Annotated in this window: 45 protein-coding genes, 1 tRNA gene and 1 other RNA gene; 36 read left to right on the forward strand and 11 right to left on the reverse strand. The window is 64.6% G+C overall.

Annotation, left to right across the window (positions count from 1 at the left end):
- Together JHC57_RS06345 and JHC57_RS06350 are read right to left on the reverse strand one after the other, a co-directional pair.
- Positions 1-659, reverse strand: a 659-nt coding sequence (locus JHC57_RS06345) for a YgcG family protein (RefSeq protein ID WP_294029164.1), incomplete at its 3' end; no start/stop codon positions are given.
- Between the two features lie 343 nt (positions 660-1002).
- Positions 1003-1599, reverse strand: coding sequence for a LemA family protein (locus JHC57_RS06350; RefSeq protein ID WP_294029165.1), 597 nt, complete (start codon positions 1597-1599; stop codon positions 1003-1005).
- 122 nt (positions 1600-1721) lie between these two features.
- On the opposite strand from JHC57_RS06350, the gene mscL reads away from it, so the two are divergent.
- Together mscL and ssrA are read left to right on the forward strand one after the other, a co-directional pair.
- Entirely contained in the window at positions 1722-2138 is a 417-nt protein-coding gene (gene mscL / locus JHC57_RS06355; protein WP_294029166.1) for a large conductance mechanosensitive channel protein MscL, read from the forward strand.
- Positions 2139-2176: 38 nt separating this feature from the next.
- Positions 2177-2533, forward strand: a transfer-messenger RNA (tmRNA) gene (gene ssrA / locus JHC57_RS06360).
- Positions 2534-2635: 102 nt separating this feature from the next.
- Here ssrA and JHC57_RS06365 read toward each other — a convergent pair.
- Together JHC57_RS06365 and JHC57_RS06370 are read right to left on the reverse strand one after the other, a co-directional pair.
- The gene (locus tag JHC57_RS06365) at positions 2636-3484 is read right to left on the reverse strand and encodes a BON domain-containing protein (protein ID WP_294029167.1); all 849 of its coding nucleotides are present in this window, start codon (positions 3482-3484) and stop codon (positions 2636-2638) included.
- A 145-nt stretch (positions 3485-3629) separates the two neighbouring features.
- A complete protein-coding gene (locus JHC57_RS06370) occupies positions 3630-4040 on the reverse strand; it encodes a helix-turn-helix domain-containing protein (RefSeq protein ID WP_294029168.1) in 411 nt (136 codons plus the stop codon).
- A 69-nt stretch (positions 4041-4109) separates the two neighbouring features.
- Between JHC57_RS06370 and JHC57_RS06375 the strand changes: the two genes are divergently transcribed.
- Positions 4110-4733, forward strand: a complete 624-nt coding sequence (locus tag JHC57_RS06375; protein WP_294029169.1) for a cation transporter — start codon at positions 4110-4112, stop codon at positions 4731-4733.
- A 3-nt stretch (positions 4734-4736) separates the two neighbouring features.
- On the opposite strand, the gene rhaT is transcribed toward JHC57_RS06375, so the two are convergent.
- Positions 4737-5798, reverse strand: a complete 1062-nt coding sequence (gene rhaT / locus JHC57_RS06380; protein ID WP_294029170.1) for an L-rhamnose/proton symporter RhaT — start codon at positions 5796-5798, stop codon at positions 4737-4739.
- Positions 5799-5891: 93 nt separating this feature from the next.
- Positions 5892-7310 (reverse strand): carbohydrate kinase, encoded by a 1419-nt coding sequence (locus JHC57_RS06385; protein WP_294029171.1) that lies wholly within the window; start codon positions 7308-7310, stop codon positions 5892-5894.
- A gap of 114 nt (positions 7311-7424) precedes the next feature.
- Between JHC57_RS06385 and JHC57_RS06390 the strand changes: the two genes are divergently transcribed.
- The 11 genes from JHC57_RS06390 to JHC57_RS06440 all read left to right on the forward strand — a co-directional run bounded on the left by JHC57_RS06390 (position 7425) and on the right by JHC57_RS06440 (position 26269).
- A complete protein-coding gene (locus tag JHC57_RS06390; RefSeq protein ID WP_294029172.1) occupies positions 7425-9539 on the forward strand; it encodes a bifunctional rhamnulose-1-phosphate aldolase/short-chain dehydrogenase in 2115 nt (704 codons plus the stop codon).
- Between the two features lie 22 nt (positions 9540-9561).
- Positions 9562-10857 carry an L-rhamnose catabolism isomerase gene (gene rhaI / locus JHC57_RS06395; RefSeq protein ID WP_294029173.1) on the forward strand — a complete coding sequence of 432 codons (1296 nt, stop codon included), beginning with the start codon at positions 9562-9564 and terminating at the stop codon, positions 10855-10857.
- 84 nt (positions 10858-10941) lie between these two features.
- Positions 10942-11703 (forward strand): DeoR/GlpR family DNA-binding transcription regulator, encoded by a 762-nt coding sequence (locus JHC57_RS06400; RefSeq protein WP_366928530.1) that lies wholly within the window; start codon positions 10942-10944, stop codon positions 11701-11703.
- A 204-nt stretch (positions 11704-11907) separates the two neighbouring features.
- On the forward strand, positions 11908-14550 hold the full coding sequence (locus JHC57_RS06405) for a TonB-dependent siderophore receptor (RefSeq protein WP_294029175.1): 2643 nt from the start codon (positions 11908-11910) through the stop codon (positions 14548-14550).
- Between the two features lie 13 nt (positions 14551-14563).
- Complete coding sequence (locus tag JHC57_RS06410; RefSeq protein WP_294029176.1) at positions 14564-17824, forward strand: alpha-L-rhamnosidase; 3261 nt, start codon at positions 14564-14566, stop codon at positions 17822-17824.
- Positions 17821-19284 (forward strand): carboxylesterase family protein, encoded by a 1464-nt coding sequence (locus JHC57_RS06415; RefSeq protein WP_294029177.1) that lies wholly within the window; start codon positions 17821-17823, stop codon positions 19282-19284. The genes JHC57_RS06410 and JHC57_RS06415 overlap by 4 nt, the downstream gene beginning before the upstream one ends.
- Positions 19285-19298: 14 nt before the next feature.
- Positions 19299-20147, forward strand: a complete 849-nt coding sequence (locus tag JHC57_RS06420) for an alpha/beta hydrolase (RefSeq protein WP_294029178.1) — start codon at positions 19299-19301, stop codon at positions 20145-20147.
- Positions 20144-21742, forward strand: coding sequence for a tannase/feruloyl esterase family alpha/beta hydrolase (locus JHC57_RS06425; protein ID WP_294029179.1), 1599 nt, complete (start codon positions 20144-20146; stop codon positions 21740-21742). The genes JHC57_RS06420 and JHC57_RS06425 overlap by 4 nt, the downstream gene beginning before the upstream one ends.
- Positions 21739-23412, forward strand: a complete 1674-nt coding sequence (locus tag JHC57_RS06430) for an AMP-binding protein (protein ID WP_294029180.1) — start codon at positions 21739-21741, stop codon at positions 23410-23412. Before JHC57_RS06425 ends, JHC57_RS06430 begins: the two co-directional genes overlap by 4 nt.
- A complete protein-coding gene (locus JHC57_RS06435) occupies positions 23409-23741 on the forward strand; it encodes a hypothetical protein (RefSeq protein WP_294029181.1) in 333 nt (110 codons plus the stop codon). Before JHC57_RS06430 ends, JHC57_RS06435 begins: the two co-directional genes overlap by 4 nt.
- Positions 23741-26269 (forward strand): glycoside hydrolase family 3 C-terminal domain-containing protein, encoded by a 2529-nt coding sequence (locus JHC57_RS06440; RefSeq protein ID WP_294029182.1) that lies wholly within the window; start codon positions 23741-23743, stop codon positions 26267-26269. Before JHC57_RS06435 ends, JHC57_RS06440 begins: the two co-directional genes overlap by 1 nt.
- Positions 26270-26273: 4 nt before the next feature.
- Here the strand turns inward: JHC57_RS06440 and JHC57_RS06445 are convergent.
- Both JHC57_RS06445 and JHC57_RS06450 read right to left on the reverse strand, forming a co-directional pair.
- Positions 26274-26349, reverse strand: a tRNA-Thr gene (locus tag JHC57_RS06445).
- Between the two features lie 73 nt (positions 26350-26422).
- Positions 26423-27292 (reverse strand): hypothetical protein, encoded by an 870-nt coding sequence (locus tag JHC57_RS06450; RefSeq protein ID WP_294029183.1) that lies wholly within the window; start codon positions 27290-27292, stop codon positions 26423-26425.
- A gap of 63 nt (positions 27293-27355) precedes the next feature.
- Here JHC57_RS06450 and JHC57_RS06455 point away from each other — a divergent pair, with 63 nt between their 5' ends.
- The 11 genes from JHC57_RS06455 to JHC57_RS06505 all read left to right on the forward strand — a co-directional run bounded on the left by JHC57_RS06455 (position 27356) and on the right by JHC57_RS06505 (position 37490).
- Positions 27356-27928 carry a NifU family protein gene (locus JHC57_RS06455; RefSeq protein WP_294029184.1) on the forward strand — a complete coding sequence of 191 codons (573 nt, stop codon included), beginning with the start codon at positions 27356-27358 and terminating at the stop codon, positions 27926-27928.
- A 24-nt stretch (positions 27929-27952) separates the two neighbouring features.
- On the forward strand, positions 27953-28546 hold the full coding sequence (locus JHC57_RS06460; protein WP_294029185.1) for a malonic semialdehyde reductase: 594 nt from the start codon (positions 27953-27955) through the stop codon (positions 28544-28546).
- Between the two features lie 16 nt (positions 28547-28562).
- Positions 28563-29180 carry a tRNA (adenosine(37)-N6)-threonylcarbamoyltransferase complex dimerization subunit type 1 TsaB gene (gene tsaB / locus JHC57_RS06465; RefSeq protein WP_294029186.1) on the forward strand — a complete coding sequence of 206 codons (618 nt, stop codon included), beginning with the start codon at positions 28563-28565 and terminating at the stop codon, positions 29178-29180.
- The gene (locus tag JHC57_RS06470) at positions 29177-29647 is read left to right on the forward strand and encodes a GNAT family N-acetyltransferase (protein WP_294029187.1); all 471 of its coding nucleotides are present in this window, start codon (positions 29177-29179) and stop codon (positions 29645-29647) included. Before tsaB ends, JHC57_RS06470 begins: the two co-directional genes overlap by 4 nt.
- Before the next feature lie 121 nt (positions 29648-29768).
- Positions 29769-30203 (forward strand): MucR family transcriptional regulator, encoded by a 435-nt coding sequence (locus tag JHC57_RS06475; protein WP_294029188.1) that lies wholly within the window; start codon positions 29769-29771, stop codon positions 30201-30203.
- Between the two features lie 134 nt (positions 30204-30337).
- Positions 30338-30763 carry a Fur family transcriptional regulator gene (locus JHC57_RS06480; RefSeq protein WP_039575806.1) on the forward strand — a complete coding sequence of 142 codons (426 nt, stop codon included), beginning with the start codon at positions 30338-30340 and terminating at the stop codon, positions 30761-30763.
- The gene (locus JHC57_RS06485) at positions 30732-31520 is read left to right on the forward strand and encodes a 1-acyl-sn-glycerol-3-phosphate acyltransferase (RefSeq protein WP_294029189.1); all 789 of its coding nucleotides are present in this window, start codon (positions 30732-30734) and stop codon (positions 31518-31520) included. The genes JHC57_RS06480 and JHC57_RS06485 overlap by 32 nt, the downstream gene beginning before the upstream one ends.
- A 7-nt stretch (positions 31521-31527) precedes the next feature.
- Positions 31528-32877 (forward strand): tRNA (N6-isopentenyl adenosine(37)-C2)-methylthiotransferase MiaB, encoded by a 1350-nt coding sequence (gene miaB / locus JHC57_RS06490; RefSeq protein WP_294029190.1) that lies wholly within the window; start codon positions 31528-31530, stop codon positions 32875-32877.
- 129 nt (positions 32878-33006) lie between these two features.
- The gene (locus tag JHC57_RS06495; protein WP_294029191.1) at positions 33007-34014 is read left to right on the forward strand and encodes a PhoH family protein; all 1008 of its coding nucleotides are present in this window, start codon (positions 33007-33009) and stop codon (positions 34012-34014) included.
- 205 nt (positions 34015-34219) lie between these two features.
- Positions 34220-36490, forward strand: a complete 2271-nt coding sequence (locus JHC57_RS06500) for a TonB-dependent hemoglobin/transferrin/lactoferrin family receptor (protein ID WP_294029192.1) — start codon at positions 34220-34222, stop codon at positions 36488-36490.
- A 22-nt stretch (positions 36491-36512) separates the two neighbouring features.
- Positions 36513-37490 (forward strand): DUF6607 family protein, encoded by a 978-nt coding sequence (locus JHC57_RS06505; protein WP_294029193.1) that lies wholly within the window; start codon positions 36513-36515, stop codon positions 37488-37490.
- Between the two features lie 104 nt (positions 37491-37594).
- On the opposite strand, the gene JHC57_RS06510 is transcribed toward JHC57_RS06505, so the two are convergent.
- Together JHC57_RS06510 and JHC57_RS06515 are read right to left on the reverse strand one after the other, a co-directional pair.
- Positions 37595-38068 carry a hypothetical protein gene (locus JHC57_RS06510; protein ID WP_294029194.1) on the reverse strand — a complete coding sequence of 158 codons (474 nt, stop codon included), beginning with the start codon at positions 38066-38068 and terminating at the stop codon, positions 37595-37597.
- Between the two features lie 2 nt (positions 38069-38070).
- Positions 38071-38448, reverse strand: a complete 378-nt coding sequence (locus JHC57_RS06515) for a DoxX family protein (RefSeq protein WP_294029195.1) — start codon at positions 38446-38448, stop codon at positions 38071-38073.
- A 207-nt stretch (positions 38449-38655) separates the two neighbouring features.
- Between JHC57_RS06515 and JHC57_RS06520 the strand changes: the two genes are divergently transcribed.
- The 10 genes from JHC57_RS06520 (at position 38656) to JHC57_RS06565 (ending at position 48115) form a co-directional block, all read left to right on the forward strand.
- On the forward strand, positions 38656-39111 hold the full coding sequence (locus JHC57_RS06520; protein ID WP_294029196.1) for a carboxymuconolactone decarboxylase family protein: 456 nt from the start codon (positions 38656-38658) through the stop codon (positions 39109-39111).
- On the forward strand, positions 39111-39986 hold the full coding sequence (locus JHC57_RS06525; protein ID WP_294029197.1) for a sigma-70 family RNA polymerase sigma factor: 876 nt from the start codon (positions 39111-39113) through the stop codon (positions 39984-39986). Before JHC57_RS06520 ends, JHC57_RS06525 begins: the two co-directional genes overlap by 1 nt.
- Before the next feature lie 134 nt (positions 39987-40120).
- Positions 40121-41890: a tetratricopeptide repeat protein gene (locus tag JHC57_RS06530; protein ID WP_294029198.1), complete on the forward strand. Its 1770-nt coding sequence runs from the start codon at positions 40121-40123 to the stop codon at positions 41888-41890.
- A 206-nt stretch (positions 41891-42096) separates the two neighbouring features.
- Complete coding sequence (gene ybeY / locus JHC57_RS06535; protein WP_294029207.1) at positions 42097-42546, forward strand: rRNA maturation RNase YbeY; 450 nt, start codon at positions 42097-42099, stop codon at positions 42544-42546.
- An 18-nt stretch (positions 42547-42564) separates the two neighbouring features.
- Positions 42565-43509: a hemolysin family protein gene (locus JHC57_RS06540; protein WP_294029199.1), complete on the forward strand. Its 945-nt coding sequence runs from the start codon at positions 42565-42567 to the stop codon at positions 43507-43509.
- A gap of 41 nt (positions 43510-43550) precedes the next feature.
- Positions 43551-44708: a glycosyltransferase family 1 protein gene (locus JHC57_RS06545; RefSeq protein WP_294029200.1), complete on the forward strand. Its 1158-nt coding sequence runs from the start codon at positions 43551-43553 to the stop codon at positions 44706-44708.
- A 7-nt stretch (positions 44709-44715) separates the two neighbouring features.
- Entirely contained in the window at positions 44716-46035 is a 1320-nt protein-coding gene (locus tag JHC57_RS06550) for a replication-associated recombination protein A (RefSeq protein WP_294029201.1), read from the forward strand.
- A gap of 139 nt (positions 46036-46174) precedes the next feature.
- Positions 46175-46366: a hypothetical protein gene (locus JHC57_RS06555; RefSeq protein ID WP_294029202.1), complete on the forward strand. Its 192-nt coding sequence runs from the start codon at positions 46175-46177 to the stop codon at positions 46364-46366.
- 14 nt (positions 46367-46380) lie between these two features.
- Positions 46381-46734: a hypothetical protein gene (locus JHC57_RS06560; protein ID WP_294029203.1), complete on the forward strand. Its 354-nt coding sequence runs from the start codon at positions 46381-46383 to the stop codon at positions 46732-46734.
- Positions 46718-48115, forward strand: a complete 1398-nt coding sequence (locus JHC57_RS06565; RefSeq protein WP_294029204.1) for a serine hydrolase — start codon at positions 46718-46720, stop codon at positions 48113-48115. The genes JHC57_RS06560 and JHC57_RS06565 overlap by 17 nt, the downstream gene beginning before the upstream one ends.
- Here the strand turns inward: JHC57_RS06565 and JHC57_RS06570 are convergent.
- Positions 48097-48513: a GFA family protein gene (locus JHC57_RS06570; protein ID WP_294029205.1), complete on the reverse strand. Its 417-nt coding sequence runs from the start codon at positions 48511-48513 to the stop codon at positions 48097-48099. The two genes, JHC57_RS06565 and JHC57_RS06570, sit on opposite strands and share 19 nt — an antisense overlap.
- A gap of 210 nt (positions 48514-48723) precedes the next feature.
- On the opposite strand from JHC57_RS06570, the gene JHC57_RS06575 reads away from it, so the two are divergent.
- Positions 48724-49297, forward strand: a 574-nt coding sequence (locus JHC57_RS06575; protein ID WP_294029206.1) for a glycosyltransferase family 2 protein, incomplete at its 3' end; no start/stop codon positions are given.

A 49297-nucleotide genomic window follows, 5' to 3' on the forward strand; every position in this document is an offset into this window, starting at 1 on the left:
CCCCACGGGCTGTCCTTGCGCCGCTTCTTGCCGCGCCGCGAGCGGCTCGACAGCCAGGGGATGACGAAGAAGATGAAGAAGATGAAACCGATGAAGAATAGCCCGCCGAAATCGCCGTCGCCGGCGCGGTCGCGCTCGGCCTTGTCGGCGGCGGCGGCGCGTGCGGCGGCTTCCTCGGGCGTCAGCTGTATCTGCTCGGCGATCGCATTGACGCCGTCCTGGATGCCGCCGGGCATGTCGCCCGCCTTGAACTTCGGCGTCACGACGTCGCGGATGATCCGCCCCGACAAGGCATCGGTCAGGATCGGTTCGAGTCCGTAGCCGACCGAGATATTCATCCGCCGCTCGTTCGGCGCGATCAGGAAAACGACGCCGTCATCCTTTTCCTTGTCGCCGATCTGCCACTCGCGGCCGAGCCGGTAGCCATAGTCCGAGACGTCATGACCTTCGAGGTCGCGCACCGTCGCGACGACGAACTGGTGTCCCGTCTTTTGCTGGAGTTCGAGCAGCTGTGTGTTGAGCGCGGCTTCCTCGGCTGCGGGGATGATATCCGCCTGATCGACGACCGGATTGCCCGCAAGCTTGGGGAAGGTTTGTGCGGCGGCCGGCGTCGCCAACAGTGAAAAGCCCAGCGTCCAGCCGAGCAAAAGCGACCTCATAGCGGATCTCCCGTCCGGGTGGCGACGGCTTCGATACCGGCCGACACGCCGTCGGCATAATCGGCGCGTTTGAAATATTCCGTCATGTCTTTCACGGCGTCCAGCGCCTTGTCGTCGGTGTTTTGTGCGTTCTTCGTATCGAGTCAGGCGCTCGGACAAACGGGCTTCCTCTTGGGCGGTAAGAATATCTGCTGCGTCCGTCACCCGGCCAGCGAGCGCCATTTCAGGAACGCCGTTGCAAAAGGCCGTTTCCTTTGCGGCCCCCGGTTCCGGTGCCGCCTTGCATCCGCCCGCGACCGTCAGGATCGCGAGCGGAGCGGCAAAAACGGCGTGGCGCATGGCCTTATTGCCCGAAATCGACCTTCGGTGCCTGGTTGGCGTTCGGAGTGATTGCCTTGTATGGGGTCATCGGCTGTGCGCCATGGACGATCTTGGCGCCGATGATGTCGGGGAAGGTGCGGATCGTCGTGTTATAGTCCTGCACAGCGGCATTATAGTCCTGAACCGTTACGTTGATGCGGTTCTCTGTGCCCTCGAGCTGGGTCATCAGGTCGGCGAAACGCGCCTGGCTCTTGAGGTCGGGATATTGTTCGACAGTGACGAGCAGGCGGCCGAGCGCGCCCGACACATTGCCCTGCGCCTGCTGGAACGCCTGAACCTTGGCGGGGTCGTTGAGGTCGTCGGTGCTCAGCTTGACCTGCGTTGCCGAGGCGCGCGCCTGGATCACGCCTTCCAGCGTCGACTGCTCGATCTTCGACGCACCCTTCGCGGTTTCGACGAGATTGGGAATCAGGTCCGCGCGGCGCTGATAGGCGGCTTCGACATTGGCCCACTTGGCCTTGGCGGCCTCTTCCTTGGTCGGGACGCTGTTGATGCCGCAGGCGGACAGGCTCATCGCGGCGACAGGCAGGATCAACCAGCGAGCGGAACGATAGGTCATGGACAGAAACTCCCTCCGGCGGCGTTTTGCCGCAACAATACACATAATAGGATGGCGCTTGCCTTTGTGCAATCGGCACGGCAGTTTTGCGGGCAGGGATCAACCATCCGGGGAACAGTAACATGCTGGCAGAATTCAGGGAATTTATTGCGCGCGGCAATGTCATCGATCTGGCGGTCGGCGTCATCATCGGCGGCGCCTTCGCGACGATCACCGGTTCGCTGACCGAGGATCTGATCATGCCGCTCGTCGGCTGGATTTTCGGCGGGGTCGATTTCTCGAGCCAGTTCATCCTGCTCGGTAGCGTGCCCGACGGGATCGCGGCGACCGACTATGCTACGCTCAAGAAGGCCGGTGTGGCAATGATCGGCTATGGCGCCTTCATCACCGCGGTGATCAATTTTCTGATCCTCGCATGGATCATCTTCCTGCTCGTGAAGATGGTGAACCGCGTCATCCGCAAGGCTCCCGATGCTCCCGCCGGTCCGAGCGAGGTCGACCTGCTCACCGAAATCCGCGACGAATTGCGAAAGAAATAAGGGGGTTGAGCCCTTTACGGGATGAACGGCCCGCCTGCGCTCTTCCAAAGCGCGGGCGGGTTTCCTATATGGGTCGTTGCTGGCTTCGGCCGGCTATGAGGATAAATGGTGTCGTGGAATAGACACAGCGGACCCGGGGGCAGTACCCGGCGGCTCCACCACAAACCCGCGTTTCTTCGATGGGCGCGCGGGTTTCTGACGGGGCCGAACCAGGATCGACGTGTGTTCAAAGACGATGTTTTCTTCCGGGCTGAGTAACCCGTTCAAGGCTCAAAACTATAAGTGCTAACGATAACGAAGCACTCGCTCTTGCTGCCTAACCGATAAGCCTCACGGCCTAAGGTTAGACAAATAGAACGCGGTTCGGACCGAACCGGGCAACAGAATCGGATACCAGCGGCTGGGGACGAGCCGGGCAACAGAATCGTCCCACCTTTCCCTCATCCTGACATGAAAAAGGGAGCGGCGAACCGCTCCCTCTCCCGAGTTGTGCGGGCTCAGCTGCCTTGCGGCGCAAAGGATGTGCTGTCCACGCGCAGATTATTCTGCACATTTTTGACGCCCGTCACGTCGTCGGCAAGATCCTCGGCGCGCCGCTTGGAACGCTTGCCGTCGACGCTGCCGTCGAGTGTGACCTCGCCGCCCGAGACGGTGACGCCGATCCGCGAGGCATCGATCCAGTAATCCTCGGTCAGGCGGTCGTTCACATCCTCGCGGATACGATCGTCCGAGCGGATATAGTCGGTCGGCCCGCGTCCGCGATGGTCGCGTTCGCGGCGGCGTTGCGCGTCTTCGTCGCCGAACCACGACAGTACCTCGTCGCCCGCGCGTTCGAAAAAGCCGCGCTCGCCCCGGCCGCGCGGCGCATAACCGCTGCGGTCGTAGGTCGAGCGCCCGAAATCGCCGGCGGCATAGGGGAGGTATGTCGGCCAACCATAGGGATCGGCATAGCCCATATAGGCCCATGCCGACTGGCGCTCATATTCGTCACGCCGGTCGCGGTTGCGCGCGCTACGATAGCGATCTTCATCGCTGCGGGCGCCATAGCGTTCGTCGTTCCAGTAGTGCCGCGAACCATAGCTGCGGTTCCAGTCATTGCCGGCGTAGTCACGCGGATGGTTGGCGCTATAGTGCCCGCGCTCGGTGCGTTCGCGCCCGCTTCGACCATAATCGCCATGGCGTCCACTATCACGCGGACCGAAGCCGGCTTCGGGATAGCCGCCATAGGCGTAGCCGCTACCGTCGTCGGTGCGGTTTGTTTCCCAATCATAGAGCGGGCCCGTCTGCGTCTCGCGATCACTGTCCGCATCGCGACTGCCTCGGTCCCGGTTCGTTTGCCTTTCCACTTTCCGTCTCCTCGTTTCGCTTGGGGGAGCGGCTGGCAGGCGCTTGGGGGTAGCGCCCCCAACCTGTCCGACTGACGCGTGCGTCAGGCGCGAGTTCCGGTGCTTTCGACGAACCGAGTGGAAAAGCGTGAGCGTTACTGATGCGTCAGTGCTGGCTTTCGCAATGGCGATGATCGCCGAGAGCCTCGATTACCCGGCAGTCGGCGGCGACGCCGCCGCGGCAGCGCCCGACGATGCGTGCGAGTTCGTCGCGGAGCACGACGAGCTGCGCGATCTTCGCCTCGACCTGTTCCAGATGCGCGGTCGCGATCCGATCGGCCTCGCCGCAGTCGCGCGCCGGGTCGTCGGACAGGTCGAGCAGCGAGCGAATCTCCTCGATCGTGAAGCCGAGGTCGCGCGAATGGCGCACGAAGCTCAGCCTCGATCGATGCGCGTCGCCATAGCTGCGGTAATTCGCCGCGGTGCGATCCGGCGCGGGAAGCAGCCCGATGCGCTCATAATAGCGGATGGTTTCGATATTGGTGCCGGTGGCACGCGACAATTCGCCGATTTTCATCGCTTGACCCTGTAGTTGCTACAGGGTGCATATAGGACGCCGACTCGAAGATAACAGGAGATTTCGGCGATGGCCGATCAATGCTGTGCCGGTAAAAGCGGCAAGACCGCGCTCAATGATCCCAAGTGGCGGCGAATCCTGTGGATCGCGCTGATCATCAACGCCGCTATGTTCGGCGTCGAGATTGTCGCGGGGGTCGCGGCGGATTCACGCGCGCTGCAAGCCGACGCGCTCGATTTCCTGGGCGACAGCGCCAATTATGCGATCAGCCTTGGCGTTGCCGGCATGGCGCTGGCATGGCGCGCCCGCGCCGCCTTGCTGAAGGCGGGGACAATGCTCGTTTTTGGCCTCTGGGTGTTCGGATCGGCGGTCTGGGGCTTCGTCACCGGATCGGCGCCGCATGCCGAGACGATGGGGTTGATCGGTGCGCTCGCGCTCGCCGCCAATGTCGCGGTCGCGCTGATGCTCTATCGCTACCGGACCGGGGACGCCAACATGCGCTCGGTGTGGATATGCTCGCGTAACGATGCGATCGGCAACATCGCCGTGATGAGTGCGGCGCTTGGCGTGTTCGGCACCGGCCGCAGCTGGCCCGACCTCGCGGTTGCGGCAATCATGGCGGCGCTCGCGATCTGGGGCAGTATCGAGGTCTTCCGGCAGGCGCGCGGCGAACTTGCCGGCGCGCCCGCCTAGAAACTACGCGAGGCTGTTTCCGAGGCCGATGACGACGGTCGATGTCATGAGGACGGCGATTCCGAGCCGGACGAGCGCGCGCGTGCGCTGGCCCGCGGGCGCCCATTCCTTGAGTGCGAAACCCCAGAGCGTCGAAAAGAGGATGATGCTCGCCATGTGCAGCGTCCAGCTCGAAAAGCCGAAGCGGCCCATCTGGCTTTCGCCCATGGTGTAGAAGAAGAACTGGAAATACCAGAGCGTGCCGCCGAGCGCGGCGAGGCCATAGTTGAGCGCGAGCGGCGGCTTTTCGGTCGCACCGGGCGCAGCCTCGCCCGCGAACTGGCGCACGCTGCGATTGCGCGCGATCAGGATCGCGCACCAGATGAGGTTGGTGGTGAGTCCGCCGAGCAGTACGACGCAGAGCACCGGTAGCCCTTGCCACAGCGGGTCGGTGCCCGCAGCGAGCGTCAGCTCGCGGACCGGCGCGCCGGCGTCGAGGCCCCATGCGAAACAGCCTGACATGATGCCGGAGAAGACCGCGATCGAGAGTCCCTTGCGCAGGTCGAACTCGGACTTGTCCGCCTCCGCGACTGCTTCGCCCATCTCGCGTTCCTTGCGCCGCCCCGCCTGCGCGACGATGGCGATGCCTGCAAGCGTGATCGCGATGCCGAGAAACACCGTCTGCCCGCTCGTCGTCGCGAAAAGCTCACCCAGCGTACCGCGGAAAATCGGCGGTCCCATCGTGCCGATCACGGTCGTCAGCCCGAGCGCGACCGCCATGCCGAGCGACAGCCCGAGGTAGCGCATGGTGAGCCCGAAGGTCAGCCCGCCGAGCCCCCACATCGCACCCCAGAACCAGCACCAGAACCAGATATCACCGGGCGTCCGGCCCAGTACGCCGATCAGGTCGTGCGTCTGGATCGATGCGAACAGCCAAGGCGCGATCAACCACGAAAAGATGCCGCCGGTGATCCAGAAAATCTCCCACGACCAGGCACGGATACGCTTGTACGGCACATAGAAGCTCGCCGATGACAGTCCGCCGAGCCAGTGAAAGAACACGCCAAGCAGCGGGTTCGCATCCATCCCTTTTCTCCCCTCGTCAGTCGCAGGTGGCCAGCGTCTCTTGGCCGATCTTGTTGATATTGGTCACGCCGGTATCGGCGATCGACGCAGCTTTCACGCGGCTTCTTCCATCCGTTCGGCTTCCTCGCGCCATCGATTGCGATAAGCCGCAAGGTCGATGCCAAGCGGCTCGACGAGCTCGAGCGGTTCCGTGGGCGGCAAGGCGGCATCGATCAGCCTTAACGCACCATAGGAGACGTCGTTGTGTGCCTTGCCGGTATAGATGCGAAGGTCGGGGCGCAGCGCGGCGAGCGCACGGACAAAGACCTGTCCTTCGGCGAAGCGGCCTTCGATCAGCAGGCGTTCCTGCGTGCCGATGAGATCGAGCGACGCATCGACGACGAGCGCCGCGTAAAGCGACACCGCCGCGCGGCGCGCGCCATGATCTTCGGGCTCGGCGACCCAGCGGCCGCGGCCGTGAGGGAAGGGGCCGAAGCCCGGCGCAAAGGTCGGGAGGACCATCGCGCCGTTCGCAAGTACATCGGGAACTGTCGCGAGCAACGTGGGCTGGTCGGCAGCGATGTCGATCCGCCGCGTGTCGAGACCGATCAGCGTTTCGATCTCGCGTCCGCCCATGAAACGCGCCGACGGGACCGGCACGCCAAAGACGTCGACGTTGATCAGGCAATCGCGCGCTTCGTCGAGGCGGCTCGTGTCGATCGAGGCCGCGTCCCCGAGCGAACGCATCGCGACGAACCAGGTCCCGGTCGACAGCACGGTCGATTCCCGATCGGCGATTTCGGAAAAGCCGCGCGCCGCGAGCAGCGCTGCGTTTGAATCGTGGAGGCCGCAATGAACTTCGGTGTCGGCGGGCAGGCCGGTGCGAAAGACCCATTCGGGGGTCAGCGTGCCGAGTATTTCCCGAGCCGCACGCAACGGGGCGAGCCGCTTCGCCCAGCCGCGCCTTTCGGCGAGTTCCGATGGAGTTCCTTTGAGCGGCTTCCAGAGATCGGTGTGACAGCCGAGGCTTGTCACCTCCACCGCCGCGACCCCGCTCAGAAGCCAGCTCCAATATTGCGCCCACGGCAAGATCTGCGTGCCCTTCGCAAGCGCGGGGTCGAGCTGTTCGAGGCGAAAGATTTGCGCACCGAGGTTCAACCCGTCGGGAAGGGCTGGGGAGCCGCTCTCGGAAAATGCGTCGCGCCCGGCGTCATAGTCCGAGCGCAGGCCGGCGGACAGCGGCTCTTCGTAATCGAGCGGAGGGCAGGCGAGCCGGTCGTCGCGGATGATCGCGGCGCCCGCGCCATGGCCGACCGGCACGATCGCGCCGACGTCGGCGAGCGTGCCGAAATAGCGCAGCACTTCGATGGCCCAAGCCTCGATCCCGGCTGTGTCCAGCGCGGCGTAGCTGCCCGTTCTGACGCGTTCGTTGGGACGCACGCGCCGTTCTATCAACGCGCCCTCCGGCGACCAGAGGCTGAGTTTCGCCAGCGTTTTTCCGACGTCGAGGACTATGGTGGCGCGACCCTTCATTCCTCTCCCTTTTGCTTCGTTGCGACTGAATTTGATCGAACTTTATCGAAACTGATTGCAGGATGCCAGCGATTTCGATACAAGCCGCCCAACGACGAAACAACGAGTTTCCTTATGCCCGATCTGCTGGACGCCTCATCCAAATCCGACCCCGCCGCGTTGCGCTTCGCGGTTCCGCCGAATCGCTGGTCGGATGATGAGGCGGCGGGCAAGGCGCCCGAGGATCTGCTCCTCTATCGCTCGAACCTGCTCGGCTCGGACCTCACCGTCACCAACTTCGGCGGCGGCAACACGTCGGCCAAACTCGGCGCGCGCGATCCGCTGACCGGCGAAACCGTCAATGTGCTGTGGGTAAAGGGATCGGGCGGCGATATAGGATCGATGAAGCTCGACGGCTTTTCGACGCTTTATCTCGAAAAGCTGCTCGGCCTCGAAAAACTCTATCGCGGGCTCGCGCATGAGGACGAGATGGTCGGCTATCTGCCGCATTGCACCTTCGCGCTCAACCCGCGCGCGGCGTCGATCGACACGCCGCTCCACGCCTGTCTGCCCTTTGCCCATGTCGACCATGTCCATCCCGACGCGATTATCGCGCTCGCGGCGTCGAGCGAAGGCGAGGCCGCGACGCGGGCGATCTGGGGTGGCGCGGTCGGCTGGCTGTCATGGCAGCGTCCGGGCTTCGATCTCGGACTGAAGCTGCGCGATTATGTCGCTGCCCATCCCGGCCTCCGCGGAGTGATGCTCGCGGGGCACGGGCTCATCTGCTGGGGCGACAGCGCAAGGGCCTGCTACGATAACACGATCGGATTGATTGCCGACGCCGCCAATTATCTGAACACAAAGCTGGCGGGCGGCCCGGTCTTTGGCGGACAAAGCGTCGCGTCGCGGCCGGCGGCTGAACGGGCGGCGGCGGCGGCGGCGCTGATGCCTGCGCTGCGCGGGCTGATGGGCGGCTGCCGGGTCGGTCATTTTGCCGACGATGCCGAAACGCTCGAATTCGCCGGCAGTCGCGATTTTGCGAAGCTCGCGGCGATCGGGACTTCGTGCCCCGATCATTTCCTGCGCACCAAGATCGCGCCGCTCGTGCTCGATCCGTCGCGGATCGAAGACCGAGACTATCTAGCCGAACGGATCGAGGCCTACCGCGCGGGCTATGCCGCTTATTACCAGCGTTGCGCACGGGTAAACTCGCCCGCGATGCGCGATCCCAATCCGGTCGTCGTGCTCGTCCCCGGCATCGGCCGCATGACCTTTGCCGGCGACAAGACGACTGCGCGGCTCGCGGGCGAATTCTATGCCAATGCGATCAATGTGATGCGCGGCGCCGAGGCGATCGGCGCCTACGTCGGGCTCGACGAGCAGGAAGCGTTCGACATCGAATATTGGCTTCTCGAGGAAGCGAAGCTGCAGCGGATACCGAAGCCGAAGCCGCTTGCGGGTCGCATCGCGCTCGTCACCGGCGGGGCGGGGGGGATCGGTGCGGCGACCGCCGAGCGTCTGGCGGCCGACGATGCGTGCGTGTTGCTCGTCGACCGCGATGCCGATGCACTGACGAAGGCTGCCTCGGAACTCGAAGGGCGTTTCGGTCGCGACCGGATCCGCTCTGTGGTGTGCGACGTGACCGACGAGATGCAGGTCGCCGCGGCTTTCGCTGCGTGTGCACGCGAATTTGGCGGGCTCGACATCCTCGTTGCCAACGCCGGCATTGCGTCGTCGGCGCCGATCGAGGACACGACGCTCGATCTGTGGCAGCGCAACTACGACGTACTCGCACGGGGCTATTTCCTCACGGCGCGCGCGGCTTTCCCGTTCATGAAGCAGCAAGGCGGCGGCTCGATCGTCTTTATCGGATCGAAGAACGGCATTGCCGCGGCGACCAACGCGTCCGCCTATGCCTCGGCGAAGGCGGCGGCGCTGCATCTCGCGCGCTGTCTCGCGCTCGAAGGCGCGCCGTTCGGTATCCGCGTCAACACGGTCAATCCCGACGCGGTGATCAGGGGGTCGCGCATCTGGGATGGGGACTGGCGCCGCGAACGCGCCGGCGCGCACGGGATCGATTCGGGCAGCGAACTCGAGGAACATTATCGTAACCGCTCGATGCTGAAGCGCGACGTGTTGCCCGAGGATGTCGCCGAAGCCGTCTATTTCCTCAGTAGCGATATGGCGGCAAAGTCGACCGGAAACATGATCAATGTCGACGCGGGTAATGCGCAGGCATTCACGCGATAAGGCACGGAATCAGGAGAGAGTTATGACCGGCAACCTGCCGCTCGCACAGGAGGAGATCGAGCGGCTGAACGCCGGTCTGACCGATGCGCTCGACGATGACTATAGTGGCCTCGGTCGCCAACTCGGGCGGCGCGGGGTCGATATCGATGCGGTAAAGGCGCGCGTCGCGGACTTTTCGGTCGCAGTGCCGAGCTGGGGCGCCGGGCGCGGCGGTACGCGCTTCGCGAAATTCCCGATCGCGGGTGAGCCGACCAACATTCACGAAAAGCTCGAGGATTGCGCGGTCATTCAGCAACTCGGCCGTGCGACGCCGCGCGTCAGTCCCCATTTTCCGTGGGACAAGGTCGGCGATTATCGGGCCTTGCGCGAAGAGGCTGCGGCGCTCGGGCTCGGCTTCGACGCGGTGAACAGCAACACTTTTCAGGACCAGCCGGGGCAGGCGGTGAGCTATGTCACGGGCTCGCTTTCCTCGACGCACGCCGACGTGCGCGAGCAGGCCGTCGCGCATAATATCGAATGTATCGAGATCGGCCGGCAACTCGGCGTTACCGATCTTACTGTCTGGGTCGGCGACGGCACCAACTTCCCGGGGCAGCAGGATCTGGGTCGCAGCCTCGATCGTTATCTCGATGCGGCATCCCAAGTCTATGCGGCGCTGCCCGGCGACTGGCGGATGCTGATCGAGCACAAGATGTTCGAGCCCGCTTTTTATTCGACGGTGATTTCGGATTGGGGCAGTTCGATCCTCGTTGCGCAGGAACTGGGCGACAAGGCAAAATGCCTCGTCGACCTGGGTCACCATGCACCCAATGTGAACATCGAGCAGATCGTCGCGCGGCTCCATCGCTTCGGAAAGCTCGGCGGTTTCCATTTCAACGACAGCAAATATGGTGATGACGATCTCGACTCGGGATCGATCAACCCGCACCAGCTCTTCCTCGTCTTCAACGAACTGGTCGAGGCCGAGATGAATCCGCGCGGCGATTTTCGTCCCGCCTATATGATCGATCAGTCGCATAATGTGACCGACCCGATCGAGAGCATGCTGTCGTCGGCCGAAGCGATCGTCGCGGCCTATGCCAAGGCGCTGCTCGTCGATCGCGAGGCGCTGCTCGCGGCGCAGGAGGCCAACGACACGATGATGGCGTTCCAGACGCTGCGCATTGCCTATCGCACCGACGTTACCCCGATCCTCGCGATGGCGCGTGCCGAGGCAGGCGGAGCGATCGATGCGATCGCGGCCTATCGTGCAAGCGGCTGGCGGGGACGCAAGGCGCAGGAGCGGCGCGCCGCAGGGGCGGCGGCCGGCATCGTCTAATCATTCGATTGCAACTCGGCGCAGCTCCCGTCAAATAGGCGCAACTGGACAGGGACCCCGATGCACGCAGCCGAACGCGAAAAAATGATCCTCGACAGCCTGGGCGAAAGCGGGTTCGTCTCGTTCCGCGAACTCGAAGCCCGGGTTGCGGCGTCGCCTGCGACGATCCGCCGCGACCTCGACCGGCTGGAGGAAGCGGGGGTGATCACGCGCGTCCGCGGTGGCGCAAAGCGCGTCGGGGGCGCCGCCGGTGCCCCGGCTACGGCCGAAGAGGGCCTGTCGGGCATTCCCTTTCACGAGAATATCGGACGCAACCGCACCGCCAAGGAAGCGATCGGGCGTGCAGCGGCGCGACTGTGCATCCCGGGCGAAGGGGTGATGATCGACGGCGGCTCGACGACACTGCAGATGTGTCCGCATCTTGACGGTTTGAGCCTGCAGGTTCTGACCAATTCGCTCCATATCGTCAGCGCGCTGTTGCCGCAGCCGACGACGCGAATCCTCATTCCCTCGGGGCAGGTGTTTCGTGAGCAGAATATCGTCCTGTCGGCCGCGGGTGACGACGGGATGCCACGTTTCCATGCGCCGAAGCTGTTCATGGGCGCGGCGTCGATGGGTCCTGCCGGGCTGATGCAGGCCGACGTGATTCTCGTTGCCGCCGAGCGCCGGCTGATCGAACGTGCCGACGAGATCATCGTTCTCGTCGACAGCTCCAAATTCTCGGGTCCTTCGGGCAATGTCGTCTGTTCGCTCGACGAGATCGATGTCGTCGTCACCGATTCGGGGATCGACCCCCGCCATGTCGCGATGATGGAAGCCGCCGGCATTCGCGTCGTCATCGCCTGAATCCCTCAAAGCGCAAAAAACCGCGGGCTACTCTCCCGCTCGCGCATGAATGATTGAATTTGATCATTGACGTGATCATTAAAGACAAATAATGAGCAGTGATGCAAAAACGCTCGACGAAGCGTGGCATCGGAGGAAGAAGATTGCCGACAGGCGCCTCCGTCGAAAAGGGACAGCCCGCGAAGCGGGTGCAGGGAGGATGCGATGAAGGCAATGACTGCGGGTCTGGATATGGTTGCACAGCGACGCGCGAGGCGGCGTGGCATTTCGGCACTCGCGTGCGCAGGGGCGCTGCTGGGCGCCAATGCGGCGCACGCGCAGGATGCCGATGCGGAAGCGCCGACCGATGCCGATATCGTCGTCACCGGCACCTTGCTGCGTGGCGTCGCGCCGGTCGGCACCAATGTCGTTGCAGTCAGCGAGGCCGATGTCGTCGCCTCGGGTGCCGCGTCGGCGAACGACCTGCTCGCCTCGATCCCGCAGGTCGGCAATTTCGGGACGATCCCTGCCGGGCTGGGCAATTTCGGCAATCCGATCGTGCGTCCCAACATCCGCAATCTCGGCAATAGCGGCGGCTCGACGACACTCGTGCTCGTCGACGGTCACCGCATGGTCGGGGCGGGCATATTGCAGACGAGCTTCGACCCGTCGGTTATCCCGCCCGACGTGATCAAGCGCGTCGACGTCATCCCCGATGGCGGCTCGTCGATCTACGGCTCGGACGCGATCGGCGGCGTGATCAACTTCATCACGCGTGACCGCTACGACGGGATCGGCGTCAATGCGCGCTATGGTTTCGCCAAAAATTACCAGACGATCGATGCGAGCGCCATCGCGGGCAAGGATTGGGGGTCGGGCTCGGCCTTCATTTCCTATTCCTATGCATGGCACGACGATCTGATCGGGCTCGACCGCGATTATGCGACCGCTAATCAGACGAGCCGCGGTGGCGGCGATTTCCGCAGCACGGCCTGCGCGCTCGCGAACATCACGGTCGGCACGACGACCTATGCGCTTCCCGCCCGGGCGCCGGGGGTCAATCGCTGCGATCAGACCGACTATGCGGCGATCTATCCGCGCGAGGAACGCCACAGCGTCTTTGCCGGGCTGACGCAGGATCTCAGCGATTCGGTCGCGTTCAAGCTGTCGGCCTATTGGTCGAAGCGCGACACGCTGCATCGCAGCGCGCAGAGCAGCGCGAGCGGGACGATCACCGCGGCCAATCCCTTCTTCCGCCCGATCGGCGCCGAACTCGCGCACACGGTGTCTTTCGCGTTCGACGACGTCTTCGGTCCGAGCAACGACAGCCCGTCGAGCTTCACCTCCTATGGGATCACCCCCAGCTTCGACTTCGAGCTTGGTGGCGGCTGGCAGCTGCGCACCATGGCCAATTTCGGACGCAGCGAGAATGAATCGACCGAGCGGTCGTTCAACTCGACCCTCGCGACGATTGCGCTTGCTGGGACGACCACCGCGACCGCGCTCAATCCCTATAATCTCTCGGCAACCTCGCCTGCAGTGCTCGCGGCGATCGACGATTTCGTCAACTATGGCGACGCGACGCAGGAACTCGCGGAAGGTCGTGTTGTGCTCGACGGCCCGCTGACCCGATTGCCCGGCGGTGACATCCGTCTCGCGGTCGGCGGCGAATATCATTACGAAAATATCCGCTCCTTCACCGGCAGCGGTCCCGAAGCCGCGGTCACCGGATCGAACGCCTATGCCGCGCGCAACGTCAAATCCTTGTTCGGCGAACTGCTGATCCCGATCTTCGGCGCCGACAATCGCACGCCCGGCTTCTACAGCCTCGAACTGTCGGGCTCGGTCCGTTACGACGATTACAGCGATGTCGGCAGCACGACCAATCCCAAGATCGGGGTGACCTGGCGGCCGTTCGAGGCTTTGACGATCCGCGGCAATTACGGCACGTCGTTCCACGCGCCGAGTCTCGCCGATCTTGGCAATTCGGTCGACGCGCGTGTACAGGTGCTGCCGTTCAGCCCGTTCCGCGCGCCGAACAGCTCGCCGTTCGATGCGCTGCGCCCGACGATCGCGATCGCCGGCGGCAACGCCAATCTGAAGCCCGAGAAGGCCGATACCTGGTCGCTCGGCTTCGACCTCAAGCCCGCGGCGATCGAGGGCTTCGTCGCCAGCGCGACCTATTTCAATGTGAAGTTCAAGGACGCGATTGCGGTTCCCCCCTTTACCTCGCCGCTGATGTTCACGACACCCGCCTATTCGGATTTCTACATCCTCAATCCGACGCTTGCGCAGGCGCAGGCGGCGGCGGGCAACCTCCGCGTCGACGGTGTGCCGAACCTTGCGACGCTGTTCGCGATCAGCTCGCCCTATGTGCTGTTTCTTGCGCAGCGCGCGAACCTCGGCGCGGTGAATGTCGACGGGATCGACTTCAACCTCGCCTATAATCGCCCGACCGGTTTCGGCTCGATCAACGCGAATTTCACGGGCAGCTATCTCCTGAACCGCGAGACGCAGGTGGTGCAGGGCGGACCGGTCAACGACGACCTCAAGAACGGCACCGGCCGTTTTCTCTTCACCGCGGGGCTCGGCGCAACCGCAGGCGATTTCACCGCGCGCGCGACGCTCAACCATCGCAGCGGTTATCCGGTCATCGGCCTCGCGCCGCAGGAGCGTGTCGCGGCATTCGACACCGTCGATCTCTTCTTCAGCTACGATCTTGGCGAAATGCTCGCGAACACGCTGCTGACGCTGAACGTCGACAATGTCTTTGACGAGGACCCGCCGTTCCTGAACAGTGCGTCGGGCTATACCAACGGCAGCACCCTCGGCCGGCTCGTGTCGTTCGGTATCCGCACCAAATTCTGACGGGGAGGTTGGGTTGCCACTGATCGGACGCTTGCGAGGCCTGCTGCTGGGCGCGCTGGCGATGGTTGGCGCCGCCGCTGCGCCGGCCGATGCGCAGGACAAGGCGCCGGCCGAACTCAGGACCGAATATGCGACGGCACCGCTGGGCCTCGACACCGCGGCGCCGCGGTTCGACTGGCGGTCGCCGGTCGCGCGGCAGAGGGCCTATCGCATCCGCGTGGCGACATCGGCCGCGGATCTTGAACGCGCGCCGCTGTGGGATAGCGGCAGGGTCGGCTCCTCCGACAATGTGCAGATCGTCTATGCGGGCCCGGCTCTCGGGTCGCGCCAACGTTATTGGTGGCAGGTGCAGGTCTGGGATGCGGAGGGCAAGGCCTCGGGCTGGAGCGCACCCGCCTGGTGGGAAACCGGGCTGCTTTCGGGCAGCGACTGGCAGGCGAAATGGATTTCGGGGCCCGGACGCCGCGACCATGACTGGGGCGATCTGACGTTCGACGCCGATCTGACGCTGACAGGGAAAAGCGTCGATATCTTGTTCCGTGCTCTGCCGAACGGCAAGACCTACGGCGATAGCTACGTGTGGACGCTCGCTGACGACAAAAATGGTCCCGAGCTCATCCAGACCGTGCGTCGCTATCCCGGAGGCACCAGTTCGGCGGTGAAGATGGAGCGGTTGGGGCAGGTCAAGCTGCCTGCGCCGCTCAAAGGCCGCCGCATCGCGCTGTCGATCCGTGCCGAGGGCAGCCGCATCGTCACGCGCATCGACGGCGCGGTCGTTGCGACCGTCGACAATGACGCACACAAGCATGGCACGATCGGTTTCGCCGGCAAGGAAGCCGGGGCGGCCATCGTTCACAAGGTCAGTGTGACGGGGACGCAAAGCCCGGCGGTCGCTTTCGATTTCGCGGGCGGTGACAATCCCTTCACCGGCGGCGGTGTGTCGAAGGAGGGGCTGGTGATCGCGAGCGGCGTGCCGGGGGTCGATCTGGTGCTGCCGATCGAGGCACCCGCACCGCTCGTTCGCCGCGCCTTTCGCGTTGGCAAGCCGGTCGCGAGCGCGCGTCTCTATGTTGCCGGGGCGGGGATGCCGCGGCTTTTGGTCAACGGCACGGTCGTCGGCTCGTCGCTCGGTGCGGGCTTCACCGCGTATGACAAGCGTGTACTTGCCTATACACATGACGTGACCGACCTGCTGCGCTGCGGCGAGAATATTATCGGCGCCGAGCTGGGACGCGGCTGGTACGGGCTGACCGACCCCAATGAATGGTATTTCCATGCGGCGCCATGGCATGGCGAGCCTGCGCTCAAGGCCCAGCTCGAAATCACCTATGCCGACGGCACGCGCGAGGTGATCGTCACGGACGGTGGCTGGCGCACGATATCGGGTCCGACGCTCAATGACTCGGTGCATCGCGGCGAACGGTACGACGCGCGACGGGTTCCGACAGGCTGGGATCGCGCGGGGTTCCGTGATCGCAAATGGCAGGCGGCGCCGGTCGTTGCGGGGCCGGCGGGGCGGCTTGTAGCCGCCAACTCCGAAGCGATCGAAGCGGTCGAGACGATTTCGCCCGTTGTGGTGAAAGAGGTCGCGCCGGACGTCCAGGTTTATGATTTCGGGCGCATTATTGCGGGATGGCCGGCGCTGGAGGTCAGCGGCCCGCGCGGGCGTACGGTATCGATGGTCGCGAGCGAGCGTATCGCCGACGATGGCAAGGTCGTTCCGGCGGCCGGGCTGATCGACGCGCAGCTCCAGACCGACCGTTATACGCTTGCGGGCAAGGGCGTGGAACGATGGGAGCCGCGCTTCGGCTATCGCGGGTTCCGCTATGTGCAGGTCGATGGTTTTCCGGGTATGCCGGGCGAGGGCGCCCTGACCGCGCGTATCGTCCATTCGGCGGTCGCGCGCACCGGCAGCTTTGCCAGCGCCAATCCGCTGTTGAACAAGATCGACGCCGCAGCGATCGGATCGATCCTCAACAATCTCCACGGTTTCCAGACCGATACGCCGACCTATGAGAAGAACGGCTGGAGCGGCGATGCGCAAGCGTCGGCGGGCGCCGCGGCGCGCAGCCTCGACATCGCGCGCGTCTGGACCAAATGGCTCGCCGACTTCCGCGATGCGCAGTCGGAGAAGGGCGAGGTTCCCGAGATCGCGCCGACGACGCCCTTTTATGGCTATGAAAATACCCCCGGCTGGAACGTGATCTGGGGGCCGACGACGCCATGGGATGCAGCGGCGATGATCCTGCCGTGGGAACTCTACACGACCACGGGCGACACGCGTATCCTGGCCGACAATCATGACATGCAGCGCCGACTGGTCGATTATACCGCGACCTTCATCAAGGCACCCGACTACCAGCGTTCGGCGGGGCTCTCCGAATGGGCGTCGGCGGGCGGCATGGATTACAGCAATGCGCGCGGCGGCGGGATCGACGCGGTGACGACGGCCTATTTCTTCCACGAAGCCGACCTGCTCGCCAAATCGTCGGCGGTCGTCGGCAAGGGCGAGGACGCAGTACGCTACGCGAAGCTCGCGGACGATATTCGCACAGCGTATAACGCGCGCTACTGGGACGCGGCCAATGGCTGGTACCGGACGGTCGATGCGAAGGGCGTGACTGGCCCGGCAACGCAGGTACAGAATATCCTGCCGCTTGCGTTCGGCATGGCGCCCGCAGGCCGTGAACAAAGCGTCGCCGACGCCATCGCGCGCGACGTCGACAAACAGGGGCTGCGCACCGGGGTCTACGGCGCGCGCTACCTGCTCGAAATCCTCAGCGACTATGGCTACGCCGACCTTGCCTATCGCGTCGCGACGCGCACCGACGAGCCGGGCTGGGGCTGGTGGATTCAGAATGGTCACTCGACGATGTTCGAGACGTGGAGCCTGAACAGCCGGTCGCGCGACCATCATTATTTCGCCTCGATCGCCGACTGGATGCGCCAGCGGCTCGCCGGGCTGCGTCCGGGCGCACCGGGGTACAAGGTGGTACTCGTCAAACCCGCGATCCCCGACGGCCTCGCCAGCGCCGAGGCGGCGATGGACACGGTCCACGGCCGCGCCTTCTCGGGGTGGCAGGTCGCGTCGCGCAGCAAGTTGACGCTCACCGTCGAGGTGCCGCCGAATACGACCGGCGAAATCTGGGTGCCGACGCGCTTCGGCGGGATCGCCGCGCCGTCGGGGGCGCAGGTCGTCCGGTCGGAGCGGGGCTATGCAGTCTATCGCACCGGACCCGGCCGTTTCATCTTCAACACCGGAGGCACGCCATGATCCGCGGTTTAATTCTTTCGGCCGCGGCAGTGGCGTCGCCCGTTTCCGCACAGCAGGTGACGATCGACAGCGGCGTTGCCGCGGGCGCGACCGCCGACGGCATCGCATCGTTCAAGGGACTTCCCTATGCAGCGGCGCCCGTCGGCAATCTTCGCTGGAGCCCGCCGGCGCCGGTCACCTCGTGGAGCGCGCCGCGCGATGCGACCGCTTATGGCCCCGACTGCATGCAAAACCCGCTGCCCGGTATTCAGCCCGGCTCGCGGCCGATGAGCGAGGATTGCCTGACGCTCAACGTCTGGACGCCGAAGCCTGCGAAAGGCGCGAAGCTTCCGGTGATGGTCTGGATCCACGGCGGCGGCTTCGTCGGCGGGTCGGGCACCTTGCCCGAAACCGACGGCGGCCTGCTCGCGAAGCGCGATGTCGTGGTCGTCAGCTTCAACTACCGCCTCGGCCGCTTCGGCTTCTTCGCGCATCCCGCGCTGGGCAAGGATGGCAACTGGGGGCTGATGGACCAGGTCGCGGCGCTGAAATGGGTTCAGCGCAATATTGCAGCGTTCGGCGGCGATCCGGCGAAGGTCACCATCTTTGGCGAAAGCGCGGGTGGCGAGTCCGTGTCGCGCCTGATGGCATCGCCCGCCGCCAAGGGGCTTTTCGCGCGCGCGATCGTCGCCTCGGGCGGCGGCCGCGACGACTGGCCGACACTGGCCGATGCGCAGGCGAAGGGTGAGGCATTCGGTACGCGTGCAGGCGCCGCTGATGCCGCGGCGCTTCGCGCTCTGCCGGCGGACAAGGTGCTCGGCAGCATCGCGCTGATGAGCAAGGAAGAGGACCGCTATTCGGGACCGATGACCGACGGGACGATCGTTCCGGCTGGCGCCGGGATGATTTTTGCCGAGGGCAGGCAGGCGCGCATTCCCTATATCATCGGGAGCAACGACGACGAGCTCGGCTTCATCCCCGCGCCGTTCCGCGCGATGGTCAACGGTCCGGTGGAAAAGGCACTCGGCCCGGCCGCCGCCGGCGTGAAGGCGGCCTACGCCAGCGAAGAGGAGGCAAACCGGCGGCTCGGCGGCGATGCGATGTTCGCCGAACCGGCGCTCGCCTTCGGCCTGTTGCAGGCCCGCGCCGGGGCGCCAACCTGGCTTTATCGCTTCGGCTATGTCGCCGAGGGGCAGCGCAAGCCCGATATCGGCGCGGTCCATGCATCTGACGTCGCGTTCCAGTTCGGCAACCTGACCACCGATGCGACCGCCGCCGACCGCGCCGCGGCGAAGCAACTCGGCGATTACTGGACCAACTTCGCAAAGACCGGCGATCCCAACGGCAGCGGGCTGCCTGTCTGGGCACGCCTCGATCCCGCGTCGCCGCAGCTGCTTTCGATCGGCCTCGGCGAGACCGCGATGGCGCCGGGCACGAGGCCTGCACTCACCGCCATCGCAGCGGCACGGGACGGAAAATGATGAAGGACATGATCATGCGCCTCTCTGCCGTCATCGCGGGCGCGCTCGCCATCGTCGCGATCCCCGCCTGTGCGTGGGAAGTGATCCGCCTTTCGTCGGATCCGGTTCCCGCGACCTCGAAGGAAGTGCGCGAAACCGGGCCCTTTGGCACGATCGTGCGCAACGTGTCCGATGCGACGCTCACCCCCTATGTGGCCGACAAGCCCAACGGCACCGCAGTGATCATCGCGCCCGGCGGCGGCTTTCACATGCTGTCGATCGACAATGAGGGTGAAGCGGTCGCGAAGTGGCTGAACAGCCAGGGTGTCACGGCCTTCGTGCTCAAATATCGCCTGCTCGAAACCGGCGCCGACTTTCCGATCCAGATGATGCGCTATCTCTCCAATCTTCCCGCGCTGCGCACTGCGGTTGAGCCACTGCGCCCGCTCGCGACTGCCGACGGTGAGAATGCGGTGAAGTGGGTGCGGACGAACGCCGCCCGTTACGGCATCAAATCGAACCGTGTCGGGCTGATGGGCTTTTCGGCGGGCGGCGCGGTGACGGTGTGGACGCTGACGGCGAACAAGCCTGCGAGCCGACCCGACTTCGCGATAGCCATCTACCCCGGCCTGCTGCCCTACACGATCGCGGTGCCGAAGAAGGCGCCGCCGCTGTTCGTCGCGGTGGCAGAGGACGACAAGTTGGCGCACGACGACAGCGTGCGCCTCGCCGCCGCTTGGGAAAAGGCAGGGGCGAGCACGCGGATCGTCACCTATGAAAACGGAGGCCATGGTTTCGGCATGAAGAAGAGCGGCAAGGCGAGCGACGCATGGACCGAGGCGATGGCGACATGGCTGCGCAGCCAGGGACTCGTCGGCAAATGAGGACCGCATCGTTCCTCCTGCTCGCCGGTGGGACGCTGCTCGCCGCGTGCACCGCGAACGAGCCCGCGCCGACACCCGCATCTTCCGGCCAAAAGGTCGGCGGCTGCGAAGCGTTGGCCGGCATGGCGCTGAAGGACGGCAAGATCAATGCCGCGACCTCGCTCGCGGGTGGCGCAATGGTCGATCTGGAGGCAGGCAAGCCCGGTCTGCCGGCACCTGCCGCCTTCTGCCGTGTGCAGGCGACGCTGTCGCCGGTGCCGGGATCGTCGATCAAGGTCGAGGTATGGCTGCCCGAACACGCGGGCTGGAATGGCAAGCTGCTCGGTGCGGGCAACGGCGGCTTCGGCGCGAACATGCTGCTGCCGTCGCTCTTGATGCGCGGTGCGGTGCAAAAGGGCTATGCCGCGGTCGGCACCGATATGGGGCATTTCGGCGAAGCCGATGTCGACGCGAGCTGGGCGCTGGGCGCGCCCGAAAAGATCCGCGACTATGGCTGGCGCGCCAATCATGTCGGCGCCGAAACCGCCAAGCAGGTGATCGCGGCCTATTATGAAGGCCCGCTTGCGGCGAGCTATTTCCACGGCTGTTCGGATGGCGGCCGGCAAGCGCTCACCCTCGCGCAGCGTTTCCCGGGCGACTATGACGCGATCATCGCAGGTGCGCCCGCGATGCCTTGGACGCGGATGGCGAGCGCCTTTGCGAACAATGCCGTCGTGGCGGGCAAGCCCGGCGGCGATTTGTCGATGGCAAAGCTGAAGCTGCTCCAATCGGCGTCGCTCGGTCAGTGTGACAGCCTCGACGGCGTCAAGGATGGCGTGATCGATGATCCGCGCGCCTGCCATTTCGACCCCGCGAAGCTTGCGTGCAAGGGCGGTGAGGGCGCGGACTGCCTGACTCCGGGCGAAGTCGCTACCGCGAAGCTCTTCTACGAAGGGCCGAAGACCGCCGACGGCAAAGGCTTCTACCCCGGATTCGCTCCCGGCGCTGAGGCCGAGGCGGGCACCTGGTCGCAGTGGCTGACCGGCAAGACGTCGCAGCATGTGAAATTCGGCACCGCCTTCTTTCGTTATTTTGTCCACGCCAATCCCGACTGGCAGCTCTCGGATTTCAATCTCGACCGCGACTATGCGCTGGCAAAGGCGCGTGTCGGCGGTGATCTCGATGCCGACCGGACCGACCTTGCCGCCTTCTACAAGCGCGGGGGCAAGCTTATCCTCTATCATGGCTGGAACGATGCCGGAATCCCGGCGCAGAACACCGTCGATTATTACGAGCGTCTCGTCGCGGCGAACCCGAAGGCTGCGTCCACCTCGGTCCGCTTGTTCATGGTTCCCGGCATGTCGCACTGCCTTGCCGGACCGGGGCCCAACAATTTCGACCCGCTGACGCCGCTCGACGGCTGGCGGCAGGGCGGGCCGGCGCCCGAGCGGATCATCGCGACGAAATATGACAACGACCTGTTCGCCTATATCGGCCTGCCTGCAAAGTCCGGACGGACGCGCCCCCTCTGCTCCTTCCCCAAGGTCGCGAAATGGGACGGCAAGGGCTCGACCGACGATGCCGCGAGCTTCGCGTGCGAGGCGCCCGGTAAATGACAAGCCACGTCAAAGGGGCGATCGAACCGCCGCTGATCGAACATACGATCGGCGATGCGCTTGCGCTCGCTGCCGATCGCTGGGGTGAACGCGACGCGCTGGTTTCGGTCGGGCAGGGCATCCGCTGGAATTTTGCCGAACTGCTCGAACGATCCGACGCCTTAGCGGCCGGGCTGCTCGCACTCGGACTGAACCCGGGCGACCGGATCGGCATCTGGGCGCCGAACTGCGTCGAATGGACGCTGACCCAGTTCGCCGCTGCGCGCGCGGGGCTGATCCTCGTCACGATCAACCCCGCCTATCGATTGTCCGAGGTCGAATATACGGTCAACAAGGTCGGGCTGTCGGCGCTCGTCGCCGCGACCAGTTTCAAGACCAGCGACTATCCCGCAATGATCGAGGAGCTCGCGCCCGAGATAGTACAGAGCGCGCCGGGCGGGCTTCGCGTCGCAAGGTTACCGACGCTGCGCTCGCTGATCCTGATCGGCAGAGCCCGCCCGGGCTGGTTGGCGTTTGACGATGTGGAGGACCATGCGACCGACGCCGATCGCCAGCGCCTCGCCGCGATCGGCCCGACACTCGACCCGAACGACGCGATCAACATCCAGTTCACCAGTGGCACCACAGGCCTGCCGAAAGGCGCGACGCTCAGCCATCGCAATATCCTCAACAACGGTTATTTCGTCGGCCGCACGCAGGGGCTGACCGAGGACGACCGCATCTGCATCCCGGTGCCGCTCTATCATTGCTTCGGCATGGTGATGGGCAATCTGGCGAGCATCACCCACGGCGCGGTGATGATCTATCCGTCCGAAGGCTTCGATCCCGAAGCGGTGCTGCGTGCGGTCGCGGCGGAGCGTTGCACCGCGCTCTACGGCGTGCCGACGATGTTCATCGCGGTGCTCGCGCATCCCGAGTTCGACAAGTTCGATGTCTCCTCGCTGCGCACCGGCTGCATGGCGGGCGCGATCTGTCCCGAGCCGCTGATGCGGCAGGTGGTCGACCGGCTGAACATGCGCGACGTGACGATCGCCTATGGCATGACCGAAACCAGCCCGGTCAGTTTCCAGACCGCGCCCGATGACCCCTTCGAACGCCGTGTCGGCTCGATCGGCCGCGTCCAGCCGCACCTCGAATGCAAGATCGTGGATATCGAGGGTAATATCGTGCCTGTGGGCGAGCCCGGCGAACTTTGCACGCGCGGCTATTCGGTGATGATCGGCTATTGGGACGAACCGCAGCGTACGGCGGAATCGGTCGACGAGGACGGCTGGATGCACTCGGGCGATCTCGCGACGATCGATGCCGAGGGGTATGGCAATATCGTCGGTCGCCTCAAGGATATGGTGATCCGCGGCGGCGAGAATATCTACCCGCGCGAGGTCGAGGATTATCTCTATCGCCACCCCGCGGTCGAGGATGTCGCGGTCGTCGGCATCCCCGACGAGCGGATGGGCGAGGAGCTTTGCGCGTGGGTGCGGCTGAAGCCCGGCGCGAGCGCCGATGCCGAAGCGATCCGCGAATTCTGCCGCGGCCAGATCGCCCACTATAAAGTCCCGCGCTACGTGCGTATCGTCGGTGAATTCCCCACGACGGTGACGGGGAAAGTTCAGAAATATCTGATCAGAGAAGCGATGGTCGCCGATCTCGAAAAGGAAGAAGCAAAATGAAAACTGCCATGTTTGTTGCAGCGCTGATGGCCGCCGCTCCCGCTTCCGCCCAGGACACCGCCGCGCCGGCACCCGCACAGCCCGCACCGGCGGCCGACGCTGCGCCGGCAAGCGATGCGAAGTTCAATCTCGACACCCCGCTGCAGGACATCGTTGCCGATGAAAAGGGGAAGGCGGTGATCGAAAAGCATTTCCCCGGCATGATCGCGCTTCCCGAATATGAGATGTTCAAGGCGATCAGCCTGACGCAGCTCCAGCCCTATTCGAACGGCAAGATCACTGACGAGATGCTGGCCGCGACGGCCAAGGATCTGGCGGAGATCAAGTAATGAAGAGCCGGACGGCCTATCTGGCGGCAAGCATGCTGTCCTCCATGGTAGCCCTGTCCGGCGCCCAGGCCCAGGAAATGATCTACAAGGACAAAGCGGCGCCGATCGAGGCGCGGGTCGACGACCTGATGGGGCGGCTGACGCTCGACGAGAAGATCCTGCTGCTCGCGGGCGAAAGCTCGATGACGCTGAACGCGATCGAACGGCTTGGCATCCCGTCGATCCGCATGACCGACGGGCCGACAGGCGTGCGCTCGCCCGAGGGCAAGCCTGCGACCGTCTTTCCTGTCGGCGTCGCGATGGCGGCGACGTGGAACCCGGATCTCGCAGCCGAGGTCGGCGCGGCGATCGGCAAGGAAACGCTCGCGCACGGCGCCGACGTGCTGCTTGCGCCGACGGTCAATATCGTCCGCACCCCCCGCTGGGGCCGGAATTTCGAAACCTATTCGGAAGACCCTTATCTGGCGGGCCAGATCGGACTCGGCTATGTGAAGGGCGCGCAGGGGGGCGGCATCGGTGTCTCGCTCAAGCATTTCGCAGCGAACAATCAGGAAACCAACCGCTTCATCGTCGACTCCGTGGTCGATCCGCGCACGCTGCGCGAAATCTATCTTCCGGCGTTCGAAACGGTGATCAAGGAGGGTGACCCCTGGTCGGTAATGGCGTCGTACAACAAGATCAACGGCACGCATGCGGCCGAGAACCGCTGGCTGCTCACCGACCTGCTCAAGGGTGAATGGGGTTACAAGGGGTTCGTCGTGTCCGACTGGGGCGCGGTCCATTCGACCGCGACGACGGTCAACGCCGGCATGGATCTCGAAATGCCGGGGCCGCCGAACCATTTCGGGCCCAAGCTCAGGAAAGCGGTCGACGAAGGCAAGGTTACGATGGCGCAGATCGACGATAATGCCCGCCGCATGGTGCGGCTGATCGTGCGCAGCGGCGCGATCGAACGCGGCGTCGCGCGTCCGGTCGCCGACGAAATGCCGCGCAACGCCGCGCTCGCGCAGAGCGCAGCCGAGGAAGCGATCGTGTTGCTCAAGAACAGCGGCGTCCTGCCGCTCCCGTCGTCGATCAAGTCGCTCGCGGTGATCGGCCCCAACGCTGATGTCGTGCGTATCCAGGGCGGCGGCAGCTCGGCGGTGGTGCCGTTCGAGACGAGCACGCCGCTTGCCGCGCTCAAGGCGGCGTTGCCGGGGGTGAAGATCGTTTATGCGCGCGGCGTCGACAATGAGGAGACGCCGCCGGGCGCCAATCCGAAACTGTTCAGCCCGGGGGCCGATCGCGGCGTGACCGGCCTCGCCGCCACCTACTACGCCAATGCCGATATGAGCGGCGAGCCGGTGAAGCGCGAAACCGCAAAGAGCTTCCTCAAGCGGATCAGCGGCAATATCGCCGGACCGCAGGTCACCGGCTATTCGGCGTTTCGCTGGGAGGGGCTGTTCTGGCCCGACAAGAGCGGCACCTATGATTTCAGCACGCGCGGCACGGGCAATGCGACGATCACGCTCGACGGCAAGACCGTGCTGTCGAAGGAAAGCGCGTCGAAGCCCGATATCCGCGATGTGCTCGGTTTTCCGATCCCGCGGCGCACCGTGTCGGTCGAACTCGAGGCGGGGCGCAGCTACCCGATCCGGCTCGACTATGTGAACGGTCAGACGCCGTACGAATATCTGAGCTTCGGCATTCGGGAGCCGTTGCCGTCATTCGAAGAGGCGGTCGCGGCAGCGCGTGGCGCCGACGCTGCGGTCGTGTTCGTCGGGTCGTCTTCAACGACCGAGGGCGAGGGGTACGATCGCACCTCGCTCGACCTGCCGGGCGACCAGAACAAGCTCGTCGAGGCGGTCATTGCCGCCAATCCGAAGACCGCGATCGTCGTGAACGCGGGCGCGGCGATGACGATGCCCTGGACCGACAAGGCACCCGCGATCGTCGACATGTGGCTGCCCGGCGAAGGCGGCGCCGCTGCGCTCGCCAACATACTGACCGGCAAGGTCAACCCGTCTGGCAAGCTTCCGGTGACCTTCCCGGCGCGGACCGAGGACGACACGGTCAACCTCAAGGGTGCCAGGACGCCCTATTCCGAAGGATTGCTGGTCGGCTACCGCGGCTATGTCGCGAAAGGCGTGAAACCGCTTTTCGCCTTCGGTCACGGCCTCAGCTACACGCATTTCGCCTATTCGGCGCTGTCGGCGCCCGCGCGGATCCGGGCCGATGACGCCGTTGCGGCGAAGATAACGCTCCGCAACGAGGGCAGGCGAGCGGGCAAGGAGGTCGTGCAGCTTTACGTCGCTGCCGTGACCCCCGGCGAGGGCGACGCTCCGGTCGCACTGCGCGGTTTTGCCAAGGTCGATCTCGCGCCCGGTGCGCGCCGGACGGTATCGGTAACGCTCGATCCGCGGGCCTTTTCCCGCTTCGATGCCGAACAAGGGAAGTGGCGCGTCGTCCCGGGCCGCTACCGGATTCTCGCCGGATCCTCGTCGGCCGATATTCGCCAACAGCGCGAGATCGAGGTGATGGCGGAATGAGCGATGGTGCCGGCTACAGGATTCGAACCCGTGGCCCCCTGATTACAAATCAGGTGCTCTACCAACTGAGCTAAGCCGGCCCTTGGCGCCCCTTAGCATTTTTCAGCCGGATGGAAATATCCGGCGACAGGAAAATGCACCGGATGACAGATTTCAAACGATGCCGAAGGTCCAGCCTTCGGTTTTCGCGAGGGAGTCGGTGAGCGGCGCTGGCGACCAGGCCGCGCTACCGTCGGCGACGGCGCGCAACCATGCCGCGGCGAGCAGCGCATCGCTCGCATGATCGCTTACCGGTCCGGTCATGCCCGCTGGCGGCGAGCCCAGAGCCGCCAGCGCTCTGTCGAGCAGCGCGCCGTCGCGTATCTTGCTCCGCCCCGGCGGCAGGCCCGCCGCCCGCGCCGCGAGGCTGGTATAGATTTCAACGAGGACCGGGCCCGATGCGGGCAAGGGATCGAGCGGCCATAGCGGCATGCGGCGATGCAGGCGGTGGAGCAGCCGCATGCCCGACAGGCTGGCCTTGCCGACCTGCGCCGCGCCGACGAGGTTGAAATTGCTGACGCTGGCGGCCTGCCTCGTCGCGCGTTGATATTGTTCGACGATTCGCAAGCGTCCGGCGCCGGTTTCGAACAGGTCGCCGACCGAGCCGGGCTGGCGGAAATGCCGCCGCGCTTCTGTATGGGTCAGAAATCCCGTCGCCTCATAATGCGGATCGTCCCCGGCCAGCCGTTCGACGAGCGCCCACAGCGCCGCCATGTCGGGCGGGCTGTCGCTCCACTCCGGAAAATAGGCGTCACGGTCGGTGAAGGCAAAGGCCGCCGAAAAGTCGAAGCCGATCAGCATGTCTTCGCCCGCGGCCGCTACGCCTTCCAGCCAGGACAGCATTTCGGCGCGCGACCAGACATGTCCCGGCCGCACCAACGCCGGTGCCGCCGCCCCGCTCGCGACCGCCAGCGCAATCCCGCGCTGTCGTTCGCCGCGGGCGCCCGACCAGTCGAGGGCGGCGAAATGGGTGAAGCGACGCATCGATGCGCCTTAGCGCATGCATGTCGTCTTGCACAAAGCCTTGCTCCGCCCCACATGCAACCCATGCTGATCGAAACCGAATCGACGCCCAATCCCGCGACGCTCAAATTCCTGCCCGGCCGGGCGGTGATGGAGACGGGAACCCGCGACTTTGCCAGCCCCGAAGAGGCAGAGGCATCGCCACTCGCCAGTGCGCTTTTCTCGCTCGGCGACGTGACGGGCGTCTTTTTCGGACGCGAATTCGTGTCGGTGACGATCGCGCCCGGCGCCGAATGGGCCGATGTGAAGCCCGACGTGCTCGGCATCGTGATGGATCATTTCCTCGCCGACGTACCGCTGTTCAACGCTGCGAGCGCGGGCTTTTCGGTTCCCGCCGAGGATGAGGGCTTCGCCGACGACCCCGCCGACGCCGATATCGTCGAGCAGATCAAGGAACTGATCGAAACGCGGGTGCGCCCCGCGGTCGCCAACGACGGCGGCGACATCGTCTATCGGGGTTTCGACAAGGGCAATGTGTATCTGAAGATGCAGGGCGCCTGCGCCGGTTGCCCCTCCTCGACCGCGACCTTGAAGAATGGCATCGAGTCCCTCTTGAAACATTATGTTCCCGAGGTAACGGCAGTTCACGCCGTCTGACCAGTCCAATTCAGGAGATGCCCCATGAGCGAGCCGCTTTCCGACAGCGCTCTCGACCAGCTGTTTCGTACCGCGCGCACCTATAACGGCTATCTCGACAAAGCCGTCTCCGAAGCCCAGCTCCAAGCGATCTGGGATCTGGTGAAATTCGGTCCGACCAGCGCGAACAGCCTGCCGGCAAGGATCGTCTGGTGCGTTTCGGACGAGGCGAAGGCAAAGCTCGCGGCGTTCGCGCTGCCCGCCAACGCCGAAAAGATCCTCGCGGCACCGGTCACCGCGATCATCGCGGCCGACAACCAGTTCTTCGAACATCTTCCCGAACTGTTCCCGCACACCGATGCGCGCAGTTGGTTCGTCGGCAACGACGCGCTCGCCGCGACGACGGCTTTCCGCAATTCGAGCCTGCAGGGCGCCTATTTCATCCTCGCCGCGCGCGCGCTCGGTCTCGATACCGGGCCGATGTCGGGCTTCAACAACGCCGCGGTCGATGAGGCTTTCTTTGCCGACCAGCCGCATGTGAAGAGCAATTTCATCTCCACCCTCGGCTATGGTGACCCGGCGACGATCTTCGAGCGCAGCCCGCGTCCCGACTTCGCCCGCTTCAACCGTATCGCCTGAGCGAACCGTCACTCATATGCGGCATCTGGTGATCGATTCGGCGAGCGAAGCCTGTTCGGTGGCGTTGCTTGATGCCGGTGCAATCGTCGATTATCGCCACGAGGTCATCGGACGCGGGCACGCCGAACGCCTCGTTCCGCTGATCGCCGAACTCGCGGACGGAGGCCGTGCCGATCTGATCGTCGCGGGATGCGGCCCCGGCAGCTTTGCGGGCGTGCGCATCGGTGTCGCCGCGGCGCGCGCGCTGGCGCTTGGCTGGCAGGTACCGGTCCATGGCTTTTCGACGCTTGCCCTCGTGGCCGCGACCCTGGCCGACGAGATCGCGGCCGCGAACGGTGCGCTGGTCGTGATGGAGGGCGGCCACGGCCAATGGTTCGTCCAGCCCTTCGCCGCCGACCTGACACCACGCGGAGATGTGCGCTCGCTCCTGCCCGATGACGCGGTCGGGCTCGCCGACGATCTGGTGGTCGGCAATCGCGCGGAGCCCTTTGTTGCGCGTCGCGGTTCGGGGCGCGCGATCGCGACATTGCCCGATGCGCGCGCCTTCGGGCGGCTGCCGCCTTCGGCGCTGATCGATCGGCCGGCGCCGATCTATGGCCGCGCGCCCGACGCCAGGCCGATGGCGCCGACATGACGGGCGAGATCCGCCTTGCCACCGCCCGCGTGTCCGATCTTGCCGCGGTGATGCGCGTCATGGATGCCGCTTTCGACCCCGCTTATGGGGAGGCGTGGAGCGGCGCGCAGCTTCTGACCCTGTTCGCGCTCCCGTCGGCACGCGTTTGTCTGGCGTGGGATGGCGACGAAGCCTGTGGCTTTTCGGCGGCGCGGATCGCTGGTCCCGAAAGCGAATTGCTGCTGCTTGCGGTCGATCCGCAATTTCGCGGCCGCGGTATTGGCGCATTACTGATCGATGACTGGCGTGTCTGGGCCGGCGGTCAGGGCGCCGAAGACTATTTCCTCGAAATGCGCGCCGACAACGACGCGATTCATTTATACGAGCGCGCGGGTTTCGCTGAGTGCGGCCGACGTTCGGCCTACTATCGCGGCAGCGATGGCGTGGTTCGCGATGCGATTACGATGCGGCAATCGGATACTACGTAGAATCGCCTCTGATCGGTCATTGCAGAATTGCATCCAGAGTGGCAGAAATCGCCCCGGCGAAAGAAAAAATCCAATATTTGCCATTCCTTCTTCTGGGTAATATATATCAAGGAATAGTCTCATGTCCGATCAAGCCGATACCAACGAGATGCTTGTTACGCTGACGGCCGACATCGTTGCTGCCCATGTCAGCAATAACAGCGTCGCCATTTCAGACCTCTCCATTTTGATCAATAATGTGCACGCCGCCTTGTCGGGCCTCGGTACCGAACCGGTCGTCGAGGAAAAGCTGGTGCCGGCGGTGTCGATCCGCACCTCCGTCAAGCCCGACTATATTGTCTGCCTTGAGGACGGCAAAAAGCTGAAGATGCTGCGCCGCCACCTGATGACGCATTATGGCATGACCCCCGACGACTATCGCGCGAAATGGGGTCTTCCCGCCGACTATCCGATGGTCGCGCCCAACTATGCCGAAAAGCGCCGCGCGCTGGCGAAGGAAATCGGCCTCGGCACCAAGGGCCGTGGCGGCGGGCGCAAGCGCAAGGCCAAGGCCTGACCCGTGCGATAAATCGCTCCATCGGGAGCAGGGAAGGGCGGCGTCGTAGGGGTGCCGCCCTTGTCCTATCTGCAGGGCATGCTTATACAGTTTGAAGAACAGAAATCCGACTGCATCTTGCAGGAAAGGCCCGCATGTCCGGTAATATCGATCTTGAAGCCCTGTGCCACGAAAAGGGGCTGCGCATCACCGAGCAGCGTCGCATCATCGCGCGCGTCATTTCGGATTCGGAGGATCATCCCGACGTCGAGACGCTCTATGAACGCGCGTCGAAGCTCGACAGCGGCATTTCGATCGCCACCGTCTATCGCACCGTGCGTCTTTTCGAAGAGGCGGGGATTCTCGATCGCCACGATTTCGGCGACGGCCGCTCGCGCTATGAAGCCGCACCCGAGGCGCATCACGACCACTTGATCGACGTCGAAACGGGCAAGGTGATCGAATTCGTCGATCCCGAACTCGAAGCGTTGCAGAAGGTGATCGCCGAACGGCTGGGCTTCCGCCTCGTCGACCACCGCATGGAGCTTTATGGTGTCGCCATCGATCGCAAGCGCGACTGATCGCAGTTCGATTACCTGGCGGACGGCCGCCCGTCTCGCCCTGATGGTGCTGACGCTTCTTTTCCTGATCGTCCCGCATCTCCTTTACCGCGCGGTCGGCCGTCCGTCGCCGATGGTCATGGCTTTCCTCAACGCCGTAGGCTGGATTGCGGGCCTCCGCGTCCGCACGACGGGGACGCGGCTTCGGCGCAATGTGCTCTTCGTGTCGAACCATGTCAGTTGGCTCGACATACTTGCCTTGGGCGGTGCGGCGCGCTCGGCCTTTGTGTCGAAGGCCGAAGTCGGCACCACCCCGTTCGTCGGCTGGCTCGCCGACCAGAATCACACCGTCTATGTTCAGCGCGAAGCGCGGCGCGAGATCCACAATCAGGCGAACGACCTCCGCAACGCGCTTGCGCGCGGTCGCCCTGTGACGCTGTTCCCCGAAGGAACAACCGGTCCCGGCGACGGCTTGCTGCCTTTCCGCGCCTCGCTGTTTCAGGCGGTGATCCCGACGCCCCCGAACCTTCGCGTCCAGCCCGTCTTCCTCGATTATGGCGCCGAGGCGAACGACATCGCGTGGCTCGATCCCGAATCCGGGCTCGACAATTTCAAGCGGCTGCTCGCGCGCAAGCGTCCGATCCATCTGACGATCAATTATCTCGACCCGCTGCCCGATGTTGTCGAAGGCGACCGCAAGCTGCTCGCCGAGGCGGCGCGCGCCGCGATTGCGGCGGAAATCGCGCGGTCTTCCGCCGGCGCGCCGCATCGCCTATAGCGCGCCGATGAAATCCGACTCTCCCCAAAATCCTCCGAAGACCTTCCACGTCAAATCCTTCGGCTGCCAGATGAATGTCTATGACGGCGAGCGCATGGCCGAGATGCTCGGCGCGCAAGGCTATGTCGCGGCGGCGGATGGCGCGGACGCCGATCTTGTCGTGCTCAACACCTGCCACATCCGCGAAAAGGCGGCCGAGAAAGTCTATTCTGATATCGGCCGGCTGAAGCGCGAGGACGGCAGCACGCCGACCATCGCCGTTGCGGGTTGCGTCGCGCAGGCCGAAGGCGCCGAGATTGCGCGCCGGGCACCGTCGGTCGATGTCGTCGTCGGCCCGCAGGCCTATCATCGCTTGCCCGACCTGATCGCGCGCGCCGAGAAGGGCGAGAAGGCGATCGATCTCGACATGCCGCTCGAGAGCAAGTTCGGCGCGCTGCCCAAGCGTGCGGGCGGCCAGCGTCCGACCGCTTTCCTGACCGTGCAGGAAGGCTGCGACAAATTCTGCACCTATTGCGTCGTCCCGTATACGCGCGGGGCAGAGATCAGCCGGCCTTTCGCCGACCTGATCGCCGAGGCGCGCTCGCTGGTCGCAGGCGGGGTGCGGGAAATCACCCTGCTCGGCCAGAACGTCAATGCGTGGGTTGGCGAGGACGACAAGGGCCGGACGATCGGGCTCGACGGCCTGATCCGCGAACTCGCGAAAGAGGATGGGCTCGAACGCATTCGTTACACGACCAGCCACCCGAACGACATGACCGACGGGCTGATCGCGGCGCATGGCGAGGTCGAAAAGCTCATGCCTTTCCTCCACCTGCCGGTGCAGGCGGGCAGCGACCGCATCCTTGCCGCGATGAACCGCAGCCACAGCGTTGACAGTTATCTGAAGGTCATCGAGCGCGTCCGCGCCGCACGTCCCGATATCGCGATCTCGGGGGACTTCATCGTCGGCTTCCCCGGCGAAAGCGAAGAGGATTTTCGGGGAACGCTCGATATCGTCCGCGCGACCAATTATGCGATGGCGTACAGTTTCAAATATTCACGCCGCCCCGGCACGCCTGCGGCAACGATGATCGATCAGATCGGCGAAACTGAAATGAACGACCGCCTCCAGCGGCTGCAGGCACTGCTCAACAGGCAGCAGCAGGCATTCAACGAAGCGACCGTCGGTCGCACGACCCGCCTGCTCCTCGAGCGCAAGGGCAAGCATGATGGCCAGTTGATCGGCAAGTCGCCTTGGCTCCAGTCGGCTCATGTCATCGCGCCGGGGGTCCGGATCGGCGATATGATCGATGTCCGTATCGTTTCCGCCGGTGCCAACAGCGTCGGCGCCGAACTGCTGGTGGAAGAGGTCGCCTAGTGCCGCGGTGGAAGCTGTCTCCACGAAGACACACTCCGCCTCCTTCCGTCGCATTCCGAATCTGCAAGCGATGGACTCCCGTCCTCGCGGGAGTACAGTCATCATACCGATCGAAGGAGCCTTGCCCACGTGTCCAAACGCCCGCTGACCGCCTCCACTCCCGCCGAACCTGGCGACCGCGTCCGACTGACGGCGGAATTCGAGCGAACGCAGCTTTTGGGCATCCTCTTCGGCGAGTTCGACCGTAACCTCGTCGCGATCGAGAACCGCCTCGGCGTCTATATCTCGGCGCGCGGCAACCGCGTGCAGATCGAGGGCGAGGCCGAAGCCGCGGCGCGCGCGCGCGACGTGCTCACCGACCTTTATGACCGCATCGAAAAGGGGCAGGAGGTCGACGCCGGCATGGTCGACGGGGTGATCGCGATGTCGGCGCAGCCGACGCTCGCCGGCATCATCCGCCACGACACCGACGAAGCGCCGGCGGTGATGATCCGCACGCGCAAGAAAACGATCGTGCCGCGCGCCCCGTCGCAGGTTCCCTATATGCAGGCGCTCGCGCGCGACGACGTGATCTTCGCGCTCGGTCCCGCAGGCACCGGCAAAACCTATCTCGCGGTCGCGCAGGCGGTCGCGCAGCTTATCACCGGCAGCGTCCAGCGCCTGATCCTGTCGCGCCCCGCGGTCGAGGCGGGCGAGAAACTGGGCTTCCTGCCCGGCGACATGAAGGAAAAGGTCGACCCCTATCTGCGCCCGCTCTACGACGCGCTGCACGACTGCCTGCCTGCCGAACAGGTCGAGCGCCGTATCGCGAGCGGCGAGATCGAGATCGCGCCGCTTGCCTTCATGCGCGGGCGTACGCTCGCCGATGCCTTCATCATCCTCGACGAGGCGCAGAACACGACGATCCCGCAGATGAAGATGTTCCTGACGCGCTTCGGCATGAACAGCCGCATGGTCATCTGCGGCGACCCCAAGCAGGTCGACCTGCCGGTGCCCGCGACCTCGGGTCTCGCCGACGCGGTCGCGCGGCTTGAGGGACTCGAAGGCATCAACGTCAGCCGCTTCACCAGCGCCGACGTCGTCCGCCATCCGATCGTTGGCCGGATCGTTGAGGCCTACGAAGGACCGGGATCCTAGGCTTCCGCCCAAATCCGTCATTGCGCGCGTAGCGAAGCAATCCAGGGCGACCCGTTGCGCTCTGAATTGCTTCGCTACGCGCGCAATGACAAAAACCTCCCCCTTTTTTACGCGAACGATTCTCAATAGCATATTGACCCCCTGATTTTGCGCGCCTAGAGCGACGCTATTGCGAGTTAGTCGCAAAATAATCAGGGGAAGCAAATTGAATAGCCATCGTTCGTCGTCGACCATCCGCCTCGCCGCAGGCAGCGCGCTGGGCCTCGCGCTCGCCGTGACTGTCGCGCCGGCCTTCGCGCAGGACAATGACGGTGAATATTGGGTCCAGCGCAAGAACCAGATTGTCGTCACCGCGACGCGAACTGCGGTGAAGGCCGAGGACGTTCCTGTCACCGTCACCGTCAAGACCGGCGAGCAGATCGCCGACGAACTCGTCACCGACATCCGCGACCTTGTCCGCTTCGAACCCGGCGTCAGCGTCCAGCGCCAGCCCGCGCGCTTCGGCGCCGCGCTCGGCGCGACCGGCCGCGCGGGCAACGACAGCTTCAATATCCGCGGCATCGGCGGCAACCGCGTGCTGATCCAGATCGACGGCGTGCGCGTTCCCGATGGCTTCAGCTTCGGTGCGCAGGCATCGGGTCGCGGCGACTATGTCGACCTCGGCCTCGTCAAGTCGGTCGAGATCCTGCGCGGTCCTTCGTCGGCGCTTTATGGCAGCGACGGCCTCGCCGGCGCGGTCAGCTTCATCACCTCCGATCCTGTCGATTTCCTCGAATCCGGCAAGAATCTCGGCGGTCTCCTCCGCGCCGGCTACAGCAGCGCGGACGAGGAATTCAGCGAAACCGCGATCCTTGCTGGCCGCAGCGGCGACTGGTCGGTGATGGCCGCCTATACGCGCCGCGATTACAAGGAACTCGAAAATCAGGGCAGCCTCGGCACCGCGAACGGCATCGGCCCATCGCGGACGCTTGCCAATCCACAGGACGGCCGCTCGGATGCCGCCCTTGCGCGCATCGTCTATGATCCTGCAAACGGCCACAAGCTCCGCCTGACCGGCGAATATCTCGACACCCGCCTCTACACCAACGGCCTCAGCGGCCTCGGGCCGAACGGTCTTGGTGCGACCGTGGATCGCCTCGAAGGCTTCGACACCGGTGAACGCAAGCGCGTGTCGCTCGACTGGAGCTGGGAAGGCGAGGGGGCGATCGATTTCGCGCGCGTCGCGCTCTATTGGCAGGACGGCGAAGACCGGCAATATACCGAGGAAGACCGCTCGCCGTCGGTGGATCGCACGCGTCTCAACACCTTCGAAAACCGAGTCTTCGGTGCCTCGGCCGATGCGCGCGCCGATTTTGCCACGGGCGCGATCACCCATCGCCTCGTCTTCGGCGGCGATATCAGCAAGACGCGTCAGCGCGGGTTGCGCGGCGGCACCATACCGCCCGCTGGCGAGACCTATCCGACGCGCGCCTTCCCGAGCACGGACTTCACCCGCGCCGGCCTGTTCGTCGGCGACGAGATCGCGGTCGCCGACGGTCGCCTGCTGCTTTACCCGGCGCTGCGCTTCGACTGGTTCGACCTGTCGCCCGATAACGACCCGCTGCTGCCGAGCTTCCAGGGCGCGAAGCAGGACGGTTCGCGCGTGTCGCCCAAGTTCGGCGCGGTGTGGAAAGTGACCGACGAAGTGCGCCTGTTCGCCAACTATGCAACCGGCTTCAAGGCGCCCGAACCGGGGCAGGTGAACCAGTTCTTCGAGAATCTGACGTCGCCCTTCTTCTCGTATCGGACGCTCCCCAATCCGGACCTCGGTCCCGAGCGCAGCGAGAGCTTCGAAGGCGGCGTGCGCTTCTCCAACGACGCGATCAGCCTGGACGTCACGGCCTTCTCGGCGCGCTACAAGGATTTCATCAGCCAGGAAGAGGTCGGCGGCAGCGGCTCGAGTGCCGACCCCATTCTCTATCAATTCGTGAATCTCGATCGCGTCCGGGTCAAAGGGGCCGAGGCGCGGTTCGAGGGGCGAGCGTCGTCCGGCCTGTATACGACGCTCGCCCTATCCTATGCGAAGGGCGACGTGATCGATCCCCACGGCGTGCGCTCGCCGCTGGAATCGATCGATCCGCTCAAGGTGGTCGCTGGCATCGGTTATCGCGAGCGCGAAGGGCGCTTCGGCGGCCAGTTCGTCATGACGCACGCCGGCCGCAAGGAAGCATCGCGCACGACGGGGCTCTGCACGCCCGAATGCTTCCGTCCCGACAGCTTCACCATTCTCGATGCGACCGCCTTCGTGCGCGTGCTGGACTCGCTGACGCTCCGCGCCGGCGTCTTCAATATCCTCGACAAGAAATACAGCTGGTGGAGCGACGTGCGTGGTCTCGCGATGGCGGGCACGGCTGCAGCGCCCACGGTCCCGGCAAGCGTCGACGCATATACCCAGCCCGGCCGCAACGCGAGCGTGTCGCTGAGCTTCCGCTTCTGATCAAAACCGAAGGACTGCATTGATGAAACCCTACCGCAAGATCGCCGCCGCGCTGCTGTTGCTCACCGCCGCGCTGCCCGTCGTCGCCTCGGCCCACCCGCCGATCGCCGCCGAGGCCGCCGCAGCCAATTTCGAACGGGATCGCGCCGACATCCTCACTATGGCGGGCAATTACCGCGTCAGCTTCAACATGCAGGAATCGACGCGCTGGGACCCGACCTACGACGTGCTCGAGCCCAAGCGTTCGGGCGGCAACGAGGTCGTGCGCGTGATCGAGGATACCGGCCGCAAGATCAGCTTGCAGCACATGCTCGTGATCACTGGCGACGACGACAAGAGCATGATCATCAAGCATTGGCGGCAGGATTGGGAATATGAACCTGCCAAGGTTCTGGTCTATTCCGACCGCAACGCCTGGACGTGGGAAGATGTGCCCGAGCGCATGCGCACCGGTCGCTGGTCACAGACGGTGTATCAGGTCGACGACAGCCCGCGCTACGGTGGCTGGGGCCAGTTCGAAACGCAGGGCGGCGTCCGCCGCTGGCGCTCGAACTGGACGTGGCGCCCCCTCGCGCGCCGCGATGCGGTCCGCAATCCGGTGTACGACCGTTACCTCTCGATCAACCGTCACCAGCCCTCGCCCGACGGCTGGGTCCACTGGCAGGACAACACGAAGATGGGGATGAAGGACCGCAAGCTGGTGCCGGTCGTCCAGGAATATGTCCTCAACACCTATATCAAATACGATCAGTATGACGTGAAGGCGGCCGACGATTATTGGGCCGCGACGAGGGACTATTGGGCCGCCGTGCGCGCCGAATGGGACCGCGTCGCGCAGGCCAAGGGCGGCATCGCGATCGACGAAAAGGCCGACACCGGCACCGTGATCAGCGGCCGCCTGCTCGAAATCGCCGACGAGGTTCAGGAAAAGAAGCTGACCACTGCGAAAGCCGTTACCGAGGCCAAGAAGCTGATCGAGATGAACACGCGGAAGCCGTGAAGACCTTCACCGTGTGAAGCCCGCACCTGGGGACGGTCCGCAAGGGCCGCCGCCCGTTTTTTGCGCTGCGCTGCTTGGTGTCGCGAGCCGAACTGCTGAAGCAATCAGCCGTCATCCTTCGTCGATCTGAAAATTGCATCCGGTTTGTGACCTCGGCACAATTCGTAATCGGATGCGTTGAAAGGCTGAAATCGTGATGGCCAGCCGGGCAGGCACTCGAAATTAGCCTCGTCCGGTCCAGCAGCGATTGCGAGAGAAAGCGCGTGAATACGTGCTTCCCCGATCAGGCAATTGATTTCGCCTTCAGACGTAGAATCTAAAGGGACTAGCGAAGAACCCGCATAGTCTGGCAGCGCGCTGATCGTCGTGAACTCATCGATCCCGCAATGCCGGATCAATTTGACACTCACCGGTCCGTCTTCGGCCTTGTAATCCGGCCCGAGAATATGATCGAAATTATCGTCCGCAATTCGCAAATACAGGCGCTCAGGCTCCTTCCCGAACCACATAGTTGCGACGGCTACGCTTGAAAGAGCCATAACGACGCCAATGAGCGCGCCGAGAAGGGGCCGTCCCACCCCTATTTCTTTGCCCCATCGACGCTCCAAATCCCCGCGCCGCGTGTCGCGATGAACAGGAAGATGAAGCAATAGAGCGCGATCGTCTCGCCGCCGTTGATGATCGGGTACAGCCCCTTGCTGCCGTGCATCATCCAATAGCCTACCGCCGCCATGCCGCTGGCGACGAAGGCCGCGGGGCGCGTGAACAGGCCGAGGACGATCAGGGCGCCGGCAACGAGTTCGATGATCCCTGCGGCATGGAGCATCGGGTTCAGCGGCATCGGGAAGGCGACCGGGAAACTGAAGAATTTCTGCACGCCATGCGCGAGGAACAGCAGCCCCGCGACGACGCGCAACAGCGCATAGGCCTGTTCGCCGAAACCACCCAGAAACTTCATCGCCGTTCCCCTTCTGACCAAAGACGGCGGGATGCTAATGCAGCTTGGCGGGGCCGCAAAGCGCATTGTCGGAAACCATGCGTTTCCAAAGCTTTGGGTGTGGAGCCGCAAAATGAATGGCCGCCCCACGCAAATTTTTCGCGAACGATGTCACATCGGGCGCGCCTGTCTCGTCATGTCAGTACACCCCCGTGAAGGAGACACGATATGTCCAAGGTTACCGACCCCTATGCCGCCGCCCCGCAGGTGATGAAGCAGTGGATGGCGGCTTCGATCGCCGCGCAGAACAGCCTCGAGCCGAGCCTGATCGAACTGGTGAAGATCCGCTCGTCGATCCTCAACGGCTGCGCCAACTGTATCAACATGCACACGGTCGAGGCCCGCGCGAAGGGCGAGAGCGAACAGCGCATCTACCTGCTCGCGGCGTGGCGTGAAGCTCCGGTCTTCACTGATCGCGAACGCGCTGCGCTGGCGTGGACCGACGCCTTGACCACGCTGTCCGGAGGGCACACACAGAAGGATGCCAAAGACGCGCTCGAAGCGCATTTCACGCCGGAGGAACAGGTGAACCTGACCGTGATGATCAATGTGATCAATGGCTGGAACCGGATCGCGGTCGGCTTCGGCCTCTGGTACGAAAACGGCGTTCCCAAGGCAGCCTGATGACGCCCGAAAGCATCCGGAGCGCGGTCGATGCGGCGGAGGCCGCGGCGAGTTTCGACCCGCTGCGTCCGCTGCTCACCCGCGTCGCCTATCGCATGCTCGGCTCGGTCGCCGATGCCGAGGATGTGGTGCAGGATGCCTATATCCGCTGGCTCGGCACCGACCGCAGTGCGGTGCGCGAGCCCGCGGCCTTCCTTCGCCGCACCGTGACGCGGCTCTGCCTCGACCAGATCAAGTTGGCGCGCAACACGCGCGAGACCTATATCGGCCCCTGGCTGCCCGATCCGCTGGTCGAGGAAGAGGAAGACGACGACGTCACCCTGCCGCTGATGCTCGCACTCGAACGGCTGTCGCCCCTCGAACGCGCCGCGTTTCTGCTTCACGATGTCTTCGGCGTCGGGTTCGAGGAAGTCGCGAAGACGATCGATCGCGACCCTGCCGCGACGCGCCAGCTCGCGGCGCGCGCGCGTACCCATGTCCGCGACGCGCGGCCGCGCTACAAGCTCGAGAAGGAGCAGGGGCTGGAAATCGCCAATGCGTTTTTCGAGGCATCGCGGAGCGGCGACATGGGCGCACTCGGCGCGCTGCTCGCCGCCGATGTCGGCATGTGGGCCGACGGCGGCGGCAAGCGCCCCGCCGCGACGGGGCCGATTCTCGGCCACGACATCGTGCTGAAACTGCATCGCAGCCTTGCGGTGCTGTTCGGAAAATATGGCTCGACGCTTGTCCACACCGGCATGATCAACGGTTTGCCGGGCTTCGTCACGCGTGAGGCCGACGGCGAGCTGCAGACGACGGCGCTCGATATCGAGGACGGACGGATCACCGGAATCTATGTAATGCGCAATCCCGACAAGCTCAGGCATGTGCATTGATCGGAATTTCCTGGATATATAGCTGAATTATCTTCTGAAATATTACCCGATATAATCAATTTTCTGCGCGAAGTTTTTCGTGATACGGTCGGCTGTTGTTTCGAGTTCACCTTCGGGGAAAAGGGGAATTTGTGATGGACCAGCCGTTCAGACTCGCCGTGATCGTTGCTGCCGGTTTTTCGCTCACCAGCTTTACGCCGCTACCCGGCTTTTCCGTCGCCGCGCTCGACGCGCTCGACCCCAGCCGGCTGGCGGGCCTCGCCTGCGGCGTGCGCCGTGCCGGTTCGACCCTCGCCAACGACCTGTTCATCGCTTCGGCGATGGCCGCGCCGGCGAGCGAGGGGCGGTCGATTCCGCTTTTCCCGGACCTCGCATCGTCGCCCTTTCCGGTATCGGCACGCGATGTGCTGGCGAAACGCTATTTCAGCCAAGGCCTGCTGCTGACCTATGGCTTCAACCACGCCGGCGCGGTCCGCTCGTTTCGTGAGGCACAGCGCCGCGATCCGGACTGCGCGGCGTGCTGGTGGGGCGAGGCCGTGGCACTCGGGCCGAACATCAACGCCCCGATGGACGATCGCGACCATGCGGCGGCGCTCGACGCGATGGATCGCGCGATGGCGCTGCGCGCCGGCGCGACGCCGATGGAGCGCGCGCTGATCGAGGCGGTCGCGCAGCGCTATTCGCGCGACCCGGCGGCGGATCGCGCTGCACTCGACGCCGCCTATGCCGACGCGATGCTCGATGTCGCGCGCCGCTTTCCGGGCGACGACGATGTGGCGGTACTCGCGGCCGAAGCGGCGATGGACACGAGTCCGTGGAATTATTGGGAGACCGACAAGCGCACGCCGGTGGGGCGCAGCGGCGAGGCGGTTCGGCTCATCGAGGTCGTGCTCGGCCGCAACCCGGACCATGTCCAGGCGAACCATCTTTACATCCACCTCATGGAATCGGCCGATCCCGAGCGCGCCGAGGCCGCAGCGGACCGGCTCGCGAGTCCGCGCGCGCCGAGCGCGGCGCACCTCGTCCACATGCCTGGCCATATCTACCAACTGCGTGGACGCCACGCCGATTCTATCCGCGTGAACATTGCCGCGGCGCGTGCGGACGAGGTTTTCATTCGCGATGCGGGCGACAACAGCCTCGTGCGCTACGGCTATTATCCGCACAATATCCATTTCATCGTGACCTCGGCGCAGATGGCGGGCGACATGCCGACCGCCGTCCGCGAAGCGCAGCGTCTCCGGACCGTGCTCGACCCGGCTACCTCGTCGCGGATCGCGTGGATACAGGCGATCGACGCCGCGCCCTTTCTCGCGATGGCGCAATTTGCCGAACCAAAGGCGATCCTCGCCATGCCCGCGCCCGACGCGCGGCTCGCCTATCCGACCGCGATGCGCCACTATGCCCGCGCCATCGCCTATGCGCAGCAGCGCAACCGGGCGGGTTTCGACCGCGAAATGGCGGCAATGGAGACGATCCGCGGTTCCGACGCGATGAAGGCGATGATCGATCAGGGGGTTCCTGCGGCGGACCTCGTGCTGCTGGCCGAGCAGGTCGCGCGCGGCCGCCTTGCTTTTGCACGCGGCCGCCATGAGGAAGCGATCGGCTTCTATCGCAAGGCGATCGAGATCGAAGGGGGGCTTCCCTATCAGGAGCCGACCTATTGGTATTATCCGGTCAAGCAGTCGCTCGGCGCCGCGCTTTTTCAGGCAAAGCGTTACGGTGAGGCGAGCGAGGCCTTCCGCGGAGCTCTGGCGCAGGCGCCGAATAACGGCTGGGCGCTCTATGGGCTGAAGCGCAGCGAAGCCGCGCAGGGACACAAGCTCGAAGCCGCGGCGGCGGACCGGGCATTGGCGAAGGCGTGGCTCGGCGACCCACGCTGGCTGCGCATGGACCGACTATAGCCGGCCGATCCGAAATTTTCGCTGTCCTACGATGCTGCGCCGCGATAGCGTTGTGGCATGTGCATTTCGATGACCGTACCAGTCGCTTTAGTGCGATTTCAGAATGAAGTTTCCTGGTTTTTCGCCATTTCTTGTGGGCGCGATTTTTCGTGCTGAGCGTCGAGACCCATGAGGCCCATCCTTGGCCCGATGCGCTGGACTGGGAGATGCGCGCCGGAGAGGCCGCCGCCGCCGCGCTTGCGCTCACGCCCTTCGCGTCGCTCGCCGATGCTGCACCACTCGTCGAAATATCGGTGCGTCTGACCGACGATGCCGAGGTTCATGCACTCAACCGCGATTTTCGCGGCAAGGACAAGCCGACCAACGTCCTGTCGTTCCCGCAGGTCCAGGCCGATCTGCTCGAAAGCCTGGCAAACAGCGACGACGGCGAAATCCTGCTTGGCGACATCGTGCTCGCGCGGGAAACCTGCGCGCGCGAGGCGGAAGAGAAGGGGATTTCGGTCGTCGATCATGCGACGCACCTGATCGTCCACGGAACGCTGCATCTGGTCGGATACGACCATATGGACGATGTGTCGGCCGCCGCAATGGAGGCGATCGAGGTGAAAGCGCTTGCATCGCTGGGCATCGCCAATCCATATGCGGATCAGGATTAACAGGGAAAAGCCGACCATATGCCCGACGACCAGGGATCTTCGAACCGATCGGAAGAGGACAGTAGTACACCCGGACTATTGTCCGGGCTGAAGAAACTGTTGTTCGGTGGCGACAAGGAACCCTCGCTGCGCGAGCAGATCGAAGAGGTCATCGACGAGGCCGAAGAAGAGGGCGACGAGCGGCGCGGCAGCAACATCGTCGGCGACCTGTCGTCGATCGAGCGCAAGATGCTCCGCAACCTGCTCCACTTCGGCGAACAGACGGTCGACGATGTCGCGGTGCCGCGCGGCGAGATCATCGCGATCGCCGAAACCGCCAGCTTCGAGGATATTGTCGCGATCTTTGCGGACGCGGGACACAGCCGCCTGCCGGTCTATCGTGAAAGCCTCGACGAGGTCGTCGGCATGATCCACGTCAAGGATGTGTTCGCCGTACTTGCCGAAAACCGGGCCGCCCCGCCACTCATCGATCTCATTCGCCAGCCGCTTTACGTGCCCCAGTCGATGGGCGTACTCGACCTGCTCGCCGAAATGCGCGCGAAACGTACCCATCTCGCAATCGTCATCGACGAATATTCGGGCACCGAAGGCCTGCTGACGATCGAGGATCTGGTCGAGGAAATCGTCGGCGAGATCGAGGACGAGCATGACGACGAGCCCGAGCCGCTGATCGTCGCGGGCGATCATGGCTGCTGGGATGCCGACGCGCGCGCCGAACTCGACGACGTCGGCGAGGCGATCGACCCGCGGCTCGCCGAGGTCGAGGAAGACGTCGATACATTGGGCGGGCTCGCCGCGGTACTCGCGGGGCATGTTCCCGAGGTCGGCGAGATACTCGTCCACCCGAGCGGCTGGCGCATCGAGGTGACCGAGGCCGACGAGCGCCGCGTCCATCGCCTGCGCCTCCACCCCCCGGTCGTGGTCGATCTGGAGGCACCGTCGGAACGGTCCGAGGAATTCTGACGCGATTGCCATTGCCGGTCTAAAGGACTAGGCGAGGCCGGATGGAAGTTTCCGACCTTCGCATCGCCCTGTTCAGCGGCAACTACAATATGACGACCGACGGTGCGAACAAGGCGCTCAACCGCCTTGTCGGCTTCCTTCTGGCGCACGGCGCCGCGGTGCGCGTCTATTCGCCGACGGTCGCCAACCCCGATTTCGAACCGACAGGCGATCTCGTCAGTGTGCCGTCAGTCGCGATTCCGGGGCGCAGCGAATATCGCATTCCGGTCTCCTTCTCGTCGCGCGTTCGCGAAGACATCACCGATTTCGCTCCGAATATCGTTCATATCTCCAGTCCTGACCGTGTATCGCGGCAGGCCGCGGCGTGGGCGCGGCGGCGGCGGCTTCCGGTCGCCTGTTCGGTGCACACGCGTTTCGAAACCTATGTCCGCTATTATAATCTGTCGTTCCTCGAACCCGTGATGGTCGCCTGGTTGCGCAAGCTGTACCGCAAGTGCGATGCGCTGATCGCGCCGTCGGAAAGCTTTGCGCAGGTGCTGCGCGAACAGCGAATGAACTACGACATCGGCATCTGGACTCGCGGCGTCGAGCAGACGGTGTTTAATCCTGGCCGCCGCGACATGGAATGGCGACGCTCGCTCGGTATCGAGGATGACGTGCCCGCGATCGCCTTTCTCGGCCGGCTCGTCATGGAAAAGGGGCTCGACGTCTTTGCCGACGCGATCGACGTGCTCCAACGGCGCGGCGTTCCGCACAAGGTTGTCGTGATCGGCGAAGGGCCAGCGGGCGAATGGTTCGAATCGCGCCTTCCCGACGCCAGTTTCGTGGGCTTCCAGGGCGGCGAAGACCTCGCCCGCGCGCTCGCGTCCTGCGATATTTTCTTTAACCCGTCCGTCACCGAGACTTTCGGCAATGTGACGCTCGAAGCGATGGCGTGCGGTCTCCCCGTCGTAGCCGCGCGGGCAACCGGCAGCGCCAGCATCGTCAAGCATGGGCAGACGGGCTATCTCGTCGCACCCGGATCGATCACGGGTTTCGCCGACCATCTTCAGCGCTATTGCCGCGACACTCCGCTGCGCGCCGAGCATGGCGCGGCGGCGGTATCCGAAAGCGGCGCGTATCAGTGGGACGCGATCAACCAGGCGGTCGCCGATACCTATATCCGGCTGATTCGCCAGAAGCAGCGGCGCCGGGGCTGAGCGTCCGATGGCCGGGGACCTGTTCGGCGGGGACGCATCCACGGAGCGCGAAGGGGCCCCGATCGGCCCCGTGCCGCTCGCCGAGCGACTTCGCCCGCGGACCTTGGCCGATGTCGTCGGGCAGGAACATCTTACCGGTCCCGAAGGTGCGATCGGCCGCATGGTCGCGGCGGGCCAATTGTCTTCGATCATCCTCTGGGGACCGCCGGGCACGGGCAAGACGACGATCGCGCGGCTGCTGGCCGAAGCCGTCGGCATGCGCTTCGCACCGCTGTCGGCCGTCTTTTCGGGCGTAGCCGACCTCAGGCAGGCCTTTGCCGACGCCGAAAGGATGGCCGCGGCGGGCAAGCGCACGCTGCTCTTCGTCGACGAGATCCATCGTTTCAATCGAGCGCAGCAGGACGGTTTCCTGCCCTATGTCGAGCGCGGCACGGTGGTGCTTGTCGGCGCGACGACCGAGAATCCGAGCTTTGCCTTGAACGCGGCGCTGCTCAGTCGCGCGCAGGTACTCGTGCTGGACCGGCTCGGCGAGGCCGCGCTCGGGACGCTCATCGAGCGCGCCGAGGTCGAGGTCGGCCAGCGTCTGCCCGTAACCGACGGGGCGCGCGCGGCGCTGATCGCCAGCGCCGACGGCGACGGGCGCTTCCTGCTCAACCAGGTCGAGACGCTCTTCTCTGTGACGATCGAGGATCCGCTCGATCCCGTCGAACTCGCGCAGTTCCTCCATCGCCGGATGCCGGTCTATGACAAGGATCGCGACGGCCATTATAATCTGATCTCGGCGTTCCATAAGGCGCTACGCGGGTCGGATCCGCAGGCGGCGCTCTATTGGCTCGCGCGGATGCTCGTCGCGGGCGAGGAGCCGCTCTATGTCCTTCGCCGAATCACCCGCTTCGCGAGCGAGGACATTGGTCTCGCCGACCCGCAGGCGCTGGTGCAGTGTCTCGCCGCCAAGGACGCCTATCAATTCCTCGGATCGCCCGAGGGAGAACTCGCGATCGTACAGGCGTGCCTCTATTGCGCAACCGCGCCCAAGTCGAACGCGGCCTATGCGGCACAGAAGGCGGCATGGGCCGCAGCGCGCGAAACGGGAAGCCTTGCGCCGCCCGCCAACATCCTCAACGCCCCGACCAAGTTGATGAAAGATCTGGGTTATGGCGCGGGCTACAGTTACGACCATGACGCGCCCGACGGTTTTTCCGGCGACAATTACTGGCCCGATGATATGGCGCCGGCCACCTTCTATCGCCCCGTCGACCGCGGGTTCGAAAAGCGCATCGCCGAGCGTATCGCCTGGTGGGACGAGCGGCGCCGCGTGAAGGAATGACGTCGGCCTTGCTCCGCGAGGCCAATGTCGATGCGCTGTTCGCGAGCGATGCCGCGACGTCCAAGTGGCGGCGCGTGGATCTTTCTGACTGATCGCAAGATGCTTCCGACGGCTATTGCTCTGCGGTCCGGCGCAATTCGTGTTCGACAAGATGCCCGTATCGGCGTCGGTCGCGCGCGATGGTGACGGCAATCGCTGCCCGCGCGGAGGCAATGCCTTCTATGATCTGGATATTCAGGACAACCGGCTGGTGTTGACGCGCCTCTGCTTCCAGCCCATGCAGCCCTTTGGGCGCGACATAGAGGTCACCGCCGGGACATTGGAAGACTGAGTCACGCTGGCGAGATGGCTTTGAAATTCGACAGCTGGGAGGATGTGGTCGCGTTCGCGTGCGCGCTTTCCGATGTCGAGATGCTTTCCTTTTATGGCACGCCCTGTCCAAAGCTCAACGGCAAGGCGCTCGCTTCGCCGGGCCGTGAGCCCGGAAGCTTTGCTGTCATGTGCAAGCCTGACGAAAAGGAAATCCTGCTTGAAACCGATCCCGACACCTTCTGGCAGACACCGCATTATGAAGGCTGGCATGCGATCCTCGTCCGCTTCGGATCCGATGATCCCGAACGGATCGGCACTGTCCTTCGCCGCGCTTGGTGGGATCGCGCTAAAAAAGGCCAGCGACAGGCGTTTGGCGATCGTCCCTGACATACTGCGTTTCATCGCTGCGGCGCTCCTCATCGGCGCGGCCCCCGCCGCGGCGCAGGCGCCGAAGCCAGGCGCCGAATTGAACCGCGCCTGGGCGGCGGGCTATCGCGCCGCCTTCGTCTGCTCCTCGTTGTGGAACGGGGGTGGCAAGCCGATCACTGCGATCGAACGCGACGAGCTCACCGGCATCTATCCGGAGATCGAATCCGATGTTCGGGCGCTCGAGGCCGACGTCGACGAGGGAGCTAAGCGCGTCAGCGTGATCTATCGCGACGACATGCCGCCGCGCATCGCCGAATGGACCGGGCGCGAAGGCTGTGTCACGCTGCCGATCGGCGCGCGGGCGGGCGCGGCGCAGACTTCGCTGCCACGGCGCCCGGACCTCGATGGCCAGCCTTGGCCGTTCGGTGACAAAGGGGCGAACTGGCTCGCGCCCAATGGGATGACGGCGTTCGAGCAGACGGCGATCGACATGGGCCGTTTCGGCGGCCGCACAAGTTCGCTCCTGATCGTCAAGAACGGCCGCATCGCGCTCGAACGCTATTGGGGCGGGCACGACATTCACACGGCGCAGCGCACCTTCTCGGTCGCCAAGTCGATGGCGGCGACGCTGATCGGTTATGCGGTGCAGCAGGGCGCGATCGACGTGACGAAGCCCGCCATGATCGCCGAATGGCAGTCGCCCGGCGATCCGCGTGCCGCAATCACCACCGAACAGCTGATGCGTATGGCGAGCGGCCTTACCAGCGACACCGCGGGCAACCGCAGCGATGCCATTTATATGGGCGGCGCATCGGTGCGGCAGTGGACCACGCAATGGCCTCTGCTCAATCCCCCGAACAGCCGCTATCGTTACGCCAATAACGACACGCTGCTCGCGACGCTGTCGCTGAAGGCGGCGCTGAAAAAGGCGGGTATGCCGCTTGATCCCGCTGCCTTTTTCGACCGGCTCGGCATGACGCGCACCTTCGTCGAGCATGACAAGGACGGTGACTATATATTGTCGAGCCAGGTATGGACGACCGCCCGCGACCTCGCGCGGCTGGGCCTGCTCTATGAGCAGGACGGCATGTGGCAGGGCGAACGCCTGCTCTCTGAAAACTGGCGCCGCTTCGTCACTACCGCCAGCGGGCCGCAGCCTGACGGAGCTTTTGGTTATGGCGCCGGCTTCTGGCTGCTCGACAAGTCGGACGGCGTTCCGGCCGACGCCTTCGGTGCGTTCGGAAACCGCGGCCAATATGTCATCGTCATTCCCTCGCACGCGCTGGTGATCGTGCGGCAGGGCTATGACGACGACAAGGCGCGGCTCGACATCGCGAAGCTCGTGGCGGCAGTGGTCGCCGCGGACGGCAACGACCGGCGTTATTCGAAGGGCGGGTAACGTTCGAACGCCGGCAGATCGTTCAGCTTCTCCATCCAGCCGATGCGTTCGGCCGTCTGTATCTGGGCCTGTGCGGGTATCGCGTCGGGGTCGTCGAGCGTCGCGGTCTGGACGTCGATCTGATCCGGGAAGATCGCGTCATTGGTATAGAAAAGCCCGGTTCCGCAATCGGCGCAGAAATGGCGGCGGCCATGTTCGGACGAGGCATAGACTTTTGCGGTACCGCTGATGTCGATTTCGTCATTGCCAACCAATGCCCAGCCGACTAGCGGCGCGCCCGAATGGCGGCGGCAGTCGCTGCAGTGGCAGAGTGCGTGATGTTGCACGGCAGTACTCATCGAATAGCGGATCGCGCCGCAATGGCACTGGCCGCTGGCACGGGGGGCTTCGTCGGTCATCGCTCTCTCCTGAAGGAATTGAGTGGAGAACATAACATAAACATGATCGCGCTGACAATGACGCCGGAGGTAGGCATTAGCGGGATGTTAACCACAAGCTTCTAGGCCGCTGAGACACGGATTTTGGGGAACTTCCATGGATCGGAGCGGATTGGAGAGGTGGGCGTCGAGCCGATCGAAGGCGATGCCCGTCCGCCGGAGCCTGTCGCGATGAAGCTGGTCATCCAGATCCCGTGCCTGAACGAGGCCGAAGACCTCCCCGCGACGCTCGCTGCGTTGCCGCGCAGGGTCGACGGTATCGACACGATCGAAATCCTGGTCATCGATGACGGCAGCACCGACAACACCGCGCAGGTCGCACGCATGTGGGGCGTTCATCATGTGGTGCGCCATCGCACCAACCGCGGGCTCGCCGCCGCGTTCCGCTCGGGTATAGATGCGGCGCTCGCCGCGGGGGCCGATATCATCGTCAACACCGACGCCGACGGCCAATATGTTGGCGAGGATATCGCCAAGATCGTCGCTCCGATCGTCGACGGGCGCGCCGATATCGTCGTCGGGGACCGCGGCGTCGGCGACAATGCGCATTTCGGACCGGTCAAGCGGCGGCTGCAGGAACTGGGCAGCGCGATGGTCCAGCGGCTCGCCAACGTCGATATTTCCGACGCGGTCAGCGGGTTCCGCGCGATCAGCCGCGAGGCGGCGCAGCGCATCAACATCACGACCGAATTCAGCTATACGACCGACATGCTGATCCAGGCCGGGCGCAAGCGCCTGTCGATCC

Source organism: Sphingopyxis sp. (assembly GCF_016463645.1).
Lineage (GTDB): Bacteria > Pseudomonadota > Alphaproteobacteria > Sphingomonadales > Sphingomonadaceae > Sphingopyxis.

Bases quoted from the DNA above. Each gene is read 5' to 3' on its own strand.
- rhaI (WP_294029173.1), top strand. From the start codon at position 9,562: ATGACCGGCAACCTGCCGCTCGCACAGGAGGAGATCGAGCGGCTGAAC.
- JHC57_RS06435 (WP_294029181.1), top strand. From the start codon at position 23,409: ATGAAAACTGCCATGTTTGTTGCAGCGCTGATGGCCGCCGCTCCCGCT.
- JHC57_RS06505 (WP_294029193.1), top strand. From the start codon at position 36,513: ATGAAACCCTACCGCAAGATCGCCGCCGCGCTGCTGTTGCTCACCGCC.
- JHC57_RS06540 (WP_294029199.1), top strand. From the start codon at position 42,565: ATGCCCGACGACCAGGGATCTTCGAACCGATCGGAAGAGGACAGTAGT.
- JHC57_RS06485 (WP_294029189.1), top strand. From the start codon at position 30,732: ATGGTGTCGCCATCGATCGCAAGCGCGACTGATCGCAGTTCGATTACC.
- JHC57_RS06375 (WP_294029169.1), top strand. From the start codon at position 4,110: ATGGCCGATCAATGCTGTGCCGGTAAAAGCGGCAAGACCGCGCTCAAT.
- JHC57_RS06550 (WP_294029201.1), top strand. From the start codon at position 44,716: ATGGCCGGGGACCTGTTCGGCGGGGACGCATCCACGGAGCGCGAAGGG.
- JHC57_RS06520 (WP_294029196.1), top strand. From the start codon at position 38,656: ATGTCCAAGGTTACCGACCCCTATGCCGCCGCCCCGCAGGTGATGAAG.
- JHC57_RS06390 (WP_294029172.1), top strand. From the start codon at position 7,425: ATGCCCGATCTGCTGGACGCCTCATCCAAATCCGACCCCGCCGCGTTG.
- JHC57_RS06420 (WP_294029178.1), top strand. From the start codon at position 19,299: ATGCGCCTCTCTGCCGTCATCGCGGGCGCGCTCGCCATCGTCGCGATC.
- JHC57_RS06525 (WP_294029197.1), top strand. From the start codon at position 39,111: ATGACGCCCGAAAGCATCCGGAGCGCGGTCGATGCGGCGGAGGCCGCG.
- miaB (WP_294029190.1), top strand. From the start codon at position 31,528: ATGAAATCCGACTCTCCCCAAAATCCTCCGAAGACCTTCCACGTCAAA.
- JHC57_RS06430 (WP_294029180.1), top strand. From the start codon at position 21,739: ATGACAAGCCACGTCAAAGGGGCGATCGAACCGCCGCTGATCGAACAT.
- rhaT (WP_294029170.1), bottom strand. From the start codon at position 5,798: ATGGATGCGAACCCGCTGCTTGGCGTGTTCTTTCACTGGCTCGGCGGA.
- mscL (WP_294029166.1), top strand. From the start codon at position 1,722: ATGCTGGCAGAATTCAGGGAATTTATTGCGCGCGGCAATGTCATCGAT.
- JHC57_RS06415 (WP_294029177.1), top strand. From the start codon at position 17,821: ATGATCCGCGGTTTAATTCTTTCGGCCGCGGCAGTGGCGTCGCCCGTT.
- JHC57_RS06385 (WP_294029171.1), bottom strand. From the start codon at position 7,310: ATGAAGGGTCGCGCCACCATAGTCCTCGACGTCGGAAAAACGCTGGCG.
- JHC57_RS06560 (WP_294029203.1), top strand. From the start codon at position 46,381: ATGGCTTTGAAATTCGACAGCTGGGAGGATGTGGTCGCGTTCGCGTGC.
- JHC57_RS06475 (WP_294029188.1), top strand. From the start codon at position 29,769: ATGTCCGATCAAGCCGATACCAACGAGATGCTTGTTACGCTGACGGCC.
- tsaB (WP_294029186.1), top strand. From the start codon at position 28,563: ATGCGGCATCTGGTGATCGATTCGGCGAGCGAAGCCTGTTCGGTGGCG.
- JHC57_RS06455 (WP_294029184.1), top strand. From the start codon at position 27,356: ATGCTGATCGAAACCGAATCGACGCCCAATCCCGCGACGCTCAAATTC.
- JHC57_RS06460 (WP_294029185.1), top strand. From the start codon at position 27,953: ATGAGCGAGCCGCTTTCCGACAGCGCTCTCGACCAGCTGTTTCGTACC.
- JHC57_RS06515 (WP_294029195.1), bottom strand. From the start codon at position 38,448: ATGAAGTTTCTGGGTGGTTTCGGCGAACAGGCCTATGCGCTGTTGCGC.
- JHC57_RS06440 (WP_294029182.1), top strand. From the start codon at position 23,741: ATGAAGAGCCGGACGGCCTATCTGGCGGCAAGCATGCTGTCCTCCATG.
- JHC57_RS06470 (WP_294029187.1), top strand. From the start codon at position 29,177: ATGACGGGCGAGATCCGCCTTGCCACCGCCCGCGTGTCCGATCTTGCC.
- JHC57_RS06400 (WP_366928530.1), top strand. From the start codon at position 10,942: ATGATCCTCGACAGCCTGGGCGAAAGCGGGTTCGTCTCGTTCCGCGAA.
- JHC57_RS06370 (WP_294029168.1), bottom strand. From the start codon at position 4,040: ATGAAAATCGGCGAATTGTCGCGTGCCACCGGCACCAATATCGAAACC.
- JHC57_RS06480 (WP_039575806.1), top strand. From the start codon at position 30,338: ATGTCCGGTAATATCGATCTTGAAGCCCTGTGCCACGAAAAGGGGCTG.
- ybeY (WP_294029207.1), top strand. From the start codon at position 42,097: ATGCGCGCCGGAGAGGCCGCCGCCGCCGCGCTTGCGCTCACGCCCTTC.
- JHC57_RS06450 (WP_294029183.1), bottom strand. From the start codon at position 27,292: ATGCGTCGCTTCACCCATTTCGCCGCCCTCGACTGGTCGGGCGCCCGC.
- JHC57_RS06570 (WP_294029205.1), bottom strand. From the start codon at position 48,513: ATGACCGACGAAGCCCCCCGTGCCAGCGGCCAGTGCCATTGCGGCGCG.
- JHC57_RS06425 (WP_294029179.1), top strand. From the start codon at position 20,144: ATGAGGACCGCATCGTTCCTCCTGCTCGCCGGTGGGACGCTGCTCGCC.
- JHC57_RS06350 (WP_294029165.1), bottom strand. From the start codon at position 1,599: ATGACCTATCGTTCCGCTCGCTGGTTGATCCTGCCTGTCGCCGCGATG.
- JHC57_RS06530 (WP_294029198.1), top strand. From the start codon at position 40,121: ATGGACCAGCCGTTCAGACTCGCCGTGATCGTTGCTGCCGGTTTTTCG.
- JHC57_RS06405 (WP_294029175.1), top strand. From the start codon at position 11,908: ATGAAGGCAATGACTGCGGGTCTGGATATGGTTGCACAGCGACGCGCG.
- JHC57_RS06545 (WP_294029200.1), top strand. From the start codon at position 43,551: ATGGAAGTTTCCGACCTTCGCATCGCCCTGTTCAGCGGCAACTACAAT.